The organism is Adhaeribacter aquaticus DSM 16391 (genome assembly GCF_000473365.1).
GTDB lineage: Bacteria > Bacteroidota > Bacteroidia > Cytophagales > Hymenobacteraceae > Adhaeribacter > Adhaeribacter aquaticus.
In genome coordinates this window covers 346,028-403,698 of record NZ_KI421517.1, presented here as the reverse complement: position 1 = coordinate 403,698, position 57,671 = coordinate 346,028, and the positions used below count along the sequence as shown (strand labels likewise).

The following is a 57,671-nucleotide window of genomic DNA, read 5'->3' as shown; positions in this document are numbered from 1 at the left end:
ATAAGTTGCAGTTTATGTAGTACTAACTGCTAAAAGCTTAAGCTTTAATATTGAATATATCTAAATGAATAGTATAGAAACCAAAGACGTTCACTTGTATTATGGTGATTTTCATGCCCTGAAAGGTATTTCCATGGCTATGAAGAAAAACCAAGTAACGGCTTTTATTGGTCCTTCCGGTTGTGGTAAATCTACTTATCTGCGGTGTTTTAACCGGATGAATGACCTGATTGATGGCGTTCGCATCGAAGGAGAAATTCTGATTGATGAAGTAGATATCAATAACAAAAATATTTTGGTGGATGACCTTCGCAAACACGTCGGAATGGTATTTCAGAAGCCAAATCCATTTCCCAAATCTATTTTCGAAAATGTAGCCTACGGTCTGCGGGTAAATGGCACCAAGGATAAAACGCTTATTGAAGAGCGGGTAGAAAAATCGTTACGGCAGGCAGCACTTTGGGAGGAAGTAAAGGACAAACTCAAGAAATCGGCTTTTGAATTATCAGGAGGTCAGCAACAACGTCTTTGTATTGCCCGCGCGTTAGCCATTGAACCGTCTGTATTATTAATGGACGAACCAGCTTCTGCCTTGGATCCTATTTCAACGGCTAAGATAGAGGAGCTAATTTATGAGTTAAAAGAAAATTACACCATTGTAATTGTAACGCATAACATGCAACAGGCCGGTAGAGTTAGCGATTCCACAGCCTTCTTTTATTTAGGGGAGCTGGTAGAATATGCCAAAACCAAGACCTTATTTACAAGCCCTAAAGACCAGCGTACACAAAACTATATTACCGGCCGTTTCGGGTAATTTGGTCAGTTTTAGGTATTTTTAACGTTAGCTTTCCAATTTTTTGCCCAGTTTTCAGATTTGAATCACCTTTATGAACCAATTAGAAAAAGAGCTTTCCCGCATTAAAGATAAAGTAAACGAGATGTGGAGTTTAGTTGAGTTTCAGGTACTCAGCGGAAAAGATGCTCTGATAAATGCTGATAAAGAATTAGCTAAGAAAATAATTAAAAGAGGTAAAAAAGTAAATGCCTTCGATGTAAAGATAGATCGAATGTGCGAAAACTTGTTTGCTTTATTTAATCCGGTGGCGGTTGATTTGCGCCTGGTGTTAGCTGTGTTAAAGATAAACGCTAACCTGGAAAGAATTGGCGATTCGGCAGAGGGTGTTGCCCGGTTAATACAAGAAGCCGGACCTTTAGAAAATGATTTGCTGGAAGCTACGCGGGTAATTGAAATGTACGATGGAGCGGTAAGTATGCTGGTCGATGTGCAGAAAGCCTTCAATGAAGAAAGCTCGGAATTGGCCCATGAGCTGATTAAAAAAGATAAACTGTTAAATAAGATTCACCGGAAAACAGATAAAGTGCTGGTAGATTATATTCAGACCCATCCGGATAATATAGCCCAAAGTTTGAAGGTATCTGGTATAATTAGGAAACTAGAACGAATTGGTGATCAGATAACCAATATAGCGGAGGAAATAGTTTTTTATGTGGATGCCAAAGTGGTTAAACATCAACAGAAAGTCAAAAAGCGGAAGGAGTAGCAGAAAACTGATTTCTAAACAAAAAAGCCGGAGTTTATAAACTCTGGCTTTTTTGTTTGACGGGTTGTTATCATAACGTATTGTTTGCCACATTATTAAAAGGCGAAAATTGATTTCGCCTATCCCGCTCGTTTTCCAGCGCATGCCCGATATGAAATACCTGCACCATATTTAATAAAAGTTGTTGTTGCGCTGCGGAGCATTCTGGTGAAAAATAAACGTAATAAGGTAGCTTTTTTCTTTCTTTCCGAAGGTATTTCTTGGAGGCTGCGGCGTGTGTTATAACCCCAAGCACTTGTCCATCCCATTTTATTTCTACAGCATTAAGAGCATACGGATTTGTGCTAATAGAAAAGGGTTTGCCTTCTAAAGTGCCGTTTAAATTAGCCCAAGGGTGGTAAATCCGGCTTAGCGAACGCGCATAATTCATGGCAGATTTAGCCATAAAATCATTTACTTCAAATTTAAAATTTCCAATAACTTGATGTTGCTCATTCCTTAATTTAAACTGTAAGGCATTGCGCCCGTTTAACCGGCCTAAAGTAAGATTATCTACCTGAGAGCTATGTAAAAAATAGGTTTGTTTCTCTTCCGGAGAAGATTGTGCGGAAAGTACATAATTCTTGTTAAATCGGGAGGTATAAAAATATTTGGGTACACCTAATTTAAGATCAACGTCAGTTATCCTACGATCCTGAAAACCTAAAAGCAAAGCCCGATTATCATGTTGCCGTACAACGGGTATAGGTTTAAATTTTACTAAAGTAAAAATATTAAACAGTCTGCTTGTGGAGTTGGTCTCGCCATAATCATTTCGAACTATTAACCGGTAGGAGGTGGCATCTTGCATAAAAGAGGCATAGTCCGTAAATGGCTGGCGGCTTACGGTAAGGGTTTTTACCTTTTTCTCCTTATTGAAGGCCGAAGCAATACTTTCAGCAAACGCTTCTATAAGTTTATCTTCGGTTAAGGGAAAACTTTCATATACAGTGGCTTCAGTGGCATTAAACTGGCTTTCCGTAAACGGAATGGCCGGTATCATGACCTTTATTTTTCCTGTATTTTTCTCCAGTTTATGTTTGGCTTTATCACGAGCTTTCACCTTGGCGACTAATATAAAGTTGTCATTTTTGCCTTTCCAGAAATCGTTAATATCTAGGGCTATGTCTAAAAATATATCATATTTTTGCCGGTCCAGCTGGCGCTTGGCTAATAACATATTTTGATGGTCATTAATCAAGGTGGATGGATGTTTATCTCGACCCCGGTCGGTAAAAAGTATTTTTTTATCTGTTAAGTAGTAAATGGTCCCCGAACCAAAATGGTTTTGGATTTTCTGTTCCAGAATATTTAAAAACTTGTTTTCATTTTCCTGCTTTAAGAACGGATTAGCGGCTACTTCATCATAATTATTAGTAATTCGGATAGATTGAATCAGAATTTTTTGTTGGGCAAAGGCCGAAAAAGAAAACAACAGGAATAGTATAGTAAAGAATCGCATATAGTTTAATTTTAATGCTTTATTTTCTTGCTAAAACTATGCCAATATTAAGTTCTATCTATATAGAGCAATTATTTGAATAAGAAGTTTACCCTTGAAAGCACCTGAGATTATAACATAGATTTTATTTATTACCATTCTATTTTTTTCTGTTGTAACTTTGCGGCAAAATAATAAAGTGCTGCTGCGAGAAGTTCTATACCTGATGCAAAAGGATTTTGTGCTCGAATGGAGGCAAAAATATGCTTTCAATGGCATGCTGTTGTATGTAAGCAGTACGGTATTTATTTGTTACCTTAGTTTTGGCTTACGGGGTGGTACGTTAGGTGTGCCGGTTTGGAATGCCCTCTTCTGGATTATTCTTCTCTTTACATCAGTTAATGCCATAGCCAAAAGCTTCACTCAGGAAAGTAAAGGGCGCTTACTATACCTTTATTCTTTGGTAAGTCCGCAAGGAGTTATTTTAGCTAAAATAGCCTATAATACTTGCCTGATGCTGATTTTGGCTTTAATGTGTTATTTATTCTACACCATTGTTATTGGAAACCCGGTTCAGGATGATTATTTATTCTTAGCTACTATTTTGCTGGGTGCTATTGGGTTCTCTACCAGTTTAACTATGGTATCGGGCATTGCGGCCAAAGCCTCAAATAGTGGTACCTTGATGGCCATTTTAGGTTTTCCCATCATTATTCCCATGTTGTTGATGCTGATGAAAATGTCGAAGAATGCAATAGATGGCCTGGATCGGTCGGCAAGTTTGGATGAATTAATTACTTTATTAGCTATAAATGCCATAGTGGTTACAATTTCTTTTATTTTGTATCCTTACTTATGGCGTAATTAGTTAATTTTAAATTATTTATAGTTTTTATAGTTGTATATATAAATGAAAAACGCCTGGTGGAAAATATTAACTGTAGTATTACTGCTATACGTGTTAATAGCTGGTTTCCTGAACGAAGTCCCGCATTTGCCTATACTCAATGAGAGTATCCGCAATACTTATTTTCACGTGCCCATGTGGTTTGGGATGATTATATTATTGGGTGTTTCAGTAGTTTACGCCATTAAATATTTAAGAACTCCCACTTTGCGAAATGATATCATTTCTATGGAAGCAGCCCAGATTGGTTTGCTTTTTGGCGTACTAGGAATGATAACAGGTATGGGATGGGCCCGGATAACCTGGGGTGAATACTGGAGCAATGATCCGAAGCAAAATGCTTCAGCAATTGGCCTACTTATGTATTTTGCTTATTTCGTACTGCGCGGTTCCTTTGTAGATCACCAGCAGCGTGCCCGCATAAGTGCGGTGTATAATATTTTTGCTTACGCGGCTTTAATCCCTTTATTGTTTATTCTGCCTCGCCTGACTGATTCTTTACATCCTGGTAATGGCGGCAATCCGGGTTTTGGTACTTACGACATGGATAGTAATATGCGCAAAGTATTTTATCCGGCAGTAATAGGCTGGACCTTGCTGGGCATTTGGATATTAAATGTTAAATCTAGATTCGAAATTCTGAGACAAAAATTATATGAAAATGTTTAAGAAGTGGGCATTATTGGTTTGCCTTTTGCTTAGTTTATTAGTGGCCAATGTAAGTGTGGCCCAGTCTGAAAGCACTGTTATGGTAGAAGCAAATGCCGGAGCTCAGGAAGTGGAAATGGCAGATAAGTTGCGCAGTGATGGTAAAATTTACGTGGTTGTAGGGTGTGTATTGGTAGTTTTGGTGGGTATGATTATTTATTTAGTAGCAATAGATAAAAAAATTTCCCGGCTGGAAAAGCAATACAAAAGCTAATAAACACAATAAAGCCTGTAAATTATTTCAGTTTATTGGATTTTAATTATCTTTTTTCTTGTTAAAAGGAAGCAAATTCATTTGAATAAAAGTTAAAATGAAAAAAACACATATAATCGGAATCGCCATTATTGCCATGGCAATAGCTATTATAGTTTCTACGGCAGGCGATGCCAGTTCTTATGTTTCTTTTAAAGAAGCGCGCGAATTGGCTTCTGAAGGAAATAATAATGCGGTGCACGTGGTTGGGCGACTGAAGAAAGACCCAAACAATCATATTTTGGGGATGAAATACGATCCGTTGCTGGACCCGAACTACTTTACCTTTACCTTGGTTGATACCAATAGAATAGAGCAACAGGTGGTTTATTTTAAACCGAAACCCCAGGATTTTGAACGGTCGGAGCAGGTAGTAATTATTGGCAAAATGAATAGAGATATTTTCGTAGCTGATAAAATATTGCTGAAGTGCCCGTCTAAATACGTGGAGAACGAAATAAAAGCCGAAACCGCCGGATTATAAAATTAATAGTTTTAAGTAATAGGTGGTAAGTTTTGCTGCTAGTTACTTAAAAGGAAATTTAAATTTAATTGAAGTTAAAAGTTGCAAAAAGTATCAAAGTAGTAATGTCAACTTATAACTTTAAACTTACCACTTAAAAATAAAAGAAGTGATAAATACATTTATTGGTGACCTGGGGCACTTTTGCGTTATACTGGCTTTTGTAGCGGCCATTGTTTCGGCACTTTCTTATTTTATGGCAACCCTGAAGCAGCCGCTGGGTATGGTTGATGCTAACTGGCAAAGATTAGGCCGGGGAGCATTTTTTGTACATACTTTAGCGGTAATGGGTATTATAGCAGCTTTGTTTACCATTATTTATACCCACCGCTACGAATATTATTACGCCTGGAGTCATTCTTCTAACTACCTGCCTACTCACTTTATGATTTCCTGCTTTTGGGAAGGTCAGGAAGGGAGTTTCTTGTTGTGGATTTTCTGGCATACCTTATTAGGACTGGCTATTATCAAATTTAACAAAAAGTGGGAAGCGCCTACAATGGCTGTTTTCGCTTTTGTGCAAATATTCCTGGCTTCCATGATTTTGGGAATAGTTGTAGGAGACCTGAAAATTGGTTCTTCTCCCTTTATCCTGTTGCGTGACTTTATGCCGGATGCTCCGGTATTTAAGCTTAATCCTAATTATATCCCTAGCGATGGCACTGGCTTGAATCCTTTGTTACAGAACTATTGGATGGTTATTCACCCGCCAACCTTATTCTTAGGTTTTGCCATTACATTAGTGCCTTTTGCTTTTGCCATTGCTGGTTTATGGAAAAATGAATTTAAGGAGTGGATAAAGCCAGCCTTACCCTGGGCTTTGTTTGGAGGTGTGGTTTTAGGCGTTGGTATAATGATGGGAGCCTACTGGGCTTATGAAACCCTTAACTTTGGCGGTTACTGGAACTGGGACCCGGTAGAAAACGCGGTGTATATTCCGTGGTTGGTATTGGTGGCTGGTATCCATACTATGGTTATCTATAAGCGTAGTAAATCTGCTTTACATACCACTTTTATATTAGTAATAACTACTTTTCTGTTAGTTTTATATGCTACCTTCTTAACCAGAAGCGGTATTTTAGGCAACGCCTCTGTTCACTCTTTTACAGACTTAGGTTTATCGGGTCAGTTATTTTCGTACCTGGCAGCCTTTGTGGTATTAGCAATTGTGCTTTTAATCTGGCGCTGGAAGGCTATTCCTGCTACCCAAAAAGAACTTACTACTTATAACAGTGAGTTCTGGGTTTTTATAGGGGCAGCAGTTTTATGTTTAGGGGCTTTCCAGGTGTTAGTTACTACATCCATTCCGGTATATAATGCTTTCATGGGCTTTATCGGTATCAAAACTAATCTGGCCCTGCCAGCTGATCAGATTGCGCACTACACTAAATTCCAGCTTTGGATGGGAGTAGCTATTGCCATATTATCTGGTTTTGCGCAATTAATGTGGTGGCAAAAAAACGATAAGGAAAAATTAGCGAATGCTTTAGCCGTACCACTTATTTTAACCTTGCTGTTTGTAAGTCTGATATTAGTATTAGGTAAAATGGGCATAGGACCTAAAATTGATAATCCAATTTACATTATTTTATTGGTGGCCTCGTTCTTTGCGGTAATAGCTAATCTAGGTATGATATTTACCTTAGTGAAACGGAAAGCTGTACTAACAGGTGGAGCTGTTGCGCACATAGGTATTGCCTTAATGCTTATTGGAATACTTTACTCTTCCGGCTATTCCAGTATTGTTTCCATGAACACGTCTGGATTGCTTTATTCCCGCGAGTTCCCAGAAGACATTAACCGTGACAACGTACTGCTTTTCCGTAACGATGATGCGGATATGGGTAAATATAAGCTTACCTACAAAGGCAAGTTTTTAGAAGTGAAAGATTTTCCGGAGTATGTTAACCGGGAATTGTTGTTCCGGTTAGAAGATGAGCACCGGGCTTTGGCACGTACTGATTTAAAATATAAAGATAAATTGTATTTTAAAACCGGCGACACAGTAGGTATCTATCCTGAGAATACTTACTACCAAGTACAATACCTGGAAAAAGAATCTGGTAAAACATTTGAATTGTATCCTCGGGCCCAAGTAAACCGGGAAATGGGTTTTATTGCTTCTCCTTCTATAAAGAATGGTTTAACATCTGATTTATATACCCACGTTTCGGCAGTTGGAAATGAAGAGGAGCGGGAGTGGAGCGAACTGAAAGAGTTTGATTTAGCCATAGGCGATACCTTATTTCTGAACGATTATTTTGCCGTGTTGAAAGGCATTGAACCAACCCGTAAAATAGAAGGTGTACAGTTAGGAGAAACTGATGTAGCTGTACAAGCTGACCTGAAAATTTATGGTGAGAATAATAAGGAGTACCACGGGCACCCAATCTTTGTAATAAAAGATAGTATGGTTGGTCGTATTCCGGATGAGATAGAAGATTTAGGTTTACGCCTTACTTTTATGAACATTGATACAAAAGCTAACCGCTTCAAAATAGGCGTAAACACAACGCAAAAAGATTATATTATTCTGAAGGCGATGGAGAAACCCTTTATTAATGTTCTTTGGATAGGAACCATCTTAATGAGTATCGGATTTGTGATGGCTATTGTTCGTCGGTATAAAGAAGGTAGCTCCGTTACGGATGCTGCTCCGGATAAAGGTTCAGCCAAACAACGGGCAACCCGATCTAAACAAGTAGCAAACGTATAACCTACATTTGAAATTACTTTAAGCTCCCTCCTGCAAGGGAGCTTTTTGTTTTAGTAAATATTTAGAAATATTGAAAATACCTGCTCAAGTTACAAAACCCTTGCTTATAACAATGGTTGGGTCCGGGAATGTAGCCACGCATTTAAGTATTGCTTTCGAAAAAGCAGGGCACGCGGTACAGGCAGTGTATTCCCGCCAATTAGCCCATGCACAAGCGTTGGCACGAAAACTACAAAATGCTGTTGCTTCCGATTCGCTTAATTTTAGTAGTTCCCAGCCTGCTGATATTTACCTGCTGTGTCTAAACGATGCTGCTATTCCGGAGGTTATTAACCAAATGCAATTTCCTCCTGATAGTTTGGTGGTACATACTTCCGGAAGTTTATCAATGAACGTCTTATTTACCACGCAAAAATTTAAAAAAGGGGTTTTTTACCCTGTCCAAACTTTTAGCAAAAACCAGGCTGTAGATCTTGCCAATACTCCCATTGCAATTGAAGCAGAAGATGATACAACGGTAAGAATTTTACAGGATTTAGCACACAGTATTTCATCTTCGGTTTTTAGCTTATCAAGCCAAGACCGAAAGATACTGCACCTGGCCGCTGTTTTTGCTTGTAATTTTACTAACCACTTATTAGGCATAAGCCAGGAAATTTTGCAAGGTCATGGTTTGGATCCTGTTCTGCTTAAACCTTTGGTAGAAAGTACCATCACCAAAGCAATGAAAAACAACCCTTATGAGGTGCAAACAGGACCAGCTGTTCGTGGAGATCAGAACATTATGCAAGCGCAGATGCAATTCTTAGCACCCAACACCAATTACCAGCAATTATATAAGTTGATTTCGCTAAGCATTCAGAATCAAAAGAAATAAATGGAAAGTTTTTAGCTGGTCCCGAAGTTTGGGTTGGCCCGTACTATAAAATATTATTTGTACTGGGGACCTGCTTTACTACTTTTACCGACTAATATTAGCTAGAAGTACAATGAAAGTTGTCAATGTAACCTTTAAGTTTGTAGATGGCCAGCCTGATCAGAAGTATCCTGCTATGGAGGGCGAATCAGTGCTGAATGTCGCACTTAATAACAAACTAAAATTGCAACATAATTGCGGTGGCATATGTGAGTGCAGTACCTGTCATATTTATGTGGAAGCAGGAATGGCTGGTTTACCTGAAATTTCCGATAAGGAAAAAAATTTTATCAATCAGGCCAAAGATCCGAAGTTACATTCCCGCTTAGCTTGTCAGTGTGTAGTGCAGGGGAACGAAGATTTGGTAGTCACCATTCCGGAACAAGATTTTCCAAATCATCAAGATAGGGAGAACATATTAGGTAAATGAGCTAGGGTTATCAGGAGTGGCTAAGTAAATACAATATTAAAATTAACCTGAACGAGCCACATAAATATTGGAAAGGCCCAGAAGATTGTATTAAAGCTTACTGCTGATATTTTAGGATCAAATCTAATAAGGTCAAAATTTCCTGTATTCGGTTTCCTACAGTGGGTGTTAGCATTAGATACCTTTGAAAATAAAGATGGGAAGCTAACGAAAGTGATCCTAAACATATTAAGCCAAAATGGACTAGTGAATGGCGCGTAAATCAATAAAAGTACTACAGGTTAAAAAAATAAAAGTTTAATGCTTTAGTTTAATTAATAAAAGATAAGGGTTCCTACATTTAAATATTTTTAATTCAAGAAAATTATGCACCACCACCCGTCCTTAGATTTAAGTCAGATTAAAGCCTTTATTTTTGATGTTGATGGCGTACTTACTGATGGAAGTTTATTAGCCCTGGAAAGTGGAGAACAGGTCCGTTCTTTCAACATTAAAGATGGATTTGCGATCCGTCATGCTATAAATAAAGGTTATAAGGTTGCTATTATATCGGGCCGGCAGGAAGAAGGGGTCCGGAAACGGTTATTATCACTTGATGTGACCGATATTTTTCTCGGCATTCCAGATAAAAAAGTAGTGTTTGCAGACTACCTGCAGAAGTATGGCTTAACGGCCGAGCAAATTGCTTATATGGGAGATGATGTGCCGGATTTGGAAGTAATGCTGCAATGTGGAGTAGCGGCCTGCCCAGAAGATGCTGTCTCAGATGTAGTTTCGGTTGCTAATTACATTGCTGCTAAACCAGGAGGCAAAGGCGCAGCCCGTGAATTGATAGAATTAGTTATGAAAACTCAGAGCCGTTGGTAAGTTACAGGATTTGTAAAAAATGCTGGTATTTTAAAAAAGTTTAAAAAAAAGTTTAAAAAGTTGTGTGGAAATAAAATACTCCTATATTTACAGGATATTTAAATTCAAATTTTTAATTTTTTATGAAAACAGGAACAGTAAAATTCTTTAATGAATCAAAAGGCTACGGATTTATTACAGATGACATTAGCAAAGAAGACTTCTTCGTACACATTACTGGTTTAAATGGTACTCAGATTCAGCAGAATGATAAAGTTGAGTTTGACACACAAGAAGGTAAAAAAGGCATCAATGCAGTAAACGTGAAAAAAGTTTAGTGCAATATAATATTTCCATTCCCATCAATAAAAGCTCCCGCCCGGGAGCTTTTTTATTTTAAGGCAATAGCTGTAGATTTGTTATTAATCTTAGTGCCTTATCTTATAAGCCAGATTTCTTGAAGAAAGTTTTTAACCTGATTCGGTTTCCCAACCTGTTGCTGATTGCCTTTTGCCAACTTTTGGTTCAGGCATGCCTGCTGCAGCCAGATATTATTATTTGGCGGATAATTCTGAATGACCGTTTTTATTTGTTATTGCTTTCTACCTTTTGTGTGGCTGCTGCCGGCTATATTATTAATGATTATTATGATATTAAAATAGATGCTATCAATAAACCGAAAAGGTTAGTAGTTGGTAAAACGATAAACCGGCGGCAAGCAATGCTTGCCCATCTTATTCTATCAGGAATTGGAATTGTAGTAGGTCTGGCTATAAACTGGAAAGTAGGATTTATAAATTTTTTCGCTACGATGTTGCTGTGGGGGTATTCTGCCAGGTTAAAGAAATATTTTCTGGTTGGTAACCTAACTATTGCCTTATTATCAGCATTAATGCTATTAGTAGTGGCAGCAAATTTTAATAGCATAAATAAATCTATTTGGGCATACGCCATATTTGCATTTCTTATTTCCCTTATTCGTGAAATCATAAAAGACATGGAAGATGTAAAAGGCGATGCTTCTTTTGATTGCCGAACCCTACCCATTGTGCTAGGGATTGCAAAAACAAAATGGGTGATATACCCCCTAATGTTAGCGTTCTTTGCCACCGTTATCATGGCTATTCTTTACCGCCTCGTTGACTTGTTTTTTACATTGCATATGGTAATCCTGGTGCTGTTGCCGGGCATGGGACTGTTATATTTTTTAGTAAAAGCTGATCGTAAAAAGGATTTTAGTTTTTTAAGTCGCTATTGTAAAGCTATAATGCTAATGGGTATTTTATCGATGCTTTTATTTCGCTAATAGGTGTGAAAGAATAAAGATTTCAATTTCTGTTAACTTTGTTTCAACGCTTACAAAGTAAAATAAAGATTCAAGATTGCAATTAAAAGGCCTTTCTTTTGAAAGGCCTTTTTGGTTTTAAAATAATTAACTTGATGTTATAGCTTAAAATAGAATATTTAAAAAGTTATATACTGGCTAAGGTAGTAATTTTTATAAATCAATAATAATTACCAGTCTTCTCCGTTTTATTGAGCAGAATTAATGATGTTTTACTGTACTTAAATTTAAATATGAACGTAGGATTTTTATCTGGTATAAAAAAAGTTTTATTCCTGGCTGTGGTGTGTCAATCCTTATTCCTGGCTGGTTGTGAAGAAAAAGAAGGGGCAGATCCCAAAAAGGACTTCAACCCAAATGGAGTGCTGAACAAGAAAAATGTAGGGGAAAGTGCTAGAGATTTATTATCAGCCGAAAAGTTTACCAAAGTCATTGTGGAGATTCAATCTGCTCAGGGTTTTGAACCAACTTCTCAGGCCGTTACTAATCTGAAGAATTTTATGGAACAACGCCTGAACAAACCCGGAGGAATTATTTTAAAACAAAGTTCTATTCCGGCTCCAGGTAAAACGTCCTACACAGCTGCTGATATAGCTGCTATTGAAGACAGAAACCGCAAAGAGTTTACTCGCCCGGATACCATGGCTATTTATTTCTTTTTTGCTGACAGCAAATATGCCGAAGACAAAGATAACGCCAAAGTGTTAGGCGTGGCTTACCGGAATACCTCCATGGCTTTATTTGAACGCACTATCCGGGATCTATCAGGTGGCATAACCCAGCCTGAGCGTAGTAAATTGGAAACTGTAGTGTGGCAGCATGAATTAGCTCATATTTTGGGTTTAGTTAATGCCGGTACAGCCATGGTTACCAATCATCAGGATGCACCACATGGTCGTCATTGTACAAACTCTAATTGTTTGATGCATTATACCGTAGAAACCGGTAATGTGGTACAAAACCTGTTTGGGGGCAATATGCCACAATTAGATGCTAACTGCCTGAATGATTTACGGGCCAATGGTGGTAAATAATTGGAAAAGAACTGAAAGCGAAAAGCCGGACTACTAATCCGGCTTTTGTTTTTATATTGTCTGGGCCGCTGGATAAATTTTTTAACTAAGACCTGTATAGTTTAAAAGTTATAATTTGCTGAGCATAAGGCGGGATAAAATTTAAGAATATTCTGCTGCAGAAATGTTTTGTTAATAAAATACTAAGAAATATAAAGTCATTCTGGATTTTGATTAAGATAGGCAGTGCAATTCCATATTAATCATCTATATTTGCGCTTTCTTTTTTAGCGCCATGGCAGATTCCTCTTTTAAACGTGTTGTTATATTTGCTTCCGGCTCCGGCAGCAATGCTCAGCGCCTGATGGAATATTTTGATAATCATGCTTCTATAAGAATAGTGGCGCTATTCTCCAATAATCCGGAGGCCTTTGCTTTAGAACGGGCCAGGAAATTTAACATACCTGCCCAGGTATTTACTCGGGAAGCCTTCCGGAATGGAACCGTACTAGAGCAAGTAAAAACTTTTAATCCTGATTTAGTAGTTTTAGCCGGTTTTTTATGGCTGGTGCCTGCTCATTTTATAGCAGCTTACCCAAACAAAATCATCAACATTCATCCGGCCTTATTGCCTAAGTTTGGCGGTAAAGGAATGCACGGCCATTTTGTACATGAAGCGGTGCTGCAGCAAAAGGAAAAGGAATCAGGCATCACCATTCATTATGTGAATGAATATTATGACCAGGGCGCTGCCATTTACCAGCATGTCTGCCCGGTTGAATTAGAAGATACGCCGGAATTATTAGCCAAACGGGTTCTGGCGCTGGAACATGAACACCTGCCCCGGGTAGTAGAAATGCTTTTGCAAGAGCAAAAATAGAAAACGGAAGTGGGTGTAATAGGAACGCATTACTGGCAGAACCTTATAGAAAGAATAGAATTATATTAAATACCCATGGATACCATAAAAATCAAATCAGCCTTAATTTCGGTTTATTACAAAGACCACCTGGAGCCGCTTGTTGAGTTCCTGAAAGAACAGGGTGCTACTATTTATTCTACTGGCGGTACGCAAAGTTTTCTGGAAGGCCTGGGCGCTCAGGTAACAGCCGTAGAGGACTTAACGCAGTATCCGGCTATTTTTGGAGGCCGTGTTAAAACCCTTCATCCTAAAATTTTTGGTGGTATTCTGCACCGTCGGTCTCATGAAAATGATCAGGCAGAGGTACAGACTTATGAAATCCCAACTATTGATTTAGTAGTGGTTGATTTATATCCTTTTGAAGAAACTGTAAAATCAGGAGCTTCCGAGGCAGATGTAATTGAAAAGATTGATATTGGCGGTATTTCCCTAATCCGGGCGGCGGCTAAAAATTTCCAGGACGTGCTGGTCGTTTCTTCCCGCGAACAATATACTGAAGTAGTGGATATTTTGCGTAACAACCAGGGCGGAACAACTTTAGCTGACCGGAAGCGCTTTGCCGCTAAGGCATTTGATATTTCTTCGCATTATGATACCCATATTTTTAATTATTTAAATAATGGTGCTGAAGAAGTATTCAAGCAAAGTCTGCGGGAGGCTACTCCATTACGTTACGGCGAGAATCCTCACCAAAAAGGAGTATTCTATGGAGATTTAAGCAATTTATTTGATCAGATACACGGAAAGCAGTTATCTTATAATAACCTGGTAGATGTAGATGCGGCCGTAGCGTTAATTGATGAATTTCAGGAAGAGCCGGCTGTAGCTATTTTAAAACACACCAACGCCTGTGGGGTAGCGGTTGCGCCAACCTTACATGAAGCTTATGTAACGGCCTTTGCCTGTGATCCGGTTTCTGCATTTGGCGGGGTAATTATCTCTAATAAGACAATAGATAAAGCGACAGCAGAAGAATTAAATAAATTATTTTTTGAAGTATTGATTGCGCCAGATTTTGCAACTGATGCGTTAGAAATTTTACAAACTAAAAAGAACCGGATTTTACTTCGTCGCAAACCACTTGACTTGCCAGTAAAACAATTTAAAACCTTATTAAATGGGGTAATTGAGCAGGATAAAGATTTAGCTACCGAAATAGAAGCAGATTTTAAAGTGGTTACAGACCGCGCTACCACTCCTGAACAAAACAAAGCGTTGGTTTTTGCTTTGAAAGTTTGTAAGCATACTAAATCTAATACCATTGTGTTCTCTACTGAAAACCGGTTAATTTCCAGTGGAGTAGGACAAACTTCCCGGGTAGATGCCTTGAATCAGGCAATTGAAAAAGCTAAAAGTTTTGGGTTTGAACTACAAGGTGCCGTAATGGCCTCAGATGCTTTCTTTCCATTTCCGGATTGCGTGGAAATTGCAAGCCAAGTAGGAATTGAAGCAGTAGTACAGCCAGGTGGCTCCATAAAGGATCAGGATTCTATTGATTATTGTAATGCTAATAACATGGCTATGGTATTTACCGGTGTGCGTCACTTTAAGCATTAATTTGCAATAAAACTTTAGTTATAAATTGTAAAATGCCTTGCTTTATAAAGCAAGGCATTTTTTTTAGTAAGCTCAAGAAGATTTGCTCTAAAATATATTCATTAGTTAATATTTGTGGCCGGAGATTTGCAATAAACATATTATGCTGTAAATTATTCCTGTATTATGAAAAATGCTTTAAATACCTCAATTCTGGCGCTAGCTGTCATTATTACGGCGCTTATTCTGGGAAACTCCTGGACTAAATCTAAACGACCTCCTGAAACCATTAATGTGACTGGTTCAGCATCCACTGATTTTACTTCTGATTTAATTGTTTGGCGCGCCTCATTTTCCAGAAAGTCTTTATCCATACAGGATGCCTACACGGTGCTTAAAAAAGATGCAGCTAATATCCGCAAATATTTACTGTCGAAAGGTGTAAATGAAAAAGAGATCGTATTCTCGGCGGTAGATATTCAAAAAAACTATCGCAGCGAAAGGTTAAATGAAAATATGAGTACTGAAGTATTCGATGGTTATACATTAGTACAAAATATCAGCATCGAATCAAAAGAAGTAGATAAAGTAGAAAAGATATCAAGGGAAATTACTGAATTAATTGATTTGGATATTGAACTGTATTCGCAGGCACCAGAGTATTTTTATACCAGGTTAAGTGAGTTAAAAATTGAAATGTTGGCTAAAGCCACCGCTGATGGTCGGTTACGGGGCACAAAAATTGCGGATAATGCCGGCAGTGAGATTGGTTCTCTAAAAAGTGCGAATATGGGTATTTTTCAAATTACTGGCCAAAACTCATCCGAAAGCTTTAGCTATGGCGGTACTTTTAATACCATCGCAAAACAAAAAACGGCTTCCATTACTGTTAAATTAGAGTTTGGAGTGGATTAACGGTATCTAAAGCTTTAAATATAAAGGTTTGTAAAATAAGGTTGTACAGGCATTTTACTGAGAAGGAATTTTGCCGATTAGTTATTTGAAAGAGTTAAATGAGGCTGTTAATAATAAATCAATAGAAAATACGGGAAGATTAATTAGAACACAAAGTTTGTTTTATTAGAATAGTATTAATAATTGATGTAAAATACGTAGTTTTGCGCTGAAAAATTCACAAAATGTTGGTGTGCCCCAAAGCATACACATTTATAAGCCAGAGAACATTTCAGAATGGGATTATTTAATTTTCTCACTAGCGATATAGCCATAGATTTGGGTACTGCCAATACCCTTATTATTCATAACGATAAGATTGTTGTTGACGAGCCTTCAATCATTGCTGTTGACCGCACTACTAATAAAGTGTTAGCGGTAGGGCGCAGTGCCATGCAAATGCACGAAAAAACGCACGATAATATCAAGACAATTCGCCCTTTAAAGGACGGAGTTATAGCTGATTTTTATGCGGCTGAGCAAATGATCAGGGGTTTAATTAAGATGATAGATACCCGGAGCCGGTTATTTCAACCTTCTCACCGTATGGTTATTTGCATTCCCTCTGGTATTACTGAAGTAGAAAAACGTGCTGTGCGCGACTCTGCAGAACATGCTGGCGCCAAAGAAGTTTGGATGATTCAGGAGCCAATGGCTGCGGCTATTGGTATTGGCATTGATGTAGAACAACCAATTGGCTCTATGATTGTAGATATTGGAGGGGGAACTACTGAAATTGCCGTGATTGCCTTATCGGGTATTGTATGCGATCAATCCATTAAAGTGGCTGGAGATGTGTTTAACCAGGATATTCTGGATTATATGCGCCGTCAGCACAATTTATTGATTGGAGAACGTTCTGCTGAAAAAATTAAAATTGAGGTGGGGGCGGCCCTGCCGGAATTGGATAACCCACCAGAAGATTATGAAATCCGCGGCCGGGATTTGATGACGGGCATTCCAAAAGTTATAAAAGTAACTTACACAGAGATTGCTGCAGCTATAGATAAATCGGTTTCTAAAATTGAAGAAGCGGTGCTGAAGGCACTGGAGATTTCGCCACCTGAACTTTCTGCGGATATATATGTTAACGGCATTCATTTAACCGGCGGCGGCGCTTTGTTGCGGGGCTTAGATAAGCGTCTGGCAGCTAAAACCAAATTGCCTATTCATATTGCGGAAGATCCATTACGTGCGGTAGTAAGAGGTACAGGTGCTGCTATTAAGAACATCGATGGCTTCAAGAATGTACTTCTGACCTAATCGCGTTCAATGCGCAATTTATTTGCTTTTATTTACCGGTACCGGGGATTCCTGGTGTTTTTATTGCTCGAAATAGTTTGCGGCTACCTCATTGTTCAAAATAACAATTACCAGGGAGCGGCCTTCTATAACTCTGCCAATATGTATGCGGGGCGGGTCATGGAATTCCAGCGGGAAGTTTCTGATTATTTCCGTCTGATAGAAGTGAACCGGGCCTTAGTCGACGAAAATCGGGAATTAAAGGAATCGTTAACCAAGGTCATGACTTCCGGTATTCTGGAAAAAATACCCCCAGCGCCAGATTCTACTTATAGAACCAAACCTGATAGCCTTGCTTTAGCTCAAGAAAAGTTAAACAATTTTGGACTATTAAAAACCTTTCAATTTATTCCTGGCAAAGTCGTTAATAACTCCGTTCGACGGGTTAATAATTACTTAACCATTAATGTTGGCAGTGCCGATGGCGTAGAACCGGGTATGGGTGTAGTATCCAGTGAAGGTGTGATAGGTCGGGTAAAAGCTACCTCCGAACATTATGCTACGGTTACATCTATCTTGCACTCCCAAATGTTAGTATCATCTAAAATAAGGCGCAATGGCACCATTGGGTCAGTTAAATGGGGTGGCGAAAATTACTTGATGGCTAACCTTAACTACATTCCACGCCATATAAAAGTTATGAAAGGTGATACAGTGGTAACTTCCGGGTACAATGCTGTTTTTCCGGAAGGAGTTATGGTAGGACGAGTAACTTCTGTTGCCAAAGAAGCGGATCAGAGCTTTTATACTATTCGAATGCGTCTGGCAGTTGATTTTGATAAGTTGTCGTACGTGTACGTGATTAAAAATTTGCACCGGACTGAGCGTGACTCTTTAGAATTGAAAAGCGGAATTACAGAAGAAAATGAATAATCGCATATTTGCTCATATCTTCCATTTTGTCATTTTTATGACCATGCAGATATTGCTCATGCGTAATATGGTGTTATTTAATATGGCATTTTGCTTTATTTACATAGCCTTTCTGTTATTTCTGCCCATTCAAATGCCCAAAGTTTTTTTGTTAGTAATGGCATTTGTTTCGGGAATAACAGTGGATATATTTTACGATACCATAGGTATAAATGCTGCATCCTGCGTGTTACTAGCCTTTTTGCGGCCTTATGTTTTGTATGTATTAACTCCGCGGGACGATTACGAGTTGAATGATAGTGTAAATGTTCACATTATGGGGTGGCGTTGGTTTTCGGTATATGCGCTGTTTTTGGTTTTTATACACCACTTCTTCTTGTTTTTTCTGGAATTAGGAAGTTTTCGGCAAATAGGATTTACCTTGGCCAAAGTTTTTCTAAGCACCCTTTTTACTTTCCTGGTTTTAGTTATTATTCAATTACTATTCTTCTCAGAGCGCAGAAGCAGATAACCATATATCTCTTTAAAAGGCTTTGTTTCTCCTTTTATATTATCCTTAAATTTCTGGTATCTTTGTGGCGGCACAAGTTTTACTTTTGAACTTGGTAGCCTCTTAAATTGGTTAAGGATTAACCATTTTATTCAATTCTGTTAGAAGTTGAAATATTTAGAGAATCGAAAATACATTGTTCAGGCTATCTTTTTTATAGTAGGAGCTGTATTTGCAATAAAGTTATTTTTTATCCAGGTATTAAGCGCAGAATATAAACATGCTGCAGACGCTAATGCCATTAAGCGGGTAATAGAGTATCCTTTTCGGGGGTTAATTTATGACCGCAAAGGCAAGTTACTGGTGCAGAACACGCCGGTATATGACGTAATGGTAGTTCCTAAAGAAATAAAAAATATTGACACCTTACGTTTCTGCCAATTATTTAAAATTCCTCTGGAAGAATTTCGTCTCAAAATAAAAGCGGCGAAGGCATACTCTTACGTTAAGGCTTCTCCCTTTTTACAGCGATTAAATACCGAAGAGTTTGCCTCTATTCAGGATAATCTGGTAGAATTTCCGGGGTTTTATATAAATGCCCGCACGGTTCGGGGGTATCCGCACCAAAGTTTATCCCATGCCTTAGGTTATATTGGCGAAATTAGTCCTCAGAAGTTGGAGGATAGTGCTTATGCAGTCTATGATCCCGGCGATTATATAGGAGTCAGCGGGATAGAGCGGGAATATGAGAAAATACTCATGGGACGCAAAGGGGTAAAGTACCGGATGGTGAATGTTAGGGGAATTGATAAGGGTTCTTTTAAAAACGGGATGTACGATACGGCTTCGGTCGCTGGCCAGAACCTAATATCCTCTATTGATCTGGATTTGCAACAATATGCTGAACGCATGTTGAAAGGAAAGCGAGGCGGAGTGGTAGCTATTGATCCCAGCACCGGCGAAATACTGGCCTTTGTTTCGGCGCCGTTTTATGATCCTAATTTGTTAACCGGAAAAGATCTGGGTAATAATTATATGGCTTTGCTGAAAGATAAAAGTAAGCCTTTATTAAACCGACCTATCAATTCAACCAACCCGCCAGGTTCTGTTTTTAAATTGGTGCAGGCGCTTATTGCTTTACAAGACGGCGTAATAACACCAGGAACGGGGTTTCCCTGCAACCAGTCGTTAGTTAAATGTGCTCATGGTCATCCCTATCCCGCTAGTTTAGCCTTGGGAATTGAGAACTCCTGTAACCCGTATTTTTATCGGGTTTTTCAAGCAGAAGTTAATCGTGGGCAATCCCGGAATATTTATGAAGATACCCATAAGGGACTAGATCAATGGCGGGAAAAGGTATTAACCTTTGGTTTTGCTAATAAATTAGGGATTGATTTACCTTTTGAAAACCGCGGAATTATTGCCTCCTCCAGGTTATATGATAAAATTTACGGTAAAACTGGGTGGAAGTATGCTACTTTCTATTCCTTAAGTATTGGGCAGGGAGAAACAGGAGCCACTCCTTTACAATTAGCAAACTTAATGGCCATCATTGCTAACCGGGGTTATTATTATGTGCCTCATTTAATCAAAAGCATTGATAATACACATCAGCCACTGTCTAAATACAGGGAAAAAAAATATGTAGCGGTAGATCCTAAACATTTTGAACCAGTTATTCAGGGAATGTCTCAGGTGATGTCGTCCCGGTGGGGAACAGGCTGGCATGCAAATATTAATCATTTAGGAATAGAAGTATGTGGTAAAACAGGAACGGTTCAGAACCCGCATGGGGCCGACCATGCAGTTTTTGCCGCTTTTGCACCTCGCCAGAATCCCAAAATTGCAATTGCTGTTTATATAGAAAATGCTGGTTTTGGTTCAACTTCGGCGGCACCTTTAGCTACATTAATGATTGAAAAATATATAAACGGCACTATTGCAGATAATCCAAAGCGGCAATGGTGGGAGAATTATATAGAAACTGGAGGATTTTATAAAGGAGCATCACACTAATGGAAAGATCTTTTAGATTGTCCGGAAATTTAGATTGGATAACTGTACTCCTGTATGCCGCGATGGTAATATTGGGTTGGGTTAATGTTTATGCAGCGGTTTACAGCCCCGATAATGTAGTAAATATATTTAGCTGGGATATAAACTCTGGCAAACAACTAGCTTGGATTGGTACCTCTATTATTATCATTATAATTTTATTAGTAATAGATTATAAAGCTTACGAATCGGTGGCATACCTTATTTATGGGATAATGATTCTGTTGCTGATTTTTACGCTCTTATTTGCGCGGCCTATTGCTGGCTCCCGTTCCTGGCTGGAGTTCGGAAGTATAAGAATACAACCGGCCGAGTTTGCTAAGTTTGCTACCGCTTTAGCTGTTTCCAGGTTTATGGCCACTATTAATTTACGGCATCAGAACTGGAAAGAGCATGCAATATTGGTTTGTATTGCTTTGTTGCCACCTTTACTGATTTTGTTATCAAACGAAACGGGTTCGGCTCTGGTATTTGGGTCTTTGTTGCTGGCCTTTTTCCGGGAAGGGATGTCGCCGCTAATACTAATTATTGGTAGTGTTTTAGTGGCTTTGTTTATTCTAACCTTATTAATTCCTAAGTTATATTTAATTATAGCTATTACGGTTCTGTTTGGATTATTTATTTGGGTTAATCAGCGCCTGTTACGCAAACTAAAAACTGTTCTGGCTATTTACGTGGGCGTGGTTGGAATGATTTTTAGTGTTGACTTTTTCGTAAATGATATTCTGCAGCCGCACCAGCAAAATAGAATTAAAGCATTAATCAATCCGGAAGCAGACCCCTTGGGCTATGGGTGGAATGTAACGCAGTCCAAAATTGCTATTGGTTCAGGTGGCTTTTTTGGGAAAGGGTTTTTAGAAGGAACGCAAACAAAGTTTGATTTTGTACCGGAACAAAGTACCGATTTTATTTTTTGTACCATTGGGGAAGAACATGGCTGGATAGGTGCTTTAGTTTTAATAGGGCTTTTTATGGCTCTGCTTTCCCGAATTATATTTATTGCAGAACGCCAGAAAACAGTATTTGGCCGGTCTTATGGTTATTGTGTTGCCTCTATCATTTTCTTTCACTTCCTGGTTAATGTGGGTATGACCATTGGTTTAGCACCCGTAGTAGGTATTCCGCTGCCATTCTTTAGTTATGGCGGCTCTTCTTTATGGTCATTTACCATACTGTTGTTTATATTATTAGCCATTGATACAAACCGGAAACAAGATTTAACCCGATAATTTTAAAGAAAGAATAATCCTTCAACAGGACAAATAAAAAAGGCGAATCCAGATTAGATTCGCCTTTTTTATTTATGATTTTTATTAAGGATTTAAGCAGTAAATTTTCGCTCAATTAGTTTAAGCAGCTTATTTACGTGCTCTTCTTTTTTAGCCCATTTATATTTAGTTGCCAAGTCTTGTGTTACAAAGTTCTTGGCACTTTCTGCATCACCAAACTGATCTAACCGCTGGATGGCATTATAATATTCCATATTTTCGCCGTTAAATAATTCATTAATGAAGCTAAACCGTTGGTTTATAGAAATAGAGTCCTTAAGGGATTCTATCTTTTTATCCATTTGGTTGCTAAGCAACGAAGGAGTTACCGGTTTTCCTAATCGCTCGTTCAAAGTAGACTTCTCCACCCGCAATTTATCATTTAACCGGGCTTCGGCAACCCGAAGGTTTTGAATGGTTTCATCCTTTATATGCCCGTTAATAGGCGTAGGAGAAACCGATACAGGTTTAAGTTCTTCTTCTTTCGGAGTTGCCGGCTCCACTTTAGGTGTTACAACCAACTGCTCTGGAAACGATGGCGTTATATTCTGTGGTTTTTCGGGCTCAGGCGCAAACGGATCTTCTTTTTCAAAACCGTTTACCCAACTGGGCATTTCCAGAAAAGAAGCTTTGTTGAAAGGCAAGATCTGGTTGAACTCTGCTGCTACTGTATCAAAAAGATTAGTTTCTGGTTTGTTCCGTTGTAAATAAGTTTTAAACTGATTTAAAACATTGCCATAAGGAAGTGGACCTGAAACTAAATTTTCCAAGAACCCTTTCAGGTAATCTTTCTGAATAGCAATATACTTTAAATGAGTTTGTAGTTTATCGGCAGATATAGTATCCTGGACTTTCAGGAATTTCTCTTCAAAAACCTTAGCCGGGTCCAGCACCCAAAGGAAAGTATCTGTTATTGCTTTTGTTAACAGAGGTTCAAAATGTGGCCGTTTAATTAATATTTTCCGGGAAAGCACATTCATAAACTGTACCAACGCCTCTTTAACCTCCTCGTTTTCAAAATCAAAATAAGGACTTTTAAGGTTAGCCATTTCCTTATTCCAGTTTAAAAGCAGCTCTTTTATAACAAAAAGATTAACTTGCTTAACTGGCATAAAAGCAATGAGTTGCTGACCGTTGATAGCTGTGGCTGTCCCAAAATAGCGGTCGCACAAAAGTTTAGCTAAATCAGCGCTATACCGCTCTATGCTTAATTGATTATATTTGTGTTCCATTACCATCTAAATCTATTTGTAAAGGTAGTAAAATATGCCGAAACTCATTGTTCAAAACCTCTTTGAGCGGGCAATTAATGTGCCACCTTCGCAAAAGGTATTAGATGCTATTCAGGCCGCAGGTCTGGATTGGATGAAAGCCTGTGGTGGCAAGGGAAGATGCACCACCTACAGATTAATAGTAATAAAAGGGATGGAGGGGTTTGGTGCTCTAAGCTTACCGGAGCAAAAATACCAGGAGAACGGACGCCTTAATGCAAACGAACGATTGGCCTGTCAAAGCTATTTACGTACTGATGTTATCGTTAAAGTACCTTCTGATACGCAATTTCCGCACCTAATTTATTCCCATTAATTTTGCTTCAGCCAATAATAAAGTCATTAAGTTATAAGCCTGTTGGTGATGCTTAGCTTACCACAAACTACCAATTTTAAATATGTTTATAGAGCCAAGGGTAGGTAATAAAAATTATTCAGCAAGAAGAGGTTGGATTGAAGTGATTTGTGGCTCCATGTTTTCCGGCAAAACAGAAGAACTAATCAGACGCCTGAATAGAGCTAAAATAGCTAAACAATGTGTGGAAATTTTTAAACCAGCCATTGATACCCGATATCACGAGGTAGATGTTGTTTCGCATAATGCCAATGCCATCCGATCAACACCTGTTAAGTTAGCTAATGATATGCTGTTGCTGGCTAGTGGGTGCGATGTAGTAGGAATTGATGAAGCTCAATTTTTTGATGAGGCATTAGTAGAGGTGTGTGTGCGGCTAGCCAACAATGGTACCCGCGTAATTATTGCCGGCCTGGATATGGATTATTTAGGCAAGCCATTCGGGCCGATGCCGGCGCTTATGGCCATAGCCGAATACGTTACCAAAGTGCATGCCGTTTGCATGAGTTGTGGGGATATTGCTTCTTATTCTTTTAGAAAAGCTGCTTCAGTTGAAAGAATAGTACTAGGTGAAACCGATACGTATGAAGCTCGGTGCCGGCACTGTTTTCAGGAAGGTATGAAAGAGAATCAGAAGTAATTAGAATTTTAGGTTAAACGGGTTAGGCATATAATTTTCTGTTTTGGGTAAGACTTACCAATAAGCTACTCATAACAGGAAATTCAAAGAATCACGAAGTGCCTTTTAGCTTATACGTTTTGAATTCTGGATAACCTTTTTATGCCCAACTATATAAAGAGCAAGTGATAGTAGCGGGTAGAAGATAGGTAAACGGGGGCGTTATTATTAATGATAATCATAAACCCTCTAAAATACTTGTGATTCTACGGCTTTTATTGCCTTTTATTGATTGTGTAATTAAAGATATTGGTCTTTATTCTCTGGGGCTACCAATACCCAATTGGGTCAGTAAATTAATTACTGATAATTTTATTTAAATTGTAATAAATCTAATAAATGGCACCTTAATTTCTTTAAGGTGTAAACAGATTAGTTAGGGGATGTTAAAAATAGCTTGTTATCTTAAATTTCATATCCTCATTTTTTTAAACTTGCTTACCCAAAGGCGGGATACATGTTTCCAAAATTTTCCTTAATTTTTTTTCTAGCGGCTATCAGCTTAAAGCTCCTTCCGGTTCAGGCTCAAAACCAAGCCGGTTCATTGGCAATTGGTAGCTGGAAATTACATGTGCCTAATAATCGAGCAAAAGCAGTTTCTCAGGTAGAAGACAAGATATATTGTGCTACTGAAGATGGCTTCTTTTACTACGATCAAACTTACGATCAGCTAAAGGTTTTATCTAAAGCAGACGGTTTTAGTGATAGTAATATTAGTACACTGGCGTACGACTCCCAAACTAAAACCCTACTTATTGCCTACCAAAATACAAATATTGATCTGGTACAAGAGGATGAAATTATTAACCTGAACGATATTCTGCGGAAGTCCATACCGGGGGAAAAGCAAATCCACCATATTTTCTTTCAAGATAAAAAAGCTTATCTAGCCTGTAGCTTTGGGGTGGTGGTGCTGGACCTGGTTAAAAAAGAAATTAAGGATACGTACAGTAACTTGGGACCTAATGGGCAGGTCCTTGATATTTATAGCACCACTATTCTAAACGATAGTATTTATCTGGCGACTTCCAACGGGTTATTGGCTGCCCGGCGCAGCAATAATAACCTATTGGATTACCGAAATTGGCGTACCTTTTCCATTGCAGATAATTTGCCTAATGCACCTGCCCAACATTATAGAACCATTGCGGCTTTTAACAATAAAGTTTATGCTGGCATAAACGGACTAGGCTTGTACCGGTTTAATGGCAAAACATGGTCTCCAGCTTCTATTAACCTACCTAATAAAGATTTTCAACAACTGAAACCTTACCTGGATTATCTGCTGATAGTAGGAGATGAAAAATTGCTAACCTTAAATAAAAATAATCAGGTTCAGGTTAAATATGCCGGTTTGGTAGTTAACCCAAAAGATGCTGTTCCCGACAATAACAAAACGTTTTGGGTAGCTGATTTTAAAAATGGTTTGGTAAAGCTGGATGAGGCAACAGCACAGAATTTTATAACTGATGCTCCGATGTACAATAGTGCATTTCGCCTTTATGTGGATAAAGATAAAGTTTTTGTATTGGGAGGGGGGTACGATCAGAATTACAAACCGCAAAATCTGCAGACGGGCTTTGCTGTTTATGAAAATGGCCTTTGGCAAAGTTACAATCCTCAAAAATTTCCGGGTACTAATGATTTTCCTAATATACAGGATTTAGTAGGAGCGGTTCGTAATCCTGTCAACAACAAATTATATATAGCTAGTTATGGTTATGGTCTGCTGGAGTGGGAGGGGCTGGGCAAGTTTAAAATTTATAATTCTGCTAACTCTCCCTTATTAAGTGCTGAACCTGGCAATAGTTCCACTACCCGTATTGCTGGAATAGCAGTCGACAAGGAAGGTAATAATTGGGTTACTAACCGAACCCAACTTGCTAATGCCCCTGGACTTTTTGTATTGAAACAGGATGGTAATTGGCAATCCTTTGCTTTTCCAGGGTTTTCGGACGGAAGTAATTTAGAGAAAATTTTGATAGATAACCAGGGGTACAAGTGGATGTCGGTTAGCCGGAATAGTACCAGGAACCAGGGGGTTTTAGTTTATAATGAAAAGAAAAATCAGTTTAGGTACTTAACCACGCTGGCCTCGTCCGGAAATTTACCGGGGGCAGAGGTGCATGCCTTGACTAGAGATAAGAATGGCTTGGTATGGGTTGGGACTGACAAAGGGGTGGCCGTATTTCATGAGCCGGAGAATGTTTTTACCCATAACAGCTTTTCTGCAGTTCTGCCATTAATTAACGGCCGACCTTTACTCGAAAACCAGGTAGTCACCAGTATTGCCGTAGATGGAGCAAACCGAAAATGGATTGGAACGGAAGCGGGCTTATGGTATTTCAACGAAGAAGGAGATCAGTTATTAGCCTATTTTACAACTCAGAATAGTCCCTTGCCCTCAAATAAAATTAGGGATATTGCCCTTAACCACAGTACTGGTGAAGTATTTGTAGCCACAGATGCAGGATTGATCTCTTACCGGGGTGGAGCCACAGAAACAATGGGTAAACCTGAATGTGCCCTGGTATTTCCTAATCCGGTAAGGCCGGGTTATACCGGTTTACTGGGTTTATCTAACCTACCGAATAATGCAGTGGTTAAAATAACTGATATCGCTGGCAATTTGGTTTACCAGGCAAAGGCCGCAGGAGGAACAATGGCTTGGGATTTGAAGGATGTAACTGGTAACCGGGTAAAAGCCGGAGTTTATTTGGCTTACAGTGCCACTGCTGATGGAAGCCAGAGTTGCATTAGTAAAATTGCGGTGGTAGAATAAGTTACTGTAATTTTAGTTACCTGAACTATTAACTCCTAATTTAATCGTATAGCATGCTTATACAGCGTATCACGCCTAAATATAGTAACTACTAAAATAATTTATAAATCGTGCTTGTAAAAACCCGGGGTATTGTCCTAAACTTTATTAAATATCGGGAAACATCTATTATTACCCGTATTTATACCGAAGAGCTTGGCCTGCAAACTTATATTGTAAACAGTATCCGGCAAAAGTCTAATACTACCCGTATTGCTTTATTTCAGCCATTTACCCTGTTGGATATGGTGGTTTATACATCAGCTAAAGGCGGCATAACCCGCATATCAGAATACAAGTGCAATTATCCTTTTTCCTCTATTCCTTACGATATCCGGAAAAGTAGTATGTTACTCTTTTTATCCGAGATGCTTTCTTTCACGGTGAAAGAAGAAGAAGAAAACCGGGACCTATTCAATTTTCTGCATAATGCCATTATTGCTTTTGATCAGCAGGAACAGCATTTTGAAAATTTTCATTTAATTTTTCTGCTCCAGCTTTCATCTTATTTAGGGTTTGGTCCTACTTCAGGGGCGGATGTAACTTCTCAAATTGCTTTTTCGGGCAGTCAGAACTTGATTAATGGCCGACCAGCTGTCATTCATTTTCAAATGTATGAGGATTTGTTTGATAATCTGATAAATGACCCTACTGCCACCTTAATTACTAATGGGAAAGTGAGGCGCGAGATGTTGCAGATAATTATTTGGTATTACCAGTTACACATGGACAGCTTAGGCGAAATTAGATCGCTTAAAGTTTTATCAGAGGTGCTGGCTGAATAATAAAAAAAGCCTTACTAATTAGTAAGGCTTTTTTAAAATGTAGTTCGTTTATGCTGTTAGTTTTTCTTTACTGAAAGCACTTTTACTTCAAACTGAATAACGGTGCGGCCCGGAATACTGCCACCATTTCCATACATGCCGTAACCTAAATTGGAAGGAAGTATCAAGGTAGCTACTTCGTCTTTCCGCATTAATTGTAAGCCTTCGTCCATGCCTTTCACAATCATTCCCACTACGCCTACTTTAGTTCGTAAAGGCTGATTATTATCGTAAGAAGATTCAAATTTGTAGCCATCTAAAAACTTCCCTATATAATGCACCCTTACCGAGTCACCTTTTTGTATCAGGTCACCGGTTCCGGGAGTTTTAGGTACATAGTAGAGTCCGGAAGCTTGCCGCTGAGCATTTGTAATATTTTTTTCAATTATATGCTTCTTGATTATTTCTTCATCAAGGGCATCTCTTCTTTCTGCCATCTCGGTCATGGAATCTTTACAAGATGCAAAGAGAAGAATGCTTATCAGCAAAAAGCAATTTAAATAGTGCTGAACGAATTGTTTGTGCATAAAACTTTATTATTGAGGGTTTGCAGACAGCAACTCGATATCAAAAATAAGTATCTCGTTTGGCGCAATTTTTCCAGCTGGATTACCAAAAGCCTTATAAGCTAAACCAGATGGTAAAATAAACCTAGATTTGCCACCTACTTTCATCATGTATACCCCTTGCTGATAGCCGTAGATAGGACTAGGGTAATCAGTAATAGGATTTACATTATTAAGATTCAGGTTAAATGGGAATGATTGCACAACCCCATTTCTGGCTTCATAAGAACTCTGTAGCACATCACCATTTAGCCTACGTAATACATAATGCGTATTAACTGTATAACCACTATTAGGCTGTATACCATTACCGGGCGTAAGTACAATTTGAAACAAACCGGTTTTAGTGCTTTTAGCTTCCGTTAGCAAATTGTTTTCACCTAAATATTGCCGTATAGCCATGGTGTCAGTACCAAGCTGCTTTAAAAAATCTGCTCTTACTTTTTCAATTTCCTGAATGGCATCATCGTTCCGTTTAACATCGCAACTAGAAAACACGAAAGAAAAAATTACTAAAAATAAAGAGCCGAAAAAAATACTAGAACTTTTTACGCTTTTGAGTTTACTTAAATTTAACATTTTAAAATTACTATTGTGGTTGTTGTTGTAAGCCCGGCTGCATCATTTGCTGCTGCGGCATATCTTTAATATCTACTAACTCAACATCAAACCGCAATACAGAATTAGCCGGTATCTTTGGCTGCTCCTGCGGACCATAAGCCATGGTAGAAGGAATAATAAGCGTTGCTTTTGTACCTTTGTTTAAAAGCGCAATACCTTCATCCCATCCCCGGATTACTGCACCCTGACCAATAGGGAACTCAATTGGTTTACCTCCTAATTGCGGATTTTTGTAAGAAGAATCAAATTCTTTGCCATCCAAAGTAGTTCCGGTGTATTGTACCGATACCATTTTGCCTGCTTCTGGTTTAGGACCTGTTCCTTCTTTGGTTATAACGTAATAAAGACCCGAGCTAGTCTTCTGAGGTTGCATGCTAAATTTATTTTCTTTCAAATATTTTTCAATGACCCCCTCATCTATTTTATTCTGCTTCGCCATAAAGGCCATCATTTCTGTTTGCTGGTCCATCATAGCTTCCTGCTGGCTCATTACTTTTTCAGCTTTCAGATAAAAAGTAAAAGTGCCACCTTTTTTAAACCTAGGAGGAATGGAAGGCTGCTTAAATGTTTTTAAGAAAGTAGAATCAGCGTTTACTTTAAACACACCACTATCGCCGGGAGCTAACATGGCAAAAGCTTCTTCTACGCTACCTTTAAAAGATGGCTTTGTGATAGGCAGGTAAATTGGCAGGGAAGTGAAAGAATTGGTAAGCGTGGTATCTTTGCTTCCTTTTTCTAACTGGCCGTCAAAACGCATATGTACGCGTAAAATCTGACCTTCTTTATTTAATTTGGTAGTGTCTGTGGCCGAAGGTGCTTCCTTAGCTTCGTATTTGCCATCTTTGTTTTTAGCGAAAAGCTGGTATTCTAAACCGGTTTCGGTTTTCTTAAAAGAATTGCCACCTAATTTATTACATGCCTGAAAAGCCAGCATACCAGCCGCTAATACAGGAAGTATTACTTTTGTGTTTTTAAACATTGAGTTGGATTGTTATAACTATTATTGATCTTTTACTAGGTCGTTTTTATATAATGGGAGTAAACTGATGAACTTTTGAACCGTTTCGGTTATAGGTAAAGAGGAAACTCCTCCTGCCGCATTCCGGTGGCCGCCACCTTCAAAATGTTTACGGGCAAAGTCATTTACCGAGAAATCGCCAACCGACCGGAATGACATTTTTACCAATGTATTTCGTTCAATGAATAAGGCTGCAAAAACTACCCCTTCAATGGAAAGCGCAAAGTTTACTAAACCTTCAGTATCACCGGTCCTGGAGTCGTATTCTTTTAATTCATCGGAAGTAATGGCTATATAAGCTGTTTTAAACTCCCGGATAATGGTTAATTTATCTTTTAGGGCATAACCTAAAAACCGCAGGCGCGATTCGGTGTGGCTATCATAAATTAAGCGGTGAATCTTAGAAGTATTTACTCCTATATGAAGTAGTTCAGCAATGATTAAATGTACATTTCGGGAAGTGCTTGGGTGCCGGAAAGAACCAGTGTCGGTCATAATCCCTGCATACAAACATTCGCCTATGTTTACATCAATCAAATCCTGATCGCCTAAATCCCGAATTACTTCAAAGATTAATTCGGCAGTGGCAGCAGCAGAGGTATCAGAAAAAACAATATCCGCGAAATTTTCTGGCTCCAAGTGGTGATCAATCAAAACCTTGGTAGCCGGTGCTAAACGGATATATTCGCCCATTTCATTTATGCGGCAAAGAGCCGAAAAATCAAGACAAAATATAACGTCTACCTGATTGATGATTTTGCGAACCAACGGATCGCTTTCCTGCGAATAAATAAGTACATCGCTGTTGCCTTCCATCCAGTTTAAGAAACTTGGATAGTCGGAGGGCGTAATAACAGTAACTTGGTGGCCCTTTTTTTTAAGGTAACCGGCTAAACCAAGCGAAGATCCTAAAGCATCAGCATCAGGTTTATGATGCGTGGTAATCAGGATTTGTTTCGGATTCTGAAGTAGCTCCTTAAGAGCAACAATATTATGCATTCTTAGCTATAAAAAGCACCCGATTTTACTTAAGGTGCAAGACACAAAATTCATAATTAATAACTTCATAAACAAAAAAATAATTCAAATACGGGATTATCAGTTTTTATAAGCTTTTTGAATCCGTGTAAGCAGGTAAGGATATTTATAAAACTCTATTACTTTTGCACCAATAGTATACAGTAAAGAAGTAGAGCCATAAGCTTAAAATGAATTATGTTAGGTTTACAACTAAAAATTGTAAACTTTAAAAGGAATACTTTATTCGGGATTTATTTAATCATTAACCAAATATTTTAATAATAATCAAATAGAAATATGGCATCAAACAGAACTTTTACCATGATTAAGCCGGATGCGGTACAGGATAACCACATTGGGGCAATTACCCAAATGATTGAAGAAGGTGGCTTCCGGATTGTGGCAATGAAAAAAACACGTTTAACACCAGAGCGTGCAGGAAAATTTTATGAGGTACATAAGGAACGTCCTTTTTATGGTGATTTAGTTAAGTATATGAGTTCGGGCCCAATTGTAGCCATGATTCTGGAGAAAGACAATGCGGTAGCTGATTTCCGGAAATTAATTGGAGCCACTAACCCAGCTCAGGCCGAAGAGGGTACTATCCGGAAAAAGTTTGCCAAATCTATGGAAGCTAATGCAGTGCATGGTTCCGATTCAGACGAAAATGCCCAAATTGAAGGTGACTTTTTCTTTTCTGCCGACGAGCAATTTTAATTTAAATTAAGAATAAAGTAAAAGAGTCTTGGCCAAAAGGTTAAGACTCTTTTTTTGATAAAAAGCTGTATCTTTCTACCCAGATTGGCTCCGGTTATAGTTTAGTTAGTTAAAAGGAGTTAATAATATTATCAATAAACATTCCCGCCTTTGTCGTTTCTCCTTTAGTTATGTTTTATTTTATTTTCTGGCTTTCTTTCAGCCTTCTTTTTTGTAGCACCCTGGGCTATCCGCTTTATTTGGCCGTAAAACTCAGATTAAAAGAAAAAGAGTTGCCTAAAAAGATCCTGGATACTATTCCCAAAGTGAGCTTAATAGTTGTTTGCCAGGATGAAGAAAACAGAATAGGAAGGAAAATTCAGAATAGTTTAAAGCTGGATTACCCTGCTGATAAATTGGAAATAGTTCTGGTTTTGGATGGAGCTAGTGATAGAAGTGAAGCAATTATTGAGTTATTTTTACCCCATCCGCAAATAAAGTTTTCATCACTTCCGTACCCTCAAGGAAAGCTGAAGGCACAGCAAGCAGGCGCAGCCCTGGCAACTGGAGAAATCTTGCTTTTTTCTGATACGGTTCAGGTGCTTACCCCTGAATTTGTAAAAAGTATGGAGCCGGGTTTTAGCCAAACCCAAGTAGGAGGGGTAGCCGGTAAATTACTCTACCAAACCAAGGAAGAACATTCTAAAAATCGTTTTTTGAAAAAGATAGGTTGGGAAGGATTGTTGCAACACTATGAAAATTTTTTGAAGGAAAGCGAGAGCCGGGTTAAATCTTTAACTAGTTTAGATAATACTGTTTTTGCGGTGCGTAAAGAATTATGGCCTATTGTGCAGCCTTACCTTTGCCAAAATGATATTACCATACCAGTAATACTGAGTTCACGGGGGTATAAAGTAGCTTTCGCACCTAAAGCAGTTGGCTTTTGCCCTAAATCTTCATCGTTTAATCAGATGATTCTTGGACAGAAAACTATTCTGCAAAATAATATAGCTTTTTTAGCTGAACACCAGGATGTATTTAATGTTAAGAAGAATCCTATTCTAGGGGCTTTGGTTTTTCATAAAATTCTTCGGTTGTTTTTTCCGGTATTATTCTTTCTGTTGTTTCTTTCCAATCTTTTTATTTCCAATGCCGCTGCTTTTTACGATTTTTTCTTTTGGGGTCAGTTGTTGTTTTACAGCATCTGCTTGTTCAGTCTTGCTTTTGAAAGGCCCGTTTTCTTTTATTTATTCAGCAGGTTAAATCTGGTGGTCTTGCAGGTATTTTTAACATATACCCGCAAACTTTATGTAACCAGATATAATCCGATTGCTAAAGGAAGATAATCAGTTGTTATGTTTTGATTGCTTTTTCTGGTTCGGTTTCTTTTCTGGACTTAAATACCCGGGCTACCCAGCGAGGTAAAAAGATAGACCCTAAAACCAGATATAAGTAATAAGTAACAATTCGGTAGAAGAGTAAAATTAAAACCAGCAGAGAGGGTGTTATAAAATCCTGGAAGAAGATATTGAAAGTGCCTTCTACAATACCAGCACCCCCAGGAGTTACGGCCACTAATAAAACCACTTTCCAGACAAAGTTGCGGGCAAAAATAATCAGGTGGTCATTTAAGGAAAGATGAATAAAAGCGGCAATAATACAACTTACTACATAATAACGGGCCGTCCAGACAAAAGCGGTAGAAAGGCTGGCACGCAGCCAATAAACCAACCCTTTACCTTTTATTTGCAGGGAAGCTTTCACTAGTTCGTTGCCATGATTTAAGGCAGATGGCCGCCACCGGCGCAGGAATAGGAAAGAAGTAATTCTTAACAATAAACGTTTAACGGAAGTAGGTTTATAAAAAAGCGCATAAATCATAATAATGGCATACAGAGTAATCAAGGCATAACTTATCATGAAAGCCACCTCCAGGCTGGAACTAACCGAGAAATTTAAGCCCGAAACATCTGGAAAAATTTTGCCTTGGGTACAAAGTAATACAATAGGCACTGCCACCACAAAGTATAGGTTGTCGAGCATAGCCGTAACCATTACGTAAGCCAATGATTTTCCTAGCGGAATTCCTTCTTTGTTAATAATAAAAGTAGCTACGGTAGATCCGCCTACTACTGATGGCATTACGCAGGAGGCGAATTCCCACAACATAATTACATCTATACTTTGGCGCCAGCTTAAAGCTTTTCCGGTTATATGCCTTATGCGGTACATATAACCAACATCCCGGACCAACAATACAAAAATGGTAATAAGAAGCCAATGTACCTGGGTATTAGCCAGGGCGCTTAAGTTGCGGGAAGCCGGGTCCCGGTAGAGCATGTAACCAACTACCGACAAACCAATAACCACCGGAATTAAAATTCGGCGGGTAGAGAAGTTCTCCAGTAATTTCTTGCGGTTGTGGTCCATTAAGCTGCCTGATTATCGTTGTAAGGTACTATTCGGAAATTATTAAATCCTTCATTAATGATAATACTGATGGTATTGAGCTGCAACATTTCCAGAATAGCCAAAAAGTTGAAAATTAAACCAATTTTTTCTGGATAAGCTTCTATGATTTCTGTAAAATCCACAATCTTATCCTTATTAACTCTTTCCAGAATAAAATGCTTCTGATCTTCGATGGTATACGGGTAGGTGTATACCGTATGTTTAGGCCGGTTTTGTTCTTCTTCAAAACGAACAATTACTTTTTCGAAAACCCGCATTAATTTATACAAATTCAGGTCTTGCAGCTCGTAATCTAAATTGCTTTGTTTGGCAATGTGTTGTAACTCTGCTTGTATATTACCACGTGATTCCATCATCTGGCGTCGCTCTTCCAGTAATGTTAAATCTGCTAAAACGTTTTTATATTTTTTGTATTCCAGCAGGTGTTGCACCAATTCCTGACGCGGGTCAATTTCATTCCCTTGCGCATCTTTTTCCGTCCGGGGAAGCAACATCTTTGCTTTTATGCGCATTAATGTGGCCGCGGTCAAAATAAATTCACTGGCCACTTCAATGTTCAATTGCTCTAGTTGAGAAATATATGCCATGAAGTCATTCGTAATTTTAAAAATTGGAATGTCATGAATATCTAACTCATCCCGTTCAATGAAGAAAAGGAGGAGGTCAAAAGGGCCTTCAAATAAGGATAATTTTATTTCAAAACTCACTATGTCTGCTGCTATATAGAAATACTACGTAATTAACGTCAAAAATAAAGAAAATTACGGGAAACTTACTTTAAAAGCCGCTTGCTTGGGTATGTAATATCTGCTTGGTACTCGGCTGGTAGCTTAGCCACGGGTTATAGGTGCTGGTATGTAACCTTCCTTGCCAAAAAAAATAATGGTAAATCAACTGCCTTTGCTCAATTTGGTCTGGAGTTTGAATTCAATTTCGGGGAAGTCAGAAAAAATAATTACTTTTACCAGCTTTTTCGTATAAAAGGAAAATCCGAAAATTGAACATTTGTCTAACACAAGTGTTCTTATGCATATAGGAAATGCCCATGATTATCAAGCCCGGAGAATTACTCGCTAATATAAACTCACCTGCTGATTTACGCCAGCTTAATCAGGAACAATTACTGCAGGTATGCCAGGAATTACGGCAATTTATAATTGATAATGTTTCTATTTATGGGGGGCATTTTGGGGCTAGCTTAGGAGTAGTAGAGCTGACTGTTGCTTTACATTATATTTTCCAGACGCCTCATGATCAGTTAGTTTGGGATGTAGGGCATCAGGCATATGGGCATAAAATATTAACCGGACGCCGGGATACATTTCATACCAACCGGAAGTATAACGGCCTTTCAGGTTTTCCAAGAAGATCAGAAAGTGAATACGATGCTTTTGGCGTAGGACACTCTTCTACCTCTATTTCGGCGGCTTTGGGTATGGCGGTGGCTTCTCAATATAAGCACGAAGATAATCGGCAACATATTGCTGTAATTGGGGATGGTGCCATGACGGGCGGCATGGCTTTTGAAGCTTTAAACCATGCTGGCGTATCAAACGCTAATTTGCTGGTGGTACTCAATGATAACTGCATGAGCATTGACCCTAATGTAGGGGCTTTAAAAGAATATTTAACGGATATTACTACCTCGCGGACTTACAATAAGCTGCGGGATGAAATATGGAACATCTTGGGTAAGATCAGTAAGTTCGGTCCAAACGCTCAACAAATAGCTTCTAAAGTAGAAAGTGGTATTAAAGCTACTTTGCTTAAACAAAGCAACTTATTTGAATCATTAAAGTTCAGGTATTTTGGACCAATCGACGGGCATGATATCAATCACCTGACCTCGGTTTTAAGAGACTTAAAAGATATACCGGGACCTAAAATCTTGCATTGCCTTACCGTAAAAGGTAAAGGGTTTGCCCTGGCTGAGAAAGACCAAACTAAATGGCATGCCCCGGGCACTTTTGATAAAATTACCGGTGAGATTTATAAAGTACATCACGATACGCCGCAAGCGCCTAAATATCAGGACGTATTTGGGCACACTATTGTGGAACTAGCGCAGCAAAACGATAAAGTTATGGGAGTTACGCCGGCTATGCCTTCCGGATCTTCCTTAAATATTATGATGGAGGCAATGCCCGACAGAGCCTTCGATGTTGGTATTGCAGAACAACACGCTGTTACGTTCTCCGCTGGTTTAGCTACCCAGGGCTTAATTCCTTTTTGTAATATTTATTCCACGTTTATGCAGCGGGCATATGATCAGATAATTCATGATGTATGCTTGCAGAACCTGAATGTCGTTTTTTGTTTAGATAGGGCCGGGTTTGCCGGAGCAGATGGTTCTACGCACCACGGTGCGTACGACATTGCTTATATGCGCTGTATTCCTAATATGGTGGTATCTGCACCTATGAATGAAGCAGAACTCCGGAACCTGATGTATACCGCCAGCCAGCCAGATATGGGACCGTTTAGTATTCGGTATCCACGTGGTGAAGGAGTTATGCCGGAATGGCGTACCCCTTTAAAAAGAATTGCAGTTGGTACAGGCCGGGTATTGCAGGAAGGAGAAGATGTAGCTATTTTAACCTTTGGTCATATTGGTAATTATGCTGTAGAGGTCTGCAAAAAGCTAAAAGAAGAAAATATAAAGGTAGGGCATTATGATATGCGTTTTGCCAAGCCTTTAGATGAGAAATTGCTGCATGAAATATTCCGCAAATACGATAAAATTATCACCATTGAAGATGGCTGCTTACAAGGAGGTTTCGGAAGTGCCGTTTTAGAATTTATGGCCGATAATCAGTATACTTCTCAGGTGAAACGGTTGGGTATACCCGATACTATTATTGAACATGGAAACCAGTTGCAACTGCACCGGGAGGCAGGCTTTGATCCGGATAGCATTGAAAAAACAGTTCGGGCTTTATGGGCTCAGTCTGTTAAGGTAAAAGTATAATTCAAATAATGTAGAATTGCAGTAGAAGCCTGTAAGCAATAAATTGTTTATAGGTTTTTTGTTTAACCCAACGTAAAACAATATGAGCAATATCTTTAAAAATATAGTTTCGGATTCTGGTGGTAACGGAAAACCAATAATATTCCTGCATGGCTTTTGTGAAAGTAAGAAAGTATGGGAACAATTTATAGAGCCTTTTAAACCAGAATTTCGGGTAGTAACAGTGGATTTGCCAGGGTTTGGACAGAACCAGGACCTCCGGGACGATTATTCCATGGATAGTGCTGCCGCTGAAGTACATGAAATTGTTGAAGCATTAGGTTTTGAAAAAGCTACCGTTATAGGTCACTCCATGGGTGGCTACGTAGCTTTGGCCTATGCAGAAAAGTACTCCGAATTTGTAAATGGCCTGAGTCTTTTTCATTCTACTGCTTTCCCCGATTCTGAAGAAAAAAAGGAAGCTAGGAACCGCACCATTGAGTTTATTCAAAAGCATGGCGTAGGTAAGTTTATGGATTCTTTTGTAGCACCTTTGTTTTTCGAAGGGAACCGGAAACAAAATGAAGCAGCTATTAATTTGTTGATTGGTCTTGGAAAAGAAGCTTCGGGGGAGGCCATCATAGGTACAGTAATTGGAATGCGCGATCGGCCGGACCGTACGCACGTTTTACGAAAAGCAAATTTTCCAATTCAGTTTATTGCTGGCAAGCAGGATACCGCTGTGCCATTTGAGCAAACCTTACAACTATGCCCACTACCTAAAATTGCGCATGTTTTATTACTAGATCAAACTGGCCATATGGGCATGTTTGAACAAAAAGATATTACACAAAACGCCGTAATAAGCTTTATAAGGAGTATTGCTTAAAATGAAGTAAAATTTATGTTGCTGGTTATTAAGTAGAAAACATTTTTTTGGCTGTTTCTGTAAAAAAAAATGATCTAGCTATTGCAATATTCAGCAGTCTAATTTACTTTTGCATTCCATTAAATAACACGGTGGTTGTAGCTCAGTCGGTTAGAGCACCAGATTGTGATTCTGGGGGTCGTGGGTTCGAGCCCCATCTTCCACCCCAAAAGCCTCTGAATTTCAGAGGCTTTTTTGTTTTTAGTCCTCTCATCAACTATTTTAATTAATAATCTGCTAATTTTTATTTTTAAACTGGTTTACCAAGCCTTTCTTAAGTTGCCCTTGAATAGTACTTTGCCACTTAATTAATTGTGTTATCAAGCCCTCAATAGGCAAACTTTATTTTCCGCCTTAAATCGAATCCATCTAAATTTTAAAGGCTGACAATTGCTAGCTTTTTTCAGCACTGATTTCTTCCTTTCAATATAATTGGCCTGCCGTTAGTAGTTAATTTTCTATAACAGGCTTTATTCTTTAAGATATTTATTAAATTTTGTTTATGAAATTGAAAAAATACAAATATTTATTTATATAATTAATTTAAAGCAGGAGAAATTAGGTAATTAAGTATATTTGAGCTTCCCAACCAGATAAAGGTTCAGATAAATCATTAATGAAATCTTAAAATATACCATGATCAAGACGAAACTCATTCATGAAGGAGAGGCATTTACCTTAGCAGTGGATTTGGAGGCTTCGTTGCTCTTTCTTTGTTTTAAGTCTCAACCTATTGGTATGGAATTTAAAGATGCTGTATTGATGACTATCAGTGTTCTTGAATTATACAAAATTAAACATCTCATCAGTGACCTGCGTCGGTTAGATTATATAAGTCCGGAAAATCAGGAATTTTTAATTAAAGATTATCCTCAAATAATATTGGAAACCTCTGTTGAGAAAATTGCCAGAATAACTAACGGTGCGCATGAAGTTCGGAAACCACTATTAGCCGAAACTCATAATAATCTTTCTGCTAAACCTGAAAAATCATTGACCATCCAATTCTTCACAGATCCGGAGGCAGCATTTGATTGGCTTACCTGTCCTATTGTGCGTGAAAGCGAAACCGCAATGGTTTAGTTTATTCAGGTCTATAACACCTCCTTTAATCAAAAAAACATATTGTTATAAAACTAATTTGGTACTCTTCTGGAGCTTTTTAACTTGTAACCTGCTTAAGGAATAAATTAAATAACAAAGGTTCCGAGGTTGCCTAAAGGAAAGTGTAAAAGTTTAGTAATGGGCACTTTGTGTTGTACATTCTTTTTAGTAAGCTTTTGCTACCTAAAATTATCTGGGCGTAGATAAATCAACCTGATTTTATAACCTAAATTCCCAAAGAAGCGGATTATGTAGCCTTTTCATAAATTTTGGAGAGAAGTTTAAATATTATCCTAATTTTGCACACAATTATCAAAAGGCCTTAAAATTTATAAAAAGATATAAATGAGTTTATTAGTTGTGGGGTCAGTAGCATTTGATGCTTTAGAAACTCCTTTCGGTAAAACAGACAAAATTGTAGGTGGTTCTGCTTCATTCATTTCTTTATCGTCTTCTTATTTTGTGAAGCCGGTAAATATTGTGGCAGTTGTAGGTGGCGACTTTCAAAAATCAGATATAGAAAAATTTCAGGAACACGGAATAGATACAACCGGCTTACAAATTAGAGAAAACGAAAAATCTTTCTTCTGGTCCGGACGGTATTTTAATGATATGAATAGCCGGGAGACGTTGGTTACTGAGTTAAATGTGCTGGAAGATTTCGATCCTATTATTCCGGATTCCTATCAGAACTGCGAGTACCTGATGTTAGGTAATCTGGCACCGCAGGTGCAGCGTACCGTTATTGAGCGCTTGCAAAATCGTCCAAAGCTTATTGTAATGGATACCATGAATTTTTGGATGGATGTGGCCTATAAGGAATTGTTAAAAACAATTGCGTTGGTTGATGTTATTTCCATTAACGATGAAGAAGCCCGTCAGCTTTCTAAGGAGTATTCCTTAGTAAAAGCGGCTAAGAAAATATTAGCAATGGGTCCTAAATATGTAATTATTAAGAAAGGAGAACACGGTGCGCTGTTATTTAGTAACGACGACATGTTTTATGCTCCTGCCTTACCACTAGACGAAGTATTTGATCCAACTGGTGCTGGGGATACATTTGTTGGTGGTTTTATAGGATATTTAGCTAAATACGGAGAGGCAACTTTCTATAACATGAAAAATGCCGTTATTCATGGTTCTGCAATGGCCTCTTTCTGTGTAGAAAAATTTGGAACTGAACGGTTGCTTAATTTATCTGACCGGGAAATTGAAAAGCGGGTTCAGCAATTCTCACGTTTGGTTCAGTTTTAATAAGTATAAAATAGATAAACAAAAAAGCCTGGTACAAATGTGCCAGGCTTTTTTGTTTATCTATTTTATAACCGGGAAAATAATTTTGTTAACCCTTCTTCTACCGTTTCCTGAAGCTTTTCATCTTTTTTAGGAACGGTTCCTTCAGCTATTCCTTGCCATACCATTTCATTTTTTTTTGGATCTACCAAGTCAATAGTAACTGTGCCTAGCTTATATTTTCCTACGGGTACTTGTTGAGCTCTCCAGGTATATCGCCGTTGTCCCATATAAAATGGTCCATCGGTCCGGATGTTTGTTTCCCGGGTTTGTACTTTCTCTGTAGTCACTACTCCTATATTTACTAGTAAATCCGGGTTAGTCTGATCCAGGGTTAAACCTTTGGCTTCCAATTGTTGCCTAACCTCATTTTTCAGAATATTAATTCTGTCATTGTATTTGCCATTGGCTGTTTCACCGTTAGCTGAAATTTCATAAAAGTTAAAAGTCTTGTAGTTCGATATGGCAAAATTATTATCAGAATCAACACTTTTAACATAGGTGGTAGAGCAGCTGGCTAAGCCAGTCAAGGCTATTAATATTAGCAATATAGTTCTCATATTGGTTATCCTTTTTATCGTTACTGTTGTTTTACTTAGTCTGATTATTAAGTATTTTACTAATCTTGTTGGCAGGGGTTTACTATATAGCTGTTAAGTAATTCATTAAGGATATTTATACATACTGAAAAAGAATTGGGAAGGGGAATATTGAAAGCTAGCTCATGTATTTTTAATTTAGACTAACAACAAAACCCTTGTACCTGTTGTGGTGCCAACATCGTAAATGGCTTAACTTTTTTAGATATTACATGAATAAGCTGCCCTTATCTTTTTACACCAGAGGTGACGTTGTGCAAATTGCGAAAGATTTAATAGGTAAATATATATTTACCTGTATAGATGGCGTAACTACCGGAGGCATGATTGTAGAAACTGAAGCTTATGCCGGAGAGAATGATTTAGCCTGTCATTCTCATTCGGGTCGAAGGACGGCCAGAACCGAAATAATGTACCACGAAGGGGGAGTGGCGTATGTGTACCTGATCTACGGCATTTATTCTTTATTTAATATAATAACTAATGTTGCTGGGAAGGCCGATGCCGTGCTTATTCGGGCAATAGAGCCAACTGAAGGAATTCCGGAAATGCTCCTGCGCCGGAAGCATGAAAAACTAACACCAAAGCTAACTTCCGGGCCCGGTTTAGTTACCATTGCGCTGGGTATAACTTTAAAACATTACGGAATGAACCTAACCAAAGAATTAATCTGGCTAGAGGACAGCGGTACTACATATACAGAAGAGCATTTATTGGCCAGCCCAAGGGTAGGAGTGGCTTATGCCGGTGTGGATGCTTTGTTGCCCTGGCGCTTTCGACTTAAAGGTAATTCCTGGACCAGTAAAGCTAAATAAAACCCAGGTTATTAATAGCAGACTTAAAATTGTGGCAATATTTTATAGTTGTATTTCTAATAGATACTATACTTTTTCACAAACTAGTATAATAGATTTTTGATGAAGATCAGTTGTAGCTAATAAATAAATGGTGCCCCCTTCTTTGATGCCGGTTTTTTTTCTGATTTCAGCTACAGTATTTGTGAAATTTCGCACAGTAATATTAGCCTTGCCATCAGGTAAATAAGATAGGAGTTCTTTCTTGTGCAAGCGGCTTATGGCTTTCAGTACAAAAATTCTTCCGGGAAAATCTGCTCTTAACGTTTCTGAGGTATATAAATGGCTATTCCGGTGAAGCTTGTTTACTTTATATTCCTGGGCCAGGGCCTTAAAACCTCCTGATTTTAGAATTGCTGTATTGGGCTCATAAATGTAGGTTAAAGGCTCACTATAGTTTACCTGAGCATTTTCTTCCTGCTCACGGTTGTATTTAAAAGATTGATCTTTACCGGTGCCTAATAAATTGATCGCCGAAATCTCCGGATTTAAATTTACTTGGTTGGAAAGCAGGTAAAGAACCTCTTTGCATTCATTTTCTACAGCTACTACATAAATTCTTTCTACTTGCTTTAAATTCTGAACAGCCTGACTAATATCCAGCATAGGAGATGTTTTGAGAAACACCTGAGAAGCTTTTTCAAACAGGAGTGGCAATAACTTTAGTACATCTGGCTCACAGTCTTCCAGTAAATGTACTTTGTTATTACTACTGTCGCGTCGGGCCGGATCCAAGTATATAAAATCAGCTTTACCAATATAGTTTTTCAGAAAATGACTGGCATCTGCTGCATAGAACTGGATATTGGTGGCGCTTAAAACCTGAGCATTATGGGTTGCCACCTGTACGAGTTCCGGGTTTCTTTCCACATAAATTACGTGCTTAAATTCTTGAGAAAAAAAGTAGCTGTCAATTCCAAAGCCTCCGGTTAAATCAATTAAAGTACTACCTGATACTAATTTGGCTTTGTAAGCTGCTGTTTTCTCTGAAGAACTTTGTTCCACGGAAAGAGTGGCTGGATAACGAATTTCAACATTGTTGTACCAGGTAGGAAGCTTATCTTTTACTTTCTGGCGGGCTTGTATATGTTGTACTAATTTAGGTATAGGCAATTCGGGGTAACGGCTGGCTTGTAACATTAATGCGGCCGCATCCTTATCAGCATTTTCTGTTAAATATTTAATTTCTTGAGGATTAAACTCTTTCATTTAAATGTTGTTTTAAATAATATACGCTGGTAAATAAACTTATATGTAACTAGTGTGTATTGATAAACACTCAGTTGAAGCAATTTACATTGTATTTAATAAGTGTTTTCTGTAATTTTGTATTTCAAAACTATAAAAGTAATGGTTGAAACTTTCGTAAACTACAAAGTAAAAGATATCTCACTTGCTGAGTGGGGTCGTAAAGAAATAAAATTGGCAGAAGCTGAAATGCCCGGATTAATGGCTATTCGGGATGAATTTGGTGCTTCTAAGCCATTAGCAGGTGCCCGCATTGCTGGTTGCTTGCACATGACCATTCAAACTGCTGTTTTAATTGAAACTTTAATTGAACTAGGTGCAGAAGTTACCTGGTCTTCTTGTAATATATTCTCTACCCAGGATCATGCTGCTGCCGCTATTGCTGCTGCTGGTATTCCGGTTTATGCCTGGAAAGGTATGAATGAAGAAGAATTTGACTGGTGTATTGAGCAAACTTTATTCTTTGGGGAAGATCGTAAGCCATTAAACATGATTTTGGATGATGGCGGTGACCTTACCAATATGGTATTAGACCGTTTTCCGGAATTAGCAGCTGGTATAAAAGGTATTTCGGAAGAAACTACCACTGGTGTACACCGTTTATACGAGCGCGTTAAGAATGGCACTCTTCCGTTACCGGCAATCAATATTAACGACTCGGTAACTAAATCTAAATTCGATAACAAATACGGCTGTAAGGAATCTTTAGTAGATGCAATCCGTCGGGCTACTGATGTGATGATGGCTGGTAAAGTAGCTGTTGTTTGCGGTTACGGCGACGTAGGAAAAGGTTCTGCTGCTTCTTTACGTGGTGCTGGAGCCCGGGTTATTGTTACTGAAATTGACCCAATTTGCGCATTACAAGCTGCCATGGATGGTTTTGCTGTACGTAAAATGGAAAATGCTATCAAAGAAGCGGATATTGTTGTTACAGCAACTGGTAACTGCGATATCGTTCGTGGCGAACATTTCTTAGCTTTAAAAGACAAAGCTATTGTTTGTAATATTGGTCACTTCGATAACGAAATTGATATGGCTTGGTTAAATGGTAATTACGGTCATACTAAGGATACTATCAAACCACAGGTTGATATGTATAGCGTAGAAGGTAAGCACGTAATCATTTTAGCTGAAGGTCGTTTGGTTAACTTAGGTTGTGCAACTGGTCACCCATCATTTGTAATGTCTAATTCTTTCACTAACCAGGTGTTAGCGCAGTTAGAGCTTTGGACAAACCGTGATGCTTATGAGAACAATGTTTATACCTTGCCTAAGCATTTAGATGAGAAAGTTGCTCGTTTACACTTAGCTAAAATAGGTGTGGAGCTGGAAGAATTAAGTGATAAACAAGCATCTTACATTGGTGTTGAGAAACAAGGTCCTTTTAAACCTGAATATTATCGTTATTAATATCTTATAAGCCAATAATAATTAGTCAGGAGCCAGGTAGAAAGAACTACCTGGCTCTTTTCTTTTAAGCCCATAAAACTTCCTTATAAACCGCTATGGTTTTTTCGGCGGTTCGCTCTTTAATAAATTCTTTTAGAAATTCGGATGCGTTAGCTACCAGCCGGCTTCGCAGGCTGTCTATAGTAAGTACATTCAATAAATGCGTTGCCAGCATCTGGCTGTCTTTTACCTGGGCTAACATACCCGTATGGTTGTATTTTACTATTTCCGGAATGCCTCCGCCATTTGTGGCTATTACCGGCACCTTACAAGCAAAAGCATCTAATATGGTGGTGCCTAACCCCTCCGTTTCAGAAGTTATAAGAAAGGCATCTAATTCGGGCAGTATATCCGGAATGTCTTTCCGAAAACCGAGAAATAAGATTTCCTTTTGCAAATTCTTGTTAGCTACATATGCCTCAATTTCCTTTCTAGACGGACCCTCGCCAATAATTAAGAATTTAGCCTCTAAATCATTTTTTAACAAAATTTCAGCGGTATCAACAAATGTATAGTAATCTTTGTGCGGAGCTATAGCCGAAACGTTTCCAATTAAAAAAGTACTTAAGGGCAAATCAAGCTCTTCGTGTAGTTTCCCAATCCGGCTGCTTTCTTCAAAGCGGGTTAAATCTATACCGCTATGAATAGTTACCAGTTTCTCCGGTTTTTCCAGTGCCGGGGCCATGACCTCTTTTATTTTATCTGATACACAGATAATTTTAGCAATGCCTTTATAATTGTATTTGAAACGTGATAACCAATTATTTTTAACCGGAAAATCAACCCGCCGGCTTAGTATGATAGGTGTTTTATTACCTAAAAGTGCGGTCCATACACTTAAGGCATGGGAATGTGCACTGTGAGCATGTATTAAATCAATCCGGTTTTCAGAACAATATTTTTTTATTTTGCTTGCCGAGAGTATATCAAATTCGTTAGCGAAAGGAACTGCTATATGGGAAATATTATGCTTTTGGCAATGCTTTTCAAAGGCAGAGCCACTTTTGCAGGCAACAAAACAGTTTACGCCTTGCTTTACTGATTCTTCCAGTAAATAAGCAATTTGTTGTTCGCCGCCCCGCCAGGTTCTTTCTGAACTTAGATGTAATATTTTCATAATGCCCTTATTTTTCTCCTTCTTGAATGCGCCACAGTTTCAGGTAACGCATAAACACACTAATGGCAGCCATATAGCTAATTACAAAACCTACTTTTCCATCTAAAAAACCCCTAAACCATATATAATGACGGAAGAAGCGTATCAGAGGCTTAATACCTAAATGATAAACAGTTACTTTCTCAGTTTTTTTTCCTCTATCCTGAGCCGATAACCAGGTATAATAATCCCACTTTTCTAAATATTGTCTTAAGCCATGGTAGGTATAATGAACAAGCTTATGTGTTAAATGCCCAACCACTCCTGAAGTTTCTATTTCTTCGTGTACTTGTACTTCTTTATACCAGCAGCTATCTTTCCTGAATAACCGGATTACTCTGTCATGTTGCCAACCGGAATAACGTACCAACTGCCCCATAAAATAGTTTTGACGACCAATCCAAAAGGCAGTTTCTGCCGGCAAGCTTATTTTAAGTACATTTTGCACCTCAATTTTTAAGCTTTCGGGCACCCGCTCATCGGCATCTAAGATAAATATCCAGCTATAAGAAGCCTGTTGTATAGCCCAGTTTTTTTGACGGGCATGGGTATCAAAAGTTCTCTGTAATATTTTAACTGGAAACTGTTTGGCAATAGCCAGGGTAGCGTCTGTGCTAAAAGAATCGACAATTATTATTTCATTAGCCCAGCTTACACTTTTTATTGCTTCGGCAATATTTGCTTCTTCGTTTTTAGTAAGAATAATTGCCGTGAGTAACTGCATGGAGAAATAACTATAGTATCTTGAAGTGTAGGTGAGTCAAACTTTTTACAAATATGGAGAACAAATATAAAATTTAAGAGAAATTAACGAATGTAGCTAAATAATATAGCAACAACAGTTACTTTATTCGTATAAAACAGCCATAAACAATAACCTATACGAAACTTTATTCGGTTTTAATCCAGGAGAATATGTATGAGCTATAATAAAAGTATTAGCCATGTTATATATTTTTTCTAGATTTGCGTATAGGTGTCTGTCAAAATAAAACTATCAATTGTACATAGTGATCTAGATGAGCGACCAAAGAGGTAGTCAACTCAGTAAGGAAGAAAAAGATTCACGATTCGAAGCGGAGCTTTTGCCCATTATCGATTCGTTGTACAACTTTGCCTTCCGACTGACATTAGACGAAGACGATGCGAATGACCTGGTACAGGAAACCTACCTGAAGGCGTACCGGTTCTTCGAATATTTCGAGCAAGGAACTAATGCTAAGGCCTGGCTGTTCCGGATACTGAAGAATTCGTTTATTAACGATTTCAGAAAGAAGAGTAAACAACCGGCTAAGGTCGATTACAGTGAAGTTGAAAGTTACTACAACACTGAAGGGAACGATAACGATGCAGAGATTGCTTCTACATCGGATATGCGCTCCCAGAGTGTGCAGGAATTAATAGGAGATGAGGTAGCGAGTGCGCTTAATTCTTTACCCGTTGATTTTAGAACCGTAATCATTCTTTGCGATTTAGAAGGTTTTACTTACGAGGAAATGGCGAAGATCCTGGATATTCCTATTGGAACAGTTCGGTCTCGCCTGCACCGGGCACGTAATTTTCTAAAAGAGAAATTAGAAAATTATGCCAAAACAATGGGTTATAATAATGATGAAGAATAAATTTTTTTAGTATGAAGTCAACCGCTACGCATCTTAATCAGGTATCTAAGAAGCAATGGGCCACCCCCGATTGTGAAAAAATAGTTTCGCTACTGGACATGATTGTGGATGGAGAAGCTACCCACGAGGATAAAAATTACTTTTTTACGCATGTAGAAACCTGTAAAGAATGCTTTTCTGAACATGAGAAACACCAGCGCCTAAAAGAAGTATTGAAAGATAGTATACAACGTAAAGCAGTCCCTTCTAGATTACTCACTTCTATTAAATCTGTTATACACGCTACAGCCTAACCCCTGATGCAAGGCAAAATAATTTTATTCACAGCTCCCTCCGGAGCCGGTAAAACTACCATTGTAAAACACCTTCTTAATACTAATCCGAAGCTAAGCTTTTCTATATCAGCCTGTACCCGCGATAAACGAGGTCGTGCTGAAGAAAACGGTAAAGATTATTATTTTATTACCCCCGAAGAATTTCGCAAACGAATTGAGCAGGATGCCTTTGTAGAATGGGAAGAAGTGTATGAAGGCGCTTTTTATGGTACATTAAAATCTGAAATTGAACGTATCTGGAGTGAGGGCAAGCATGTAATTCTGGATGTGGATGTAAAAGGTGGGTTAAAAATTAAAGAATATTACAAAGAGCGTGCTTTAGCTATTTTTGTAAAGCCTCCTTCTATTGAGGCACTGGCCCAGCGGTTAGAAGCCCGGGCCACCGATTCAGCCTCCAGTATTTCCAGTAGAATATTCAAAGCTAAGTTTGAGTTAAGCTTCGAAGACAAATTTGATGCGGTAATTGTAAATGAAAACCTACAGGATGCATTTCAGGAAGCTGAGGAATTAGTTAATAAATTTTTAGCTGACGACGAAGTTTTCGGATGAAAGTAGGGCTGCTGTTCGGCTCTTTCAATCCAGTGCATATGGGCCATTTAATTCTGGGTAATTACATGGCTTATAATACCGATCTAAGTGCCGTCTGGTACGTTGTATCTCCTCAGAATCCTTTTAAAGCCAGTAGTAGCCTTTTACATGAATTTGACAGGCTGCACATGGTTTCCTTAGCCATTGATAAAAATGACCGGTTAGGTATTTCGGATATTGAATTCAAAATGCCTAAACCTAGTTATACCATTGATTCGCTTACTTATTTACAAGATAAGTACCCCGCCTACCAGTTTGTCCTGATTATTGGGGAAGATAACCTTCCATCTTTTCCTAAATGGAAAAACTACGAACGTATACTAGATTTTTTTGAAGTTTATGTTTACCCCCGCTCCGGCAACCCGGAATCACCCTTAAAAAATCATCCAAAAATAAAGTTTATACCGGCGCCCCTGCTGGATATTTCTGCTACTCTTATCCGGGATTGTGTGCGAGCTAATAAGTCTATTACTTATATGGTGCCTGAAGTAGTCGAACAGTATATTCACCAGAAGAGATTTTGGGTTTAATATCCTGTAAATGGTAAACCCTGTCTTAAAATTAACCAGATAAACGCATTTGCTGGCTATAAACATTTAATCAAAGATACTACCGCTTATTTAAGTCTGACTATAATTTAGATGGCTATTCTTTAATGTTTTATGAATGGAAGAGGTAAAACAGGATGTGCTGGTTCGTAAACTATGGTTTAAAAATAAGTAACTTGCAGCTTTAAATATTTTAGAGCGTATGCACATTGCCATTGTCGGTAATATAGGAGCCGGAAAAACAACTTTAGCACAAAAATTAGCACAGCATTTTAATTGGGATTTATTTCTGGAGGCAGTAGATAATAACCCTTACCTGAAGGATTTCTATGAAGATATGCCCCGTTGGGCATTCCACTTGCAAATTTATTTCCTGAACAGCCGCTTTCAGCAGGTAAAAAACATAAACCAAAGTACCAGGCCGATTATTCAGGATCGGACTATTTACGAGGATGCTTACATATTCGCCAAAAACCTTCACCAGTCTGGTTTAATGAGTCAGCGGGATTATGATAATTATTATGGAATCTTCCAATCTATAATAAGTATGGTAAAACCTCCCGATTTAATGATATACTTAAAAGCTGATTTACCAAAGCTGATTGGACAAATAGAAAAGCGAGGCCGCGATTACGAAAGCAATATTCGTTTAGATTACCTTCGCCACCTAAATGAGCATTACGAAAGTTGGATGAAAACCTATGATTTAGGTAAACTACTTGTAATTGATGTAAACAACCTGGATTTTGTGGCCAATCCTGAAGATATGGGCTTTATTATCAATAAGATTCAGGTAGAATTATTCGGACTTTTCTAATATTTTTCAGCTAAAGAAAAAATGTAAATTATTTTTCTGATTTAGTGGGTAATAATTTGATCGGAAAAATCTTTTTCCCGTTATAAACCGGAGACAAATGATATAGAATAAAAGCAATTCTATATATTTAAATCAAAATATTATTCACCAACCCATTATAGCTGTGGCAGAGAATAGTTTCAACATCGCGAAGTCAAAACCTAAAGTTACAGAAAACGCCTTATTAACAGAAATTGCATGGGAGGTTTGTAACCAGGTAGGAGGTATATATACAGTAATTCGGTCTAAAGTGCCCTCCATGATGGATACCTGGGGCGACTGTTATTGCCTTATCGGGCCATACTTTCATAATAATGCGCAGGCTGAATTTGAACCTACGGATGATTACAACAGTCCATTTGGCCAGGCGGTATTAAAAATGCGCAGCCTGGGGTTTGAGGTGCATTTTGGTTATTGGTTAGTTACCGGTAAGCCTTTGGTGGTGCTTTTAAATCCTTATAGTGTATACGATCGCTTAGAGGAGATTAAATTTTCTTTATGGGATCGGCATAATATTCCCACACCGGGCCACGACGATCTGTTAAACCAGGTAGAGGCATTTGGTTATCTGGCTAAAATTTTTTTACAGCAGTTAGTAGATCCGGGTATTACTAAAGAAAGAGTAATTGCTCATTTTCACGAGTGGATGGTAGGTACGGCTATTCCGGACCTACGCCGGGAGCGGACAGACCTGCGCATTGTTTTTACAACCCATGCCACTATGCTGGGGCGTTACCTGGCCATGAATGATCCGTATTTTTATGATCATCTCACATCCATAGACTGGTTAAAAGAATCTATTCATTTTAACATTGAAACAGCTGTCAGGATTGAACGGGCAGCTGCGCATGGTTCGCATATTTTCTCGACAGTTAGTGAAGTAACAGCGAGAGAATGTACATTTTTGCTCGACAGAATACCAGATGTTATTTTGCCTAACGGATTAAATATTCAGCGCTTTATTGCATTACACGAGTTTCAGAACCTGCACCAGCGTTACAAAGAAAAAATTCATCAGTTTTCGATGGCGCATTTTTTTCAGAGTTATCCTTTTGATTTAGATAATACACTTTATTTCTTTACCTCAGGCCGGTATGAATACCGGAATAAAGGTTTTGATATTACCCTGGAAGCATTGGCGCGATTAAATTATCGGATGCAGCAGGCGGGTATTAAAAAAACAGTAGTTATGTTTTTTGTTACCAAGCAGCCTTTCCATTCTATTAATCCGGCTGTATTGCAATCGCGGGCGATGATGGAGGAAATACGGGAAACCACTACGGCTATTCAGAAAGAAATTGGTAAGAAATTGTTTTACTCAGCTGCCTCCAGTACCGACTTTAAGCTGCCTTATCTGAATGATTTTGTAGATGATTATTGGCAATTACGTTACCGGCGGACCCTACAATTCTGGAAAACCAGGCAATTGCCACCTATTGTAACCCATAATCTAGTTAACGATCAGTCTGACGAAATATTAAACTTCCTGCGTTCAGCCAATCTGGTTAACAATGCTCATGATAAAGTTAAAATTGTTTACCATCCGGATTTTATTTCGGTAACCAACCCACTATTTGGCTTAGATTATGGCCAGTTTGTACGGGGTTGCCATTTAGGTATTTTCCCAAGCTATTACGAACCTTGGGGTTATACGCCATTAGAGTGTATTGCCCGGGGTATACCAGCAGTAACCAGCGACCTTTCTGGCTTCGGAGACTATGTTGTAAATAAAATGTCGGATAAGGAAGAACGAGGTATTTTGGTGGTGAAGCGCCGGAACCGGAGTTTTAATGATGCAGTAACCCAACTTACTGATTTCTTATTTGATTATGTGCAGCTAAGTCAGCGGGAAAGAATTTCGTTAAGAAATCAGGTGGAAAGTTCTTCAGAAGAATTTGATTGGAAAAACTTAACCAAATATTATAACAAAGCTTACGGCTTGGTACTTGAAAAGCCACTTTAACCAATAACCTGATATATGGCTATAAATTCTATTGACACGGTACAGTTAGATATGCTACGCTATCCGATTGGTCAATATACTGCACCTGATGAAATTACTTCACTGGAATTGCAAGCGTATTTACAGGACATAGAATTGCTTCCGGCGCAAATGCGTCAGGCGGTAGAAAATCTTTCAGATGAACAATTAGACACCCCTTATCGTCCGGGAGGCTGGACGGTAAGGCAGGTGGTTCATCATGTGGCAGACAGCCACATGAATAGCTATATCCGGTTTAAACTAGCTTTGACCGAAGAAAACCCCACTATTAAGCCTTACGAAGAGCATTTATGGGCTGAATTACCAGATAGCAAAGAGCCGGTAGAAGTTTCACTGGTATTGTTGGAGGCAGTGCACTACAGATGGATTAAAATTTTGCGGGCGCTTACTTCAGATCAATGGCAAAAGAGCTTTCACCACCCTGCATCCGGTAAGACTATCTTAATCAAGGCAGCCGGTATTTACGCCTGGCATGGTAAACATCATCTGGCTCATATTACTCATTTGCGGGCTCTTCATAATTGGTAAAATAAGTATTTTTATTTTTTTAAAATATATCCGATTTTCTTTTATCTTGCGTATAGGTTACCTCTGACTCACAGTAGTTTATGTAACACTCCTTTCAAATAAAATTTTATTTATATGACAAGAACTATACTGCACTGGAATACCCAAAAGCTTTGCCGTTGTGCTGTTTTGCTGGGGCTGGTTTGGCTAACCGGTTGTATGAATTTATACGAAAACCGGGTTGAATCTGATTATAGCTACAAAGGCAATTTTAGAAAGTATAAAACCTTCAGTTTTATGGAGTATAAACGCTCCGATTCCGACTCTAGTCTGCATTTAGCTATTGTGGAGAAAATGATTCGTACTAGGTTGCAAGCCCAAGGGTATCGTTACACTGAAAATAAACCTGATATATTGGTGTCGCACCGGATTTTTTATGAAGATTTTGTATTGAATGGCTATAACCAAGCAGATATAAACATCTGGTTGGCTTCCGGTAAAAAAGAGGCCGATAATGATGACGAGGATAACCGAAGTTTGAATGAAGAAAAAAAAGAATATGATCCGATTAAGTATAGCTTAACCCGGGGAACCTTGTATGTGGTATTAATAGATAGAAAACGCAATCAATCCGTTTGGCAGGGGTATGCATCCGGATTATTAGGTAATAAAGATTTCAACAACGAAGGTCATATCAAAAAATCTGTTTACGCTATTTTTGATAAATATAAAGTATTTACGGAGGGTTATTTGCTTACTAACCAAGAGCCACGCATGGATTAATATAGAGTTAACCCTTATAAAAAAGGCCAGCCTGAATTATAACAGGCTGGCCTTTTTTATTTACGGTCTTAAAAATATAATAATATAATAGTAGTTACCCTTTTGTTTTGCGGCGGAAGGCCTTATTTTGCAAACAAAAAACAGAAAGAACTATGTTTGTACACCACGTATTTTTTTGGTTAAAGCCTGACCTTGCAACTGAAGATGTTCAGCTTTTTGAAAAAGGAGTTACTTCCTTGAAAGAAGTAGGTATTGTTAAAATAGCAGATATTGGCAAACCCGCCAGTACAGATCGTCCGGTAATAGACCGTTCTTATTCGTACTCTTTATTATTAGTTTTTGATTCTCTGGAAGATCATGATACTTACCAGGTAGATCCTATTCATACTAAATTTGTAGCAGACTGTGCTCACCTTTGGGAGCGCGTAAAGATTTATGATTCCGAAACTATCTAAGTTTTTCGGAACCTAATAAAAAAGGGCGGCCAAATTGGTCGCCCTTTTTTATTGTTTAAGTTTATTATTAGGCTACTGCCTCAATTACGGCCACTTCTTCTGTTTCTACCTCAGTTGTTTCAGTAGTAAATAAAGGCCCGGCAAACACTAATTGCTCGTCGTGCTGTGTAAGATCCAAGCCTAATGTTTCTTCTTCTTTCGTAACACCTAATGGCGATATTAAATCGGTTAATTTTAATAAGATAAAAGACCCTATCAGAGAAAAAGCCACAACAATTACCAGCGCAGTAAGATGAACTAAAAATAATTTAGTTTCGCCGTAAAATAACCCATTGCCAGTTTCATTGCCAGGATTGATAGCTTGGTGCGCAAAAACACCCGTTAAAAGCATGCCTACCATACCACCTACTCCATGGCAGGGAAATACATCCAACGTGTCGTCAATTCTTGTTTTCGACCAAAGGCCAACTAATATATTGCTGATTAAGCTAGCTGATACACCAATAAAGATACTTACAGAAATACCTACAAAGCCGGCTGCAGGAGTAATGGCTACTAAACCAACTACAACACCAATGCAAAAACCCATAGCAGAAGGCTTTTTGCCTTTAAAAGCATCAAATAAGATCCAGGCTAAACCAGCAGCAGCGGCAGCCGTGTTGGTAGTTGCAAAAGCAATAGCTGCTAAACTATTGGCGCCCACCGCCGAACCTGCGTTAAAGCCAAACCAGCCAAACCATAACAAGCCGGTTCCTAATAAAACAAAAGTAATATTGGCTGGGGCATGAGTGGTGTGTACTTTACGTTTGCCTAAATACATAGCGGCAGCTAAAGCAGCGCAACCTGCCGAAATATGTACTACGGTTCCACCGGCAAAGTCTAAGGCGCCCATTTTAAATAAAAAGCCTTCCGGGTGCCAGGTCCAATGGGCAATTGGGGCATAAATAAACATGCTGAACAAACACGCAAATAAAATATAAGAAGTAAAACGGATGCGCTCCGAGAAAGAACCGGTAATTAAAGCAGGTGCAATCACTGCAAACTTTAACTGGAAGAAGGCAAATAAAACTAACGGAATAGTGCTGGCCATAGGCCAAGGTTTGCTTTCTAATACGCCATTAAACATAAAGTAAGTGCGGGGATCGCCAATTAAGCCTCCAATATCATCACCAAAGGCAAGGCTAAAACCAATCGTTATCCATAATACACTAATAATGCCCATGCAAATAAAACTTTGCAGCATGGTAGAAATAACATTTTTGGCATTAACCATTCCGCCATAAAATAAAGCCAGACCGGGAGTCATGAGTAATACTAAGGCGGAAGCTGCCAGCATCCAGGCTACATCACCGGCTACTATGCCTTCCGTGTGAATAGTAGTGGGTACTTTAGATAAAGTTACTCCCAGAATACTTACAATGAGTAGTGTTGAGAAAGGGATGATCGATAGTTTTTTTCTCATTTTTCTGATTTTTAGCTTTTAATTTCACACTAGTTTTACAAAAATAGGTGTAATTTTAATAAATAGGTATAAAAATAGAGGCAGTAGTTAGAAATATCGTAAAATTTCAGAATGTAAGTACGTATTTTAAATACTTGCTAATCAAGAGACTTTATTTAAGGTGGAAATTCAAAAATTTTAAGTAATTATACTCAGTAAAATTTATAAATTGTAAAAGGAGGTTTAATATTTAAGGTTAATGCTCTAAAAATTTGTCTAAAATTTACAGTATGAGGTAAAAATTTAAGTATGTTATTTAAAAGCAAATAGGATTGACGGGAATGTAGCTTTTTAATCAATATGCACTATAGATTTCAACCTTCAACTTTAATCTATCTTGCTTTTTGGTAAAATTATTTGCTGAGGTTTATTAGGTGTTTAAGTTCTCTTTTTATAGAAAAGTAAATTGATTTTGTAGTATAGGCAATAAAAAAAGGGGTAGCTTTTAAAATCACCCCTTTTTTATTGGAAGTAGAGCAATTATGCGTGCATTTCAACTAAAGTTGATTCTGCTACGGTATGGGTGTTATAGGTAATGCTTTCGTTATGTTGAGTTGCATCAAGACCCAAAACTTCTTCTTCCTTGGTTACACAAAGAGGAGAAATCAAGTCTGTGACTTTAAGTAAAATAAAAGCGCCAATAAAGGAGAAGGCTACCACTATGCCCAAGGCTGTCATGTGAATGAAAAACAATTTAGTTTCGCCGTAGAATAATCCATTACCAGTAGTATTGGCAGAATTAATAGCGGTGTGCGCGAAAATGCCAGTCATAACCATGCCTACCATACCGCCTACCCCATGGCAGGGGAATACGTCCAGGGTGTCATCAATAGTTGTTTTGGCTCTCCAGGCCACTACCATGTTGCTGATTAAGCTAGCTGATACACCAATAAAGATACTTACAGAAATGCCTACAAAGCCGGCTGCAGGAGTAATGGCTACTAAACCAACTACAACACCAATGCAAAAACCCATAGCAGAAGGCTTTTTGCCTTTAAAGGCATCAAATAAGATCCAGGCTAAACCAGCAGCAGCGGCAGCCGTGTTGGTAGTTGCAAAAGCTGTAGCGGCTAAACTATTGGCGCCCACCGCCGAACCAGCGTTAAAGCCAAACCAGCCAAACCATAACAAGCCGGTTCCTAAGAGTACATAAGGTATATTAGCCGGAGCATGTGTTACTGCGCTTTTTCGCTTTCCTAAATATAGGGCAGCGGCTAAAGCGGCGCAGCCCGCTGAAATATGAACCACGGTTCCACCGGCAAAGTCTAAGGCGCCCATTTTAAATAAGAAGCCTTCCGGGTGCCAGGTCCAATGGGCTATTGGTGCGTAAATAAACATGCTGAACAAACACGCAAATAAAATATAAGAAGTAAAACGGATGCGCTCCGAGAAAGAACCGGTAATTAAAGCAGGTGCAATCACTGCAAACTTTAACTGGAAGAAGGCAAATAAAACTAACGGAATAGTGCTGGCCATAGGCCAAGGTTTGCTTTCTAATACGCCATTAAACATAAAGTAAGTGCGGGGATCGCCAATTAAGCCTCCAATATCATCACCAAAGGCAAGGCTAAAACCAATCGTTATCCATAATACACTAATAATGCCCATGCAAATAAAACTTTGCAGCATGGTAGAAATAACATTTTTGGCATTAACCATTCCGCCATAAAATAAAGCTAGACCAGGAGTCATGAGTAATACTAAGGCGGAAGCTGCCAGCATCCAGGCTACATCGCCTGTATTAATTCCTTCGGTTGGAATAGTGCCTGGGACACCTGATAATACCACGCCCAGAATACTAACAATGAGTAGTGTTGAGAAAGGGACAATAGATAATTTTTCTTTCATGAAGCAGGTTTATTAAAATGGCTAATTATTTATAAAATATATAATTTGTTGTAAAGTAATATAAAATTTTAGGCTTTATGCTGAAAAATAATAAAAAATTTTGGTAAGTGGTATTAAAATTTAGGTATTTGGTTGAAAATATTAGGAATATAAGCTTTTTTAAAAAGGTTAAACGGTATTTACTGGTGATAAACAACATAAATTGTAAAATGGCCTTTTTATTAAGAAATGGTTTAACAACCGTCATGGAATACAAGGGTGCTACTTATAATGTAGGCTTAATACCTGGAACCAAGAATGTGTTAGTGGGTGTGGATTAAATCGAAGGTCTTGCTATTTATGAGCACAGCATGCACGCTTATCCAGATATCAATGGTGCAGGTGCTGGGTTAGGGTTGCACGAAGACCCTATTAAGGTTTATGCCAATGCTGCAACTGCAATAGAAACAGAGTCGGCTATTAGGGTTAATGTATCGCCTATTGTCTCAAAATAAATTTTTACAAAAAATATAATCCAGAAGCCGGTAGGTTTTAACTATCGGCTTCTGGATTTTAAGTAAGGCTGTAATCCTTAAAAAAATACCTAATTCTTATCTTTAATAT

The 57,671-nt window shown here is 38.4% G+C and carries 57 protein-coding genes and 1 tRNA gene; 44 read left to right on the top strand and 14 right to left on the bottom strand.

All coding sequences use genetic code 11. The features are described 5' to 3' along the window. The first annotated feature begins 64 nt into the window (after positions 1-64). Both pstB and phoU read left to right on the top strand, forming a co-directional pair. A complete protein-coding gene (pstB, locus tag ADHAQ_RS0103730; protein WP_026461791.1) occupies positions 65-817 on the top strand; it encodes a phosphate ABC transporter ATP-binding protein PstB in 753 nt (250 codons plus the stop codon). Between the two features lie 73 nt (positions 818-890). Then, a complete protein-coding gene (gene phoU / locus ADHAQ_RS0103725; protein ID WP_026461790.1) occupies positions 891-1,565 on the top strand; it encodes a phosphate signaling complex protein PhoU in 675 nt (224 codons plus the stop codon). A 70-nt stretch (positions 1,566-1,635) separates the two neighbouring features. Here phoU and ADHAQ_RS0103720 read toward each other — a convergent pair whose 3' ends face one another. Continuing rightward, positions 1,636-3,066, bottom strand: a complete 1,431-nt coding sequence (locus ADHAQ_RS0103720; protein WP_026461789.1) for a hypothetical protein — start codon at positions 3,064-3,066, stop codon at positions 1,636-1,638. Positions 3,067-3,271: 205 nt separating this feature from the next. Between ADHAQ_RS0103720 and ADHAQ_RS0103715 the strand changes: the two genes are divergently transcribed. The 19 genes from ADHAQ_RS0103715 (at position 3,272) to rodA (ending at position 22,063) form a co-directional block, all read left to right on the top strand. Beyond that, positions 3,272-3,913, top strand: a complete 642-nt coding sequence (locus ADHAQ_RS0103715) for a heme exporter protein CcmB (RefSeq protein ID WP_034257096.1) — start codon at positions 3,272-3,274, stop codon at positions 3,911-3,913. Positions 3,914-3,955: 42 nt separating this feature from the next. Continuing rightward, entirely contained in the window at positions 3,956-4,621 is a 666-nt protein-coding gene (gene ccsA / locus ADHAQ_RS0103710; protein WP_026461787.1) for a cytochrome c biogenesis protein CcsA, read from the top strand. Next, a complete protein-coding gene (locus ADHAQ_RS0103705) occupies positions 4,608-4,874 on the top strand; it encodes a CcmD family protein (RefSeq protein WP_051359693.1) in 267 nt (88 codons plus the stop codon). The genes ccsA and ADHAQ_RS0103705 overlap by 14 nt, the downstream gene beginning before the upstream one ends. A 97-nt stretch (positions 4,875-4,971) precedes the next feature. Next, positions 4,972-5,397: a cytochrome c maturation protein CcmE domain-containing protein gene (locus tag ADHAQ_RS0103700; protein WP_026461785.1), complete on the top strand. Its 426-nt coding sequence runs from the start codon at positions 4,972-4,974 to the stop codon at positions 5,395-5,397. Between the two features lie 148 nt (positions 5,398-5,545). After that, the gene (locus ADHAQ_RS0103695; protein WP_034256553.1) at positions 5,546-8,152 is read left to right on the top strand and encodes a heme lyase CcmF/NrfE family subunit; all 2,607 of its coding nucleotides are present in this window, start codon (positions 5,546-5,548) and stop codon (positions 8,150-8,152) included. 70 nt (positions 8,153-8,222) lie between these two features. Continuing rightward, on the top strand, positions 8,223-9,029 hold the full coding sequence (locus tag ADHAQ_RS0103690) for a Rossmann-like and DUF2520 domain-containing protein (protein WP_211240568.1): 807 nt from the start codon (positions 8,223-8,225) through the stop codon (positions 9,027-9,029). A 112-nt stretch (positions 9,030-9,141) separates the two neighbouring features. Beyond that, positions 9,142-9,498 (top strand): 2Fe-2S iron-sulfur cluster-binding protein, encoded by a 357-nt coding sequence (locus ADHAQ_RS24430; RefSeq protein WP_051359692.1) that lies wholly within the window; start codon positions 9,142-9,144, stop codon positions 9,496-9,498. Between the two features lie 366 nt (positions 9,499-9,864). Beyond that, positions 9,865-10,365, top strand: coding sequence for a KdsC family phosphatase (locus ADHAQ_RS0103680; RefSeq protein ID WP_026461782.1), 501 nt, complete (start codon positions 9,865-9,867; stop codon positions 10,363-10,365). Between the two features lie 122 nt (positions 10,366-10,487). Beyond that, positions 10,488-10,682 (top strand): cold-shock protein, encoded by a 195-nt coding sequence (locus ADHAQ_RS0103675; RefSeq protein WP_026461781.1) that lies wholly within the window; start codon positions 10,488-10,490, stop codon positions 10,680-10,682. A gap of 119 nt (positions 10,683-10,801) precedes the next feature. After that, entirely contained in the window at positions 10,802-11,650 is an 849-nt protein-coding gene (locus tag ADHAQ_RS0103670; RefSeq protein WP_026461780.1) for a geranylgeranylglycerol-phosphate geranylgeranyltransferase, read from the top strand. Between the two features lie 272 nt (positions 11,651-11,922). Continuing rightward, complete coding sequence (locus ADHAQ_RS0103665) at positions 11,923-12,723, top strand: zinc metalloprotease (protein ID WP_051360141.1); 801 nt, start codon at positions 11,923-11,925, stop codon at positions 12,721-12,723. A gap of 274 nt (positions 12,724-12,997) precedes the next feature. Next, a complete protein-coding gene (gene purN / locus ADHAQ_RS0103660; RefSeq protein WP_026461778.1) occupies positions 12,998-13,582 on the top strand; it encodes a phosphoribosylglycinamide formyltransferase in 585 nt (194 codons plus the stop codon). Positions 13,583-13,657: 75 nt separating this feature from the next. Beyond that, a complete protein-coding gene (gene purH, locus ADHAQ_RS0103655; protein ID WP_026461777.1) occupies positions 13,658-15,181 on the top strand; it encodes a bifunctional phosphoribosylaminoimidazolecarboxamide formyltransferase/IMP cyclohydrolase in 1,524 nt (507 codons plus the stop codon). A 165-nt stretch (positions 15,182-15,346) separates the two neighbouring features. Continuing rightward, positions 15,347-16,075, top strand: coding sequence for an SIMPL domain-containing protein (locus ADHAQ_RS0103645; protein ID WP_026461776.1), 729 nt, complete (start codon positions 15,347-15,349; stop codon positions 16,073-16,075). Positions 16,076-16,351: 276 nt separating this feature from the next. After that, on the top strand, positions 16,352-17,377 hold the full coding sequence (locus tag ADHAQ_RS0103640; protein ID WP_026461775.1) for a rod shape-determining protein: 1,026 nt from the start codon (positions 16,352-16,354) through the stop codon (positions 17,375-17,377). A 9-nt stretch (positions 17,378-17,386) separates the two neighbouring features. Then, entirely contained in the window at positions 17,387-18,289 is a 903-nt protein-coding gene (gene mreC, locus ADHAQ_RS0103635; RefSeq protein WP_026461774.1) for a rod shape-determining protein MreC, read from the top strand. Continuing rightward, positions 18,282-18,800, top strand: coding sequence for a hypothetical protein (locus ADHAQ_RS0103630; RefSeq protein WP_026461773.1), 519 nt, complete (start codon positions 18,282-18,284; stop codon positions 18,798-18,800). Before mreC ends, ADHAQ_RS0103630 begins: the two co-directional genes overlap by 8 nt. Before the next feature lie 147 nt (positions 18,801-18,947). Next, the gene (mrdA, locus tag ADHAQ_RS0103625) at positions 18,948-20,795 is read left to right on the top strand and encodes a penicillin-binding protein 2 (protein WP_034256550.1); all 1,848 of its coding nucleotides are present in this window, start codon (positions 18,948-18,950) and stop codon (positions 20,793-20,795) included. Further along, positions 20,795-22,063: a rod shape-determining protein RodA gene (rodA, locus tag ADHAQ_RS0103620; RefSeq protein WP_026461771.1), complete on the top strand. Its 1,269-nt coding sequence runs from the start codon at positions 20,795-20,797 to the stop codon at positions 22,061-22,063. Before mrdA ends, rodA begins: the two co-directional genes overlap by 1 nt. Positions 22,064-22,155: 92 nt before the next feature. Here rodA and ADHAQ_RS0103615 read toward each other — a convergent pair whose 3' ends face one another. Next, on the bottom strand, positions 22,156-23,334 hold the full coding sequence (locus tag ADHAQ_RS0103615; RefSeq protein ID WP_157433335.1) for a hypothetical protein: 1,179 nt from the start codon (positions 23,332-23,334) through the stop codon (positions 22,156-22,158). Positions 23,335-23,368: 34 nt separating this feature from the next. On the opposite strand from ADHAQ_RS0103615, the gene ADHAQ_RS0103610 reads away from it, so the two are divergent. The 4 genes from ADHAQ_RS0103610 to recO all read left to right on the top strand — a co-directional run bounded on the left by ADHAQ_RS0103610 (position 23,369) and on the right by recO (position 28,013). Continuing rightward, positions 23,369-23,689: a 2Fe-2S iron-sulfur cluster-binding protein gene (locus tag ADHAQ_RS0103610; protein WP_026461769.1), complete on the top strand. Its 321-nt coding sequence runs from the start codon at positions 23,369-23,371 to the stop codon at positions 23,687-23,689. 82 nt (positions 23,690-23,771) lie between these two features. Then, positions 23,772-24,368 carry a thymidine kinase gene (locus ADHAQ_RS0103605; RefSeq protein ID WP_026461768.1) on the top strand — a complete coding sequence of 199 codons (597 nt, stop codon included), beginning with the start codon at positions 23,772-23,774 and terminating at the stop codon, positions 24,366-24,368. A 496-nt stretch (positions 24,369-24,864) separates the two neighbouring features. Next, on the top strand, positions 24,865-27,189 hold the full coding sequence (gene porZ, locus ADHAQ_RS0103600) for a type IX secretion system anionic LPS delivery protein PorZ (RefSeq protein WP_026461767.1): 2,325 nt from the start codon (positions 24,865-24,867) through the stop codon (positions 27,187-27,189). 110 nt (positions 27,190-27,299) lie between these two features. Continuing rightward, positions 27,300-28,013, top strand: coding sequence for a DNA repair protein RecO (recO, locus tag ADHAQ_RS0103595; protein ID WP_026461766.1), 714 nt, complete (start codon positions 27,300-27,302; stop codon positions 28,011-28,013). A 56-nt stretch (positions 28,014-28,069) separates the two neighbouring features. Here the strand turns inward: recO and ADHAQ_RS24425 are convergent, their stop codons facing one another. The 4 genes from ADHAQ_RS24425 to ADHAQ_RS0103575 all read right to left on the bottom strand — a co-directional run bounded on the left by ADHAQ_RS24425 (position 28,070) and on the right by ADHAQ_RS0103575 (position 31,256). After that, a complete protein-coding gene (locus ADHAQ_RS24425) occupies positions 28,070-28,498 on the bottom strand; it encodes an FKBP-type peptidyl-prolyl cis-trans isomerase (protein ID WP_051359691.1) in 429 nt (142 codons plus the stop codon). A gap of 90 nt (positions 28,499-28,588) precedes the next feature. Then, positions 28,589-29,116 (bottom strand): FKBP-type peptidyl-prolyl cis-trans isomerase, encoded by a 528-nt coding sequence (locus ADHAQ_RS27060; protein WP_169727977.1) that lies wholly within the window; start codon positions 29,114-29,116, stop codon positions 28,589-28,591. A 91-nt stretch (positions 29,117-29,207) separates the two neighbouring features. Continuing rightward, positions 29,208-30,218 (bottom strand): FKBP-type peptidyl-prolyl cis-trans isomerase, encoded by a 1,011-nt coding sequence (locus ADHAQ_RS0103580; RefSeq protein WP_034256549.1) that lies wholly within the window; start codon positions 30,216-30,218, stop codon positions 29,208-29,210. A gap of 21 nt (positions 30,219-30,239) precedes the next feature. Further along, positions 30,240-31,256 carry a DHH family phosphoesterase gene (locus tag ADHAQ_RS0103575; protein WP_026461764.1) on the bottom strand — a complete coding sequence of 339 codons (1,017 nt, stop codon included), beginning with the start codon at positions 31,254-31,256 and terminating at the stop codon, positions 30,240-30,242. 318 nt (positions 31,257-31,574) lie between these two features. Here ADHAQ_RS0103575 and ADHAQ_RS0103570 point away from each other — a divergent pair, with 318 nt between their 5' ends. Both ADHAQ_RS0103570 and ADHAQ_RS0103565 read left to right on the top strand, forming a co-directional pair. Next, a complete protein-coding gene (locus tag ADHAQ_RS0103570; protein WP_026461763.1) occupies positions 31,575-31,994 on the top strand; it encodes a nucleoside-diphosphate kinase in 420 nt (139 codons plus the stop codon). Positions 31,995-32,266: 272 nt separating this feature from the next. Continuing rightward, the gene (locus ADHAQ_RS0103565) at positions 32,267-33,319 is read left to right on the top strand and encodes a glycosyltransferase (RefSeq protein ID WP_169727976.1); all 1,053 of its coding nucleotides are present in this window, start codon (positions 32,267-32,269) and stop codon (positions 33,317-33,319) included. Between the two features lie 7 nt (positions 33,320-33,326). Here ADHAQ_RS0103565 and ADHAQ_RS0103560 read toward each other — a convergent pair whose 3' ends face one another. Together ADHAQ_RS0103560 and ADHAQ_RS0103555 are read right to left on the bottom strand one after the other, a co-directional pair. Then, on the bottom strand, positions 33,327-34,403 hold the full coding sequence (locus ADHAQ_RS0103560; RefSeq protein ID WP_026461761.1) for a lysylphosphatidylglycerol synthase transmembrane domain-containing protein: 1,077 nt from the start codon (positions 34,401-34,403) through the stop codon (positions 33,327-33,329). Continuing rightward, positions 34,403-35,152 (bottom strand): segregation and condensation protein A, encoded by a 750-nt coding sequence (locus ADHAQ_RS0103555; RefSeq protein ID WP_026461760.1) that lies wholly within the window; start codon positions 35,150-35,152, stop codon positions 34,403-34,405. Before ADHAQ_RS0103555 ends, ADHAQ_RS0103560 begins: the two co-directional genes overlap by 1 nt. Before the next feature lie 338 nt (positions 35,153-35,490). Between ADHAQ_RS0103555 and dxs the strand changes: the two genes are divergently transcribed. From dxs to ADHAQ_RS0103525, 5 genes are all read left to right on the top strand, one after another. Continuing rightward, entirely contained in the window at positions 35,491-37,413 is a 1,923-nt protein-coding gene (dxs, locus tag ADHAQ_RS0103545) for a 1-deoxy-D-xylulose-5-phosphate synthase (RefSeq protein WP_026461758.1), read from the top strand. 82 nt (positions 37,414-37,495) lie between these two features. Continuing rightward, positions 37,496-38,281: an alpha/beta fold hydrolase gene (locus tag ADHAQ_RS0103540; RefSeq protein ID WP_051359689.1), complete on the top strand. Its 786-nt coding sequence runs from the start codon at positions 37,496-37,498 to the stop codon at positions 38,279-38,281. A 131-nt stretch (positions 38,282-38,412) separates the two neighbouring features. Next, positions 38,413-38,489, top strand: a tRNA-His gene (locus tag ADHAQ_RS0103535). A gap of 467 nt (positions 38,490-38,956) precedes the next feature. Next, entirely contained in the window at positions 38,957-39,403 is a 447-nt protein-coding gene (locus ADHAQ_RS0103530) for a hypothetical protein (RefSeq protein WP_026461756.1), read from the top strand. A 366-nt stretch (positions 39,404-39,769) separates the two neighbouring features. Next, positions 39,770-40,678 carry a PfkB family carbohydrate kinase gene (locus tag ADHAQ_RS0103525; RefSeq protein ID WP_026461755.1) on the top strand — a complete coding sequence of 303 codons (909 nt, stop codon included), beginning with the start codon at positions 39,770-39,772 and terminating at the stop codon, positions 40,676-40,678. Between the two features lie 65 nt (positions 40,679-40,743). On the opposite strand, the gene ADHAQ_RS0103520 is transcribed toward ADHAQ_RS0103525, so the two are convergent. Then, a complete protein-coding gene (locus ADHAQ_RS0103520; RefSeq protein WP_026461754.1) occupies positions 40,744-41,277 on the bottom strand; it encodes a DUF4136 domain-containing protein in 534 nt (177 codons plus the stop codon). A gap of 251 nt (positions 41,278-41,528) precedes the next feature. On the opposite strand from ADHAQ_RS0103520, the gene ADHAQ_RS0103515 reads away from it, so the two are divergent. Next, positions 41,529-42,131: a DNA-3-methyladenine glycosylase gene (locus ADHAQ_RS0103515; protein ID WP_026461753.1), complete on the top strand. Its 603-nt coding sequence runs from the start codon at positions 41,529-41,531 to the stop codon at positions 42,129-42,131. A gap of 66 nt (positions 42,132-42,197) precedes the next feature. Here ADHAQ_RS0103515 and ADHAQ_RS0103510 read toward each other — a convergent pair whose 3' ends face one another. Next, entirely contained in the window at positions 42,198-43,379 is a 1,182-nt protein-coding gene (locus ADHAQ_RS0103510) for a THUMP-like domain-containing protein (RefSeq protein WP_026461752.1), read from the bottom strand. Between the two features lie 141 nt (positions 43,380-43,520). On the opposite strand from ADHAQ_RS0103510, the gene ahcY reads away from it, so the two are divergent. After that, positions 43,521-44,828, top strand: coding sequence for an adenosylhomocysteinase (ahcY, locus tag ADHAQ_RS0103505; RefSeq protein WP_026461751.1), 1,308 nt, complete (start codon positions 43,521-43,523; stop codon positions 44,826-44,828). Between the two features lie 64 nt (positions 44,829-44,892). Here the strand turns inward: ahcY and ADHAQ_RS0103500 are convergent, their stop codons facing one another. Both ADHAQ_RS0103500 and ADHAQ_RS0103495 read right to left on the bottom strand, forming a co-directional pair. Beyond that, on the bottom strand, positions 44,893-45,984 hold the full coding sequence (locus ADHAQ_RS0103500) for a glycosyltransferase (protein WP_026461750.1): 1,092 nt from the start codon (positions 45,982-45,984) through the stop codon (positions 44,893-44,895). A gap of 7 nt (positions 45,985-45,991) precedes the next feature. Next, positions 45,992-46,747 (bottom strand): glycosyltransferase family 2 protein, encoded by a 756-nt coding sequence (locus tag ADHAQ_RS0103495; protein ID WP_026461749.1) that lies wholly within the window; start codon positions 46,745-46,747, stop codon positions 45,992-45,994. A gap of 295 nt (positions 46,748-47,042) precedes the next feature. On the opposite strand from ADHAQ_RS0103495, the gene ADHAQ_RS0103490 reads away from it, so the two are divergent. The 9 genes from ADHAQ_RS0103490 (at position 47,043) to ADHAQ_RS0103450 (ending at position 53,719) form a co-directional block, all read left to right on the top strand. Beyond that, positions 47,043-47,645: a sigma-70 family RNA polymerase sigma factor gene (locus ADHAQ_RS0103490; protein ID WP_026461748.1), complete on the top strand. Its 603-nt coding sequence runs from the start codon at positions 47,043-47,045 to the stop codon at positions 47,643-47,645. Positions 47,646-47,656: 11 nt separating this feature from the next. Continuing rightward, on the top strand, positions 47,657-47,938 hold the full coding sequence (locus tag ADHAQ_RS0103485; protein ID WP_026461747.1) for a hypothetical protein: 282 nt from the start codon (positions 47,657-47,659) through the stop codon (positions 47,936-47,938). Positions 47,939-47,944: 6 nt separating this feature from the next. Continuing rightward, positions 47,945-48,529, top strand: coding sequence for a guanylate kinase (gene gmk / locus ADHAQ_RS0103480; protein ID WP_026461746.1), 585 nt, complete (start codon positions 47,945-47,947; stop codon positions 48,527-48,529). Next, positions 48,526-49,098, top strand: coding sequence for a nicotinate (nicotinamide) nucleotide adenylyltransferase (gene nadD / locus ADHAQ_RS0103475; RefSeq protein ID WP_026461745.1), 573 nt, complete (start codon positions 48,526-48,528; stop codon positions 49,096-49,098). The genes gmk and nadD overlap by 4 nt, the downstream gene beginning before the upstream one ends. A gap of 220 nt (positions 49,099-49,318) precedes the next feature. Beyond that, complete coding sequence (locus ADHAQ_RS0103470) at positions 49,319-49,933, top strand: deoxynucleoside kinase (protein ID WP_026461744.1); 615 nt, start codon at positions 49,319-49,321, stop codon at positions 49,931-49,933. A 163-nt stretch (positions 49,934-50,096) separates the two neighbouring features. Beyond that, the gene (locus ADHAQ_RS0103465; protein ID WP_026461743.1) at positions 50,097-51,935 is read left to right on the top strand and encodes a glycosyltransferase; all 1,839 of its coding nucleotides are present in this window, start codon (positions 50,097-50,099) and stop codon (positions 51,933-51,935) included. A 15-nt stretch (positions 51,936-51,950) separates the two neighbouring features. Continuing rightward, complete coding sequence (locus tag ADHAQ_RS0103460) at positions 51,951-52,502, top strand: YfiT family bacillithiol transferase (RefSeq protein ID WP_051359688.1); 552 nt, start codon at positions 51,951-51,953, stop codon at positions 52,500-52,502. A gap of 114 nt (positions 52,503-52,616) precedes the next feature. Next, positions 52,617-53,264, top strand: coding sequence for a DUF4136 domain-containing protein (locus tag ADHAQ_RS0103455; protein WP_084523722.1), 648 nt, complete (start codon positions 52,617-52,619; stop codon positions 53,262-53,264). A gap of 152 nt (positions 53,265-53,416) precedes the next feature. Continuing rightward, a complete protein-coding gene (locus ADHAQ_RS0103450) occupies positions 53,417-53,719 on the top strand; it encodes a Dabb family protein (protein WP_026461740.1) in 303 nt (100 codons plus the stop codon). A 67-nt stretch (positions 53,720-53,786) separates the two neighbouring features. On the opposite strand, the gene ADHAQ_RS24415 is transcribed toward ADHAQ_RS0103450, so the two are convergent. Both ADHAQ_RS24415 and ADHAQ_RS24410 read right to left on the bottom strand, forming a co-directional pair. Further along, a complete protein-coding gene (locus tag ADHAQ_RS24415) occupies positions 53,787-55,181 on the bottom strand; it encodes an ammonium transporter (protein WP_071781087.1) in 1,395 nt (464 codons plus the stop codon). 519 nt (positions 55,182-55,700) lie between these two features. Continuing rightward, entirely contained in the window at positions 55,701-57,068 is a 1,368-nt protein-coding gene (locus tag ADHAQ_RS24410; RefSeq protein WP_051359687.1) for an ammonium transporter, read from the bottom strand. A gap of 350 nt (positions 57,069-57,418) precedes the next feature. Here ADHAQ_RS24410 and ADHAQ_RS27955 point away from each other — a divergent pair, with 350 nt between their 5' ends. Then, positions 57,419-57,562 (top strand): hypothetical protein, encoded by a 144-nt coding sequence (locus ADHAQ_RS27955; protein WP_157433334.1) that lies wholly within the window; start codon positions 57,419-57,421, stop codon positions 57,560-57,562. The last annotated feature ends 109 nt before the right edge of the window (positions 57,563-57,671 follow it).

Coding starts and splice junctions, on each gene's coding strand:
- pstB (WP_026461791.1), top strand. CDS start 65: ATGAATAGTATAGAAACCAAAGACGTTCACTTGTATTATGGTGATTTT.
- ADHAQ_RS0103470 (WP_026461744.1), top strand. CDS start 49,319: ATGCACATTGCCATTGTCGGTAATATAGGAGCCGGAAAAACAACTTTA.
- porZ (WP_026461767.1), top strand. CDS start 24,865: ATGTTTCCAAAATTTTCCTTAATTTTTTTTCTAGCGGCTATCAGCTTA.
- ADHAQ_RS0103450 (WP_026461740.1), top strand. CDS start 53,417: ATGTTTGTACACCACGTATTTTTTTGGTTAAAGCCTGACCTTGCAACT.
- ADHAQ_RS0103525 (WP_026461755.1), top strand. CDS start 39,770: ATGAGTTTATTAGTTGTGGGGTCAGTAGCATTTGATGCTTTAGAAACT.
- ADHAQ_RS0103580 (WP_034256549.1), bottom strand. CDS start 30,218: ATGTTTAAAAACACAAAAGTAATACTTCCTGTATTAGCGGCTGGTATG.
- ADHAQ_RS0103520 (WP_026461754.1), bottom strand. CDS start 41,277: ATGAGAACTATATTGCTAATATTAATAGCCTTGACTGGCTTAGCCAGC.
- dxs (WP_026461758.1), top strand. CDS start 35,491: ATGATTATCAAGCCCGGAGAATTACTCGCTAATATAAACTCACCTGCT.
- ADHAQ_RS0103675 (WP_026461781.1), top strand. CDS start 10,488: ATGAAAACAGGAACAGTAAAATTCTTTAATGAATCAAAAGGCTACGGA.
- ADHAQ_RS0103515 (WP_026461753.1), top strand. CDS start 41,529: ATGAATAAGCTGCCCTTATCTTTTTACACCAGAGGTGACGTTGTGCAA.
- ADHAQ_RS0103645 (WP_026461776.1), top strand. CDS start 15,347: ATGAAAAATGCTTTAAATACCTCAATTCTGGCGCTAGCTGTCATTATT.
- mreC (WP_026461774.1), top strand. CDS start 17,387: ATGCGCAATTTATTTGCTTTTATTTACCGGTACCGGGGATTCCTGGTG.
- purN (WP_026461778.1), top strand. CDS start 12,998: ATGGCAGATTCCTCTTTTAAACGTGTTGTTATATTTGCTTCCGGCTCC.
- ccsA (WP_026461787.1), top strand. CDS start 3,956: ATGAAAAACGCCTGGTGGAAAATATTAACTGTAGTATTACTGCTATAC.
- phoU (WP_026461790.1), top strand. CDS start 891: ATGAACCAATTAGAAAAAGAGCTTTCCCGCATTAAAGATAAAGTAAAC.
- ADHAQ_RS0103575 (WP_026461764.1), bottom strand. CDS start 31,256: ATGCATAATATTGTTGCTCTTAAGGAGCTACTTCAGAATCCGAAACAA.
- ADHAQ_RS0103460 (WP_051359688.1), top strand. CDS start 51,951: ATGGCTATAAATTCTATTGACACGGTACAGTTAGATATGCTACGCTAT.
- ADHAQ_RS24410 (WP_051359687.1), bottom strand. CDS start 57,068: ATGAAAGAAAAATTATCTATTGTCCCTTTCTCAACACTACTCATTGTT.
- ADHAQ_RS0103665 (WP_051360141.1), top strand. CDS start 11,923: ATGAACGTAGGATTTTTATCTGGTATAAAAAAAGTTTTATTCCTGGCT.
- gmk (WP_026461746.1), top strand. CDS start 47,945: ATGCAAGGCAAAATAATTTTATTCACAGCTCCCTCCGGAGCCGGTAAA.
- ADHAQ_RS0103560 (WP_026461761.1), bottom strand. CDS start 34,403: ATGGACCACAACCGCAAGAAATTACTGGAGAACTTCTCTACCCGCCGA.
- ADHAQ_RS0103455 (WP_084523722.1), top strand. CDS start 52,617: ATGACAAGAACTATACTGCACTGGAATACCCAAAAGCTTTGCCGTTGT.
- ADHAQ_RS0103485 (WP_026461747.1), top strand. CDS start 47,657: ATGAAGTCAACCGCTACGCATCTTAATCAGGTATCTAAGAAGCAATGG.
- nadD (WP_026461745.1), top strand. CDS start 48,526: ATGAAAGTAGGGCTGCTGTTCGGCTCTTTCAATCCAGTGCATATGGGC.
- ADHAQ_RS0103495 (WP_026461749.1), bottom strand. CDS start 46,747: ATGCAGTTACTCACGGCAATTATTCTTACTAAAAACGAAGAAGCAAAT.
- ADHAQ_RS0103490 (WP_026461748.1), top strand. CDS start 47,043: ATGAGCGACCAAAGAGGTAGTCAACTCAGTAAGGAAGAAAAAGATTCA.
- ADHAQ_RS0103640 (WP_026461775.1), top strand. CDS start 16,352: ATGGGATTATTTAATTTTCTCACTAGCGATATAGCCATAGATTTGGGT.
- rodA (WP_026461771.1), top strand. CDS start 20,795: ATGGAAAGATCTTTTAGATTGTCCGGAAATTTAGATTGGATAACTGTA.
- ADHAQ_RS24425 (WP_051359691.1), bottom strand. CDS start 28,498: ATGACCGAGATGGCAGAAAGAAGAGATGCCCTTGATGAAGAAATAATC.
- purH (WP_026461777.1), top strand. CDS start 13,658: ATGGATACCATAAAAATCAAATCAGCCTTAATTTCGGTTTATTACAAA.
- ADHAQ_RS24415 (WP_071781087.1), bottom strand. CDS start 55,181: ATGAGAAAAAAACTATCGATCATCCCTTTCTCAACACTACTCATTGTA.
- ADHAQ_RS0103610 (WP_026461769.1), top strand. CDS start 23,369: ATGCCGAAACTCATTGTTCAAAACCTCTTTGAGCGGGCAATTAATGTG.
- ADHAQ_RS0103700 (WP_026461785.1), top strand. CDS start 4,972: ATGAAAAAAACACATATAATCGGAATCGCCATTATTGCCATGGCAATA.
- ADHAQ_RS0103530 (WP_026461756.1), top strand. CDS start 38,957: ATGATCAAGACGAAACTCATTCATGAAGGAGAGGCATTTACCTTAGCA.
- ADHAQ_RS0103605 (WP_026461768.1), top strand. CDS start 23,772: ATGTTTATAGAGCCAAGGGTAGGTAATAAAAATTATTCAGCAAGAAGA.
- ADHAQ_RS0103680 (WP_026461782.1), top strand. CDS start 9,865: ATGCACCACCACCCGTCCTTAGATTTAAGTCAGATTAAAGCCTTTATT.
- ADHAQ_RS0103500 (WP_026461750.1), bottom strand. CDS start 45,984: ATGAAAATATTACATCTAAGTTCAGAAAGAACCTGGCGGGGCGGCGAA.
- ADHAQ_RS24430 (WP_051359692.1), top strand. CDS start 9,142: ATGAAAGTTGTCAATGTAACCTTTAAGTTTGTAGATGGCCAGCCTGAT.
- ADHAQ_RS0103540 (WP_051359689.1), top strand. CDS start 37,496: ATGAGCAATATCTTTAAAAATATAGTTTCGGATTCTGGTGGTAACGGA.
- ahcY (WP_026461751.1), top strand. CDS start 43,521: ATGGTTGAAACTTTCGTAAACTACAAAGTAAAAGATATCTCACTTGCT.
- ADHAQ_RS0103715 (WP_034257096.1), top strand. CDS start 3,272: ATGCAAAAGGATTTTGTGCTCGAATGGAGGCAAAAATATGCTTTCAAT.
- ADHAQ_RS0103570 (WP_026461763.1), top strand. CDS start 31,575: ATGGCATCAAACAGAACTTTTACCATGATTAAGCCGGATGCGGTACAG.
- ADHAQ_RS0103720 (WP_026461789.1), bottom strand. CDS start 3,066: ATGCGATTCTTTACTATACTATTCCTGTTGTTTTCTTTTTCGGCCTTT.
- ADHAQ_RS0103705 (WP_051359693.1), top strand. CDS start 4,608: ATGAAAATGTTTAAGAAGTGGGCATTATTGGTTTGCCTTTTGCTTAGT.
- ADHAQ_RS0103615 (WP_157433335.1), bottom strand. CDS start 23,334: ATGGAACACAAATATAATCAATTAAGCATAGAGCGGTATAGCGCTGAT.
- ADHAQ_RS27955 (WP_157433334.1), top strand. CDS start 57,419: ATGCACGCTTATCCAGATATCAATGGTGCAGGTGCTGGGTTAGGGTTG.
- ADHAQ_RS0103630 (WP_026461773.1), top strand. CDS start 18,282: ATGAATAATCGCATATTTGCTCATATCTTCCATTTTGTCATTTTTATG.
- ADHAQ_RS0103510 (WP_026461752.1), bottom strand. CDS start 43,379: ATGAAAGAGTTTAATCCTCAAGAAATTAAATATTTAACAGAAAATGCT.